Source organism: Candidatus Defluviilinea proxima (assembly GCA_016721115.1).
Lineage (GTDB): Bacteria > Chloroflexota > Anaerolineae > Anaerolineales > Villigracilaceae > Defluviilinea > Defluviilinea proxima.
On the sequence record JADKIW010000001.1, the window covers coordinates 308,186 to 365,856 of the forward strand.

Here is a 57,671-nt window from a genome sequence, read left to right on the forward strand (position 1 = left end):
AACATCAACGCTACCATCGCCGAACGTGCCGTGCAGACAGCCATCCGCCGAGTGAGTAGTGCCATCTCTGCCGCACAGAGTGCAGTCAAACAACGAGAAGCGAAACAAGCATTTGCATCTGAAGTGGATAAACAAGCGTATTTCGAAAGTTCGCTGAAACTGGCACAGTCCATTCAAGAGGATGCGCCCGAGCGTGTGACTGTTGTGGAAGGTTTGACAGAAGATGAAGTTGATTACGACCCACGATCAAACTCATCTGCGGGACAGTTGATCACATGGGTATTCATTCCATTGTTCGGCATCTCAGCTTTGTTCGCCTACGAACGCCAGCAAGGGACATTACGTCGTCTGCTCACCACCCCATCCCGCAAAGCGACATTCCTACTCGGCACGATCTCTGGTCAAGTTGTGATGGCGTTGATACAAATGTTGTTATTGGTTGGGTTTGGAATCCTTGTGATGAAACTCAATTGGGGACGTGAACCATTGGCATTGTTCGTTCTGTTGCTTTGTTCGGCACTTGCCGCCGCCGCATTCGGCACAACGATGGGAACTTTCATCAAAACGGAAGGTCAAGCCAGTGGATTAAGTGTCATGTTCGGCATGGTCTTCGCCATGATGGGCGGATGCTGGTATCCGCTGGAGTTGTTCCCGCCTGCAGTACAAAACGCTGTGAAGATACTTCCCACCACCTGGGCAATGCAAGGCATGCTGGATTTGGGTCTACGCGGTGGAGGGTTGATAGATATCCTGCCTGAAGCTGGAGTCCTGCTTGGGTTTGCAGTGATATTCTTCAGTGTAGGAGTGATGAGATTTAGGTTCGAGTGAGGAAAAAGTTATTCAGACGGTAGCAGGCTTAACGTAGTAATGAAGCGCAGAGTCCCGCATCAAAGCGGGACTCTGTTGTTAATCCACAGCAGGTAGACTTTGTCTTTGAACCGTCTTTGTAGAAAATATCCAAAAGACGAATGCAGTCACAATAAACAAACCAGTGATGGCGATTCGTACCATCAACGGTGAAAACGAATCTATCAGCCAATATTCCTGCGAGTCAGCGATGTAGTTGACAACCCCATGAAAAAGGATGGCGATCAACACGCTGCCCTGACTCCAGTGATGGAGTTTGGTCATGATGTAAGCGATGGCGACCGTGCCGAATGGATAGAGAATGATCGACAGGGTAATAGGAATATCACCACGCCACTCAGGAAAAAGAAAAACAGGAAGATGCCAGAATGCCCACACCAAACCAAGGATGAAGCTGCTGTGAAAATCCCCGTAACGTTCTAGCAGGCGAGGCAACATAAATCCACGCCAACCTAGTTCTTCGCCGAGAGGTCCGATACCAAAAACAACCGATGCGATGACCGAGTTAATTGGTACAGCAACAACCAATGTCAGGAACACAAGCAAAGTTTCGTTTTCAGATGCTGAAATACCAAGCACTTGATAGCCAATAAAAAAGACCAATGGAAATATGAAAAAGGTTGCGAGATAAACCAGCAAGGAAACGCGCCACTGGAATAAACGCTTGATTAATGATTGAACACTAGTCCAACCTTCGAGGACTGTGATCACAATAATGGCGGCAATGCTGGGACCATAGGAAGCAACATTAAGAAGCAGAAGATATCGTCCCGTGAAATGATAGCTGCCCTGCATGGCAATCAATTCGGGAAGCTGTATCAGCCACGATATGGAATAGGCAAGGATGACATACGACCAGATTGGATGAGATTTGATCAAGGTTTTCATTTGGCATATCCTTTCTGAATATTTTCAGGCGCATAAAGCCAAGCCTCAGATTGGATCTGAAGTTTGTCGAGGCAAACCAAGTTTTAGGTTACAAAGAGAATTGTCTTATGGTGAAACTTCCGCAAACGGATTGTTTGCGGAAGTTTCGAGTTAACTGACCAACATTGCTTTTGCCATCCGTCCATGCAATTGACCGATGCCGCGCACAAGATGCATGAAGGATGTCCACAATATCAAGCCGCCAAACGAGAACAGAACCAGTACCCAATAAGGCAGGAAGATGTGTTGATCGTTCCATTGCACCACAGGGGTGTTCCAGAACAATTGAATGAACGGCAATGCAATGAACGTCAGCGAGAAGGAAAGCACTGTCACCAACACCACAAAGTAGATGATCCCCAACACAAACTGAATAACCATATACAAGATCATCAGCCAGGTCGCCTTGTCTGTAACAAGCGCCTTCAATCGGTCAAGCCATTTCATATTCTGATGCGAGAACAACGGTCGGCGCGGCATGCGAATGCCCAACAGCGCTTCCACCAAACGTCCTTCCAACAGCGCCAGTCCACGCACGGAGAGCAGGAACAACAATGCAATTGGGAAACCAAAGATAAAGATCAAAAACGAAACAGACACTGAAACGCCCGTCACTGCCCAGGTGAAATAAATGATGCCCGTCACAAAAGCGATCAACATATAAAGCAATGCTCCCCATGCGCGGGCATCTGTGTACACGCCGAAGAAACGAGCAAGAATGGATTGACTCTTGATGCTGTTACTCGCAATAACAGGATGCGTGAGACGCTCCGCTGCCTTGTAGGCGGATGCCGTTTCATCAGGCGAGCCATATTGTTCGATGACTTGACCCAACGCCTCTTCTTCAGACGTTTCAGGCTGGTCCTGTTTCAATGTAGCGAGTGCCACCCTGAGATGTTCCTCTGCATCGGCAAGTGCATCCTGCACAGTTGCGGCATCGCTATCTTTGAGCTCAGCTTTTAATTGATCGAGATACTCTTCAATGGATTTGATCATCTTCATGCTCCTTTGATCGCCTTGTCGACGAACGACTTCATTTGTTTCCACACACCCTGCCAAACGACAAGGGTCTCTTTACCTTCAGCCGTGATCTCGTAATATCTTCTCGGCGGACCTGAAACGGAAGGCTCCACTTTGCTTTCGAGCAGTCCACTGCTCTCCAACTGACGAAGAACAGGATACAACGCTCCCTGCTTCATGAACGCTGTTTCACCACTGTAATCGTCCAGCAGCTTGGCGATCTGATAGCCATACATGGGCTCCTTGCTATTATCCAACACGCTAAGCATCACAAGGGATGCGATCCCTGCGTTCAACTCTTTTTGAAATTTCTTTGTGAGAGTAGGCGAGTCAACCATGGCGCTCCTTTCAGTAGAATGGATTTGTTAGTATTATTGACTTAATAATAGTACTTATTTGACAATATGTCAAGGATATTAATAGAAAAACCCCTCCGCTTTGGGAGGGGTCTTGTAAGCTTATAAGAATTTACGGAATGGGCCGTAGCGCAGGTTGTGGTTTCTCACGCGAGGTGGAGAAGAAACCGTTCGGGAGTTGGATCGGTGTGAAGGGTCCCCCATTTTGGATATCAGCAAATGGAATATAGTACAACGTTATATCGCTACGGTCGAACCGTTGATACGCAAACATGATATAAGTTCCATCCGGGCTCCAACGTGGGTCACGATAGCAACATCCGCCATTGATCGGGTTTATTTTTTGGACTTCGCGGGTTTCGCTATTGTATAAGTATAGATTTCCAAACCCATCATTGCGGATGGCATCATTCAACAAGAATAGACTTTTTCCATTCCAATCGAAGCTTCCAATATGTCCGGTGCTGTCATTTTCAAAATCAATGCGTCCGCCAGGGATGGTATCCACGCGGCCAAGCTCCACATTGTCACAGTTTGCGATATCAGCATTCAGGAGGAATATCTGATCTGAATTCACCATACGGGTTTCAATAACGTGTGCCGCAAGACGGGTCTCGTCCTTTGACCAGAGCGCTTCACGGAATGGAACCTGATTGTAGAAACAATTTTCCTTTTTGTCTACAAGTTCAAAACGGGATTTGATGCTTCTTAAGACATCCACATCAAACGGGAAAATATTCAATGTACGCTGGACACTGATCGCAACAAGTTTTCCATCGGGCGAGACACTAAACCCCTCAAGCAATTCAGATTTAGTATCAAAACATGAGAGTTGCTGGGTCTGTTTGGTGGCTGCATCTACAAGGTATGCGCAGTTACGGGATATGTACACAAGTCTGTTACCGGGAATCCATTGTAAGTTGGATTTCGGAGAATTTTCTGAACGGATCTGAACAACCCCAGTACCATCTATATTCATAAGATAGATATCATTCCCAGAGACCAAGGCAACTTGGTCCGCACCACCAGGGACAGTAAAGGTTGGGGTTGGTTGGACGGTGACTGGAGCTTCCGGTGTTAGAGCAATAGTCGGTGAGACAGCAGTAAAGGTCTCAGTGGGAGAAATGATTGTCGAAGGTGAAGACAGATCGATGGTCGGGGTGGATGCGACGGAAAGGAATGGGATGTTGCTTCCATTTGTAAACATCCAGAAGAAACCAACCAGAGCTACAACACTTAGGGTTATCCAAAATAAACTTGTACGAATGGCCGCCCAATTGCCATATCGATCGAAGAACGTGGATGGGTGTTGTTCACCAAAAGCTACCTTCTTCAACGCACGAGAGAGATGCAGGATCGAAACATAACGGTCGCGTTTGTTTTCAGCAAGACAGATCTTAATGATCTCGTCCATTTCGGGTGGCAGTTCAGGGGCCTCGCTCAAAATGTCAGGGGTGGGTTGACTGAGTTTCTTACCAGTCAACATCTGGTAAAGAACAACCCCCAAGCTGTATACATCGCTTCGATTATCCACATCTTCCCGGTTTGCCTGTTCCGGGCTCATGTAACCAGGTGTGCCAACCTCGCCTTCCACCATGGAGGCATCATCAGATATAGCGGGTTGAGCTACACCGAAATCAGAGATATAGGGATGGTTTTCGCCGTCGAAAAGGATATTATCCGGTTTGACATCGCGATGGATGATGTTCTTTTCATGGGCATACGCAAGGGCAGAAGCAATACGATCAACGATATTGGCGGCTTCGGCAAGGGGAAGCTTTCCATTATTAGCGACGGCTTGCGTAAGTGACCCTCCTGCCATATACCGCATGACAAAATACGGCTGGCCGTTATGTTCCCCCACATCATACACGGGCACTATGGCTGCATGCTCCAGAGATGCGATCATTTTAAGTTCCCGCCTGAAGTGCGCTTTGATGCTCAAGTCAAGTGTTGCATTACCAGTCGGCTCGAACGCAAAAATCTTCACAACCACATCGCGGTTGGCCTGGGTATCAAACGCCCGATACACAACAGTCGTTTTACTGCGTCCAATCTCTTCTTTGAGTTGATATCTGCCTATGGTTTCCGTTGACATCTGTTCAAGTATAACGCAACAAAAGCTCTACACGCAAAGTAATTTGCTCTGACAAATACCCTTTAATCCTATCGACTAAACAAAAAGCCCCGCTTCAAAACGGGACTTTTGCCTGATTCTGTTTCAATTTGCTTATTACTTATCCTGTATCTCAGCCGCCCTAAGCGTATTCGCCATGAGCATTGCAATTGTCATGGGCCCCACCCCGCCAGGGACAGGCGTAATGAACCCGGCAACTTCCTTGGCTTCACTGAAGCACACATCGCCCACCAACCGTTGACCACTCTTCTTGGTTGCATCAGGTACGGCATTGATACCAACATCAATGATCGCCGCGCCAGGCTTGATCCAATCGCCGCGCACCATTTCAGTTTTACCGATAGCCGCTATCAAAATATCGGCCTGACGCACAACACTGGGCAAATCCTTTGTGCGAGAGTGGCAAACCGTCACAGTTGCATTCTTTCCGATCAACAATAATGCGGCAGGCATACCCACAATATTCGAGCGGCCCAACACCACAGCATTCGCACCTTCGATCTTCACGCCCGTTTTTTCAAGTAAATAGATACAGCCGTAGGGTGTACAAGGCACAAAGAGTGGCTCACGGCCTTTCTGCGCTAGGCGACCAATATTAAGCGGCGAGAAACCATCTACATCTTTTTCGATATTGATAAGAGACAGCACACGTTCTTCGTTAATATGGGATGGCATGGGTAATTGAACAAGGATACCGCTGACTTTGGGGTCGGCATTCAAACCCTTTACCAGCGTTTCAACTTGTTCCTGCGTTGCATCGGCTGGAAGGTGTTCGCTGATCGAACCCATTCCTAATTCCTGGCAGGCTTTCCCCTTGGAAGCCACATATGATGCCGAATCTGGGCGATCTCCAACAAGAACAGTGGCCAAGGTCGGTTTTTGTTTACCCGCTGCAACACGTTTCGCCACATTCACAGCAACTTCATCCCGTACCTGTTGAGCTATTAATTTTCCATCAATGAGTTGAGCAGTCATGAACACTCCTTTTCAAGATAATTTTATTTTACAACTCCGCCTATCCCCCACAAAGTGACACTTATCCCATCTTCGTAATTACGCCCTTCATCCTGTCGCCATCTACCTCTTCCAACAACACGTGATCGATCTCATTCCAACGCGGCGAGGGCGCAAAGGCGTTGACACGCAGATAATTCTCGGTCAGGCCTTCCATCTTCCAACCCCACTCACCCATCTCAGAAGTGGCTTCCCACAATACGGACGTTTTCTTTCCAATAAATTTTTCGCGATAGGATTTGGCCGATTCTTCCAGCAGATCCGTCAGGATATGATTCCGCTTCTTTCTTAACTCGGGCCTGACCTGCCCCTTCATCCTTGCCGCCCCGGTACCGGGTCTTGCTGAATACGTGAAAACATGACCACCTGCAAAATTGATCTCACGCACGAAATCAAGGGTCTCTGCGAATTCTTCTTCCGTTTCGCCGGGGAAGCCGGCAATGATATCGGTTGTGATGGCAACATCGGGCACCACGTCACGCGCGGCAGAGACCAACTCACGGAACGACTCTGGTGTGGTCTTACGGAGCATCCGCTTGAGGGTGGATGAGGCTCCAGATTGTAGAGGCAGATGAAGGTGAGGCATGAGGCGTTTATTCGTCCAGAGGGAGAAAAAGTCTGGAGATAAGTCCCAAGGTTCGAGGGAGGAAAGTCTGAGGCGTGGAGTGTCCGTTTCCCGAAGAATTGCTTTGATTAGGTCTGTGATGTGTGAACCGAAACCTGCCTTGAGCGAAGTCGAAAGGTCATAACCCCATGAGCCGAGGTGGACGCCGGTGAGGACAATCTCTTTCGTGCCACCATCCAGCGCGGACTGAATATCGAGAATCACATCGGCAAGCGGACGGCTTCGCCCCTCACCACGTGCGACGGTCGTGATGCAGAACGTGCACTGATTGTCGCAGCCATCCTGCACTTTGATGAAGGCACGCGTGCGACGATGCAATCCCGGCAAAGGTTGACGGGAGATGGGTTCAACATCAAAAGATTCTTGCGGGAGATTTAATACATCGAGCACAAGTTGATCTTTGCGGTCATTCGCAATGATGCGAGACACGTTTGGTAGTTCAAGAGCTTTTTGCGGTTGGAGGGTCGTCCAGCAACCTGTTGCAATAATTTCATCCACACCTGCCCGCGATATCTGGCGAATCTTACTGCGCGAAACGGATGCGGCATCGTTCGTCACAGCACAGGTGTTGACCACTGCCATGTCTGCCGAATCAGCAGACGCGACGATCTCATGTCCCGCGGCACGGAATTGTCGTGCCATGGTTTCGATCTCGCTTTGGTTGAGTCTGCATCCGATGGTATCGAGGTAAATCTTCATAACAATAATTTATGCACGTAGGGGCGGAGCAATGCTCCGCCCCTACAGAACGATTTCCAATTCAACTTCATCCCGCAAAGGGATAGCATCAAACTTCCTGTTCAGGTTCCACTTCTTGTTGAGGCCGCCAGACGCGTGTGGCCCGGTCCGTGAACATGACGCCGTTCAAATGGTCAATTTCATGTTGGAAGATACGCGCCAGCCAACCTTTCGCTTTGACCCTCATCGGCTTGCCGTGACGGTTCATCCCTTTGACCAGCACTTCCGCATGGCGTTCCACCTCGCCCACTAAACCGGGGATCGAGAGACAGCCCTCCGCACCCATCAAAGTCTCTTCGGAGGCTTTGACGATCTCAGGATTGACCATGGCCCAAACTTTCTTGGGTGCTTCCTCGTTCTCGTCGTTTTCTTCATCTTCTTCATGCTCATAATATTCAACAACGATAATACGTTCAGAGAGCCCGATCTGCGGAGCGGCGAGACCGACACCCGGTGCTTCACGCATGGTTTCCACCATGTCATCAAGCAGGGTGATAAGGTCTTTATCAAATTTTGTCACAGCATGCGCTTTGCGGCGCAATACCGGGTCGGGGAGAGTCACAATAGTACGGAGGGTCATTCTGTCAATTACCTTTCATCTGTTATTGATAAGAATGGGAATGACGGGTTTACCCGCCTCCCTTTTTGAATTTTCTTTCTTCTTCCTTGAACTGTTCTGCAGACTGGTGGTAAAAGGCCAGCCATTCCGCCATGCGGTCTCGGTCACCAGCGATCTTGGCTTCATTCTGTTTTGCCTGGCGCGCCATACGGCGGCGATCAATATCGGATTGAACAGTGGCCGGGTCCATGACATCTTCAAAGGCCATTTTCGTACCGCCGACTGTGATGTGCACGGTTCCAAAATTAAAGATATTGCCTAAAAGGCCCGTGCGCTCATAATTGGTCCCCATGATGTTCTCCAACTGGGCGGCGTTGCGCGTTTCTGCACCAAATGGCTGACGATCAATATCAATGATCTGCTCATTCGTCACTTCGAATTTATCATTGCTCCAGTCTATCACTTTATAAACGAACCAACCCGCCATCGGGAAAAAGGCTATAAAAAAGATCGTCGCCCATGTATCGGGGTTGAACCCGTTTTGGAAATCGATCAACGCGGCATTCGGGTCGAACATCAATTGAAACAAACGGATCACAAACATCAACAGTAATCCAATCGAACTAAAAAGCGAAATCCATGCATCCAGGACCAATACAATCCAATGCTTGTGATAGATCACATTCTCGCCACTTTCATAGCGAAGCTTGAGCGTGTTTGTGCCTAAAAACTTCAAAATCGCCTGCCACCCTGCACTCATTTTGGGAGGCGGCGTAGTCTTTTGAGCAACAGGCGCTGGCTCACCAAATCCACGCCCTGCGTTTTGCAGAGGCAGGCCAAGTCGCTTGCGGACAGCATTCTTCAACGCTTCCTTCTCCACGCCCACCGCATGTTCCTTCGTACGATTCCAATACTCCTCGATCATGCGCTTGGCTTGTTCAGGATGCGTCACATGATTAAATGGAATCTTTCCCACGAACGTACGGATGATGACATTCCCATAATCCAACATGCGCCCCAACTGGTCTGTCTCTATACCCACAGAAAGGATCGTGCCGATGGGTGTTTCTTGACGGCTATCGTAAATACCTACGACTTTTTCAAGCCACACCACGCGTTGGTTAGTCACAATGTAATAATCGTTACCCCAATCCACCACCGTCCAAATGATCCATAGGATGGCAGCGACTAAAGACAAAATACTTGCAAGCAAAACAATGACGATCGGTGTAATGGTTAGCCAGGCAGAGAATAAGCCTATTGGCACAGCCAATACCAAAACAGGCGCCACCAATTTCTGATACAACACGATCTTATGTTTACGTGCCAGAAAATAGATCACCTCATCAGGCCTCAACCACTTGAAGCGCAAGGAGCGTGCTAATTTACGGCTTCGGATCGCCACATCCATGTTCAAGCGTAATTGGGCAGAATGCTTGAACATCTCTTCGAAGTCAGCACGATTCAATACAAGCAGAGTTGTATCACTGGTCGCCGTCACTGTACCAGAACGTTTTCTTCTCGCGATCAAACCCATCTCACCAAAATAATCGTTCTTCACCAGAACCGCGAGCAGGTTTTCTTTCCCTTCCTGTTTACGGACGATCCGTACGCTCCCCCGATAGATCATATAAAAATTTTCAGATTTGCTCTCCTGCTCGAATACCACGCCGCCATTATCAATGGATAATTCTTCCAAATTCTCAGCAATGGCTTCATAGTCATCATCTTCCAAGCCATAAAAGAGATGGAGCTTCTTCAGGAAAGCGATTCGAGCGGAAATATCAATCACGGTTTGATTCTATCAAATTTCACGGATGATTGCGCACCCATAAGCAGGAGTTTCTGTCAGCGTGGGTAAATGCCCATTGACGAGCGACCCAACCGCCTCGTCCAGAAAGAAGTGGGTCGGTGTCCTTTGGCGAAACGTAACATCATCTATCGCGCCCTGATAGCGCAGGATGCCGTCCCGGTCCACGACAAATACGTGTGGAGTTGTAACAGCTTCATAAAGGTCTGCGATCAAGTGCTCCGCGTCTATCAGGACTTTCGGTATGCTTCGGTTTCGAGCGGCCTCTTCCAATCTTTGAGCGGATTCGTTCTGGTTCGAGGCGATGAGAAGCAAAGCCACATCCCCACCCCATTTCTTGAGCAACTCCGCCAGCAAACCATCGGCCCGCTCCGAATGCGGACACTCACACGACCAAAAATTGACAACGACGATCCTGCCGCGGTAATCGCTTAGTTTGTGGAGCGTGCCTTGCAGATCAGGCAATTCGAAATCGGGCGCGGGTTGGTTGACTTGCATATTTCACATTATAAGACCTGATAGGTTTTAAAAACCTGTCAGGTCTATTGACATGTTACAATCCGCCGCATGAAAAAATGGCAATTCTGGCTCGGGGTGCTGATCAGCATCCTTTTTATATGGCTGTCGTTACGCGGCCTGAAACTTAGCGAATTTTGGGGCGCGGTCAAACAGGCAAATTATCTGTGGCTGATCCCCGGTATCGCTGTATATTTTGTCGGCGTTTGGGTGCGGGCATGGAGATGGCACTACCTGCTGGGCCCCATCAAAAAGATTCCCACCAAGACCATGTTCCCCATCACAACCATTGGCTACATGGGTAACAACATTTACCCCGCCCGTGCCGGGGAAGTGTTGCGAGCGGTCATTCTCAAACGAAAAGAAGGCGTCTCAGTATCTGCCTCGCTGGCGACCATCATCGTGGAACGCATTTTTGATGGCGTGGTGATGTTGGCCTTTATCTTTGTGAATCTCTCAGAGTTGACAAAACTCACGGGCGCATCTGGTTTCGTAGGCAATATTCAACAAGTGGCTATTATCGGCACGGGAGTTTTCCTCGGCGCGCTCGCTGTGTTCCTTTTGGCGGCTATGTTTCCACAAGTCACAGCAAAGGTGGGATTGTGGTTCGTCGAGCGGCTGTTACCCAAAAGACTTCACGAAAAAGTGATCGGGCTGATGAGCAAGTTTCTCGATGGGTTGGCATCGCTCCGTTCACCATTCAATGTGCTGATGGTCTTCTTCACCTCGGTCATCATCTGGCTATTGGAAACTGGCAAATACTGGTTCGTGATGCATGCTTTCGATTTCAGCGTTTCATTCTTTGCGCTGATGTTGATGAACGGCATTGTCAATCTGGCAACGACGATCCCCTCCGCGCCCGGGTATATCGGTACCTTCGATGCGCCCGGCATTGCCGTGCTCACCGCCTATGGTGTGGAACACTCCATCGCGGCTGGATACACGCTCGTGCTTCACGTGGCGTTGTGGGTTCCGATCACAGCTTTGGGCGCGTATTATCTTGCGCGTGAAGGCATCAAGTGGAATGATTCGCTACGGGCTGAAACAGAAGAGATTGAATCGTAATACAGCGGCAGAGACGTGGAAGTATTCCGCGTCTCTGATGCTCTGTAGCTGGTGTTTGGCTTTCTAACAAGCCATATCGTGTAACAAACAAGCTCAGAATGGGGGATTAAAGGAATAGGTTTCTCATTTCCTCTCGGTTATACTTGCACAGACAGAATAGCCTAAGTGCATTCGTTCCATGAGGAGACCGAAATGACGCAACCCGGGAATCTTCAACATAAGAAAATGAGAGTGCTCATCGCCGATGACATTCAGGAAACGCGCCGAAACACCCGCCTGATGTTGGCCGCCATAGATGACGTGGAGGTCGTTGCCATTGCTTCGAACGGGGTACAGGCTTTGCAACTGGCGAAGGAACATTGCCCCGATATTGTCTTCCTCGATATCAACATGCCGGAAATGGATGGCCTGACCGCCTACAAGGAAATCCAAAAGATATTACCTGGCACCGGGTGTGTCATCATCTCGGCCGAAAAAGATACAAGCACATTACGCATGGCCATGTCAATGGGCGTGCAAGAATACCTCATCAAGCCGTTCACGGTGGAGGAGCTTGAAGAGGCAGTGGCAAGAGTGCACCAGAAGGTGGAACAAACCCGCAAAAAACTTGCAGAAGATACGCAACTCCGCAAGCAACGTGAGGCCTACCTCCTACAACTGGCAACAGAATACGCCAAGTCGCACCGCTCAGACGACAAGGCCATTCAAGTGTTCGAACATCTCGTTGAAAACCCGCAATGTGAAATGCGTTGGATCCAAAACCTGGCAATGATCTACATCATCCGCCAAAAATGGGACAGGCTCAAGGTCCTTGCGGAAAAAGCCGAAAAACGAAACAAATAAAACTTTATCTGTCATTGCGAGAAGCCCGAAGGGCGACGAAGCAATCCCGCAAGGGGATAGTATCTCCTAACGAGTCGGGGATTGCTTCGTTGCAAAGAACGCTCCTCGCAATGACGGAGACGGAGAATTTATGAGAATTGCAATCATCGGTGCGGGGTATGCAGGCATGTCTGCCGCATATGATCTAAAAAAAGCTGGACATGACATTGTCATTTACGAATCGGCTGAGTATGTAGGTGGGTTGGCTTCTGGATTCAAAGAACCGCACTGGGATTGGTCCGTAGAGAAGTTTTATCACCACTGGTTCCAATCCGATGCTTCGATGATGGGCATCATCAACGATCTGGGGTTGATGGACAAAGTGATTTTTCCACGTCCGCTCACGGTGATGTTGTATAAAGACAAATTTTATCCCTTCGACTCGATCATCAACGCGCTTCTCTTTCCTGGACTTGGATTTGGTCTCAACAAAATACGCTTTGGCTTTGTCGGACTCTTTCTTCGCCTCACAAACAACTGGAAAGCTCTCGAGAAAACCACTACCGATGCATGGATGATGAAGTGGGCGGGCAAACAAGTCTACGAACAGATGTGGAAACCGATGCTGGTGGGTAAGTTCGGTCCGTTCTATCAAGATGTAAACATGGCGTGGATGTGGGCACGCATGCACGCACGGACGTCACGCCTTGGCACATTCGAAGGCGGCTTTCAAAAGTTCGCTGATCTCTTCGCAGAGAAACTCCGCGAGATGGGTGTGGAGATTCGGCTCGGGGCGAATGTCAAGTTCATTAAACGGAATCAGGATAAAGGTCTCATGATCGACGCGGGCGGCAAGGTCGAGTCGTTCGATCAGGTGCTGGTCACCACGTCCCCGAATCTGATGGCAAAGTTATGTCTTGATCTGCCCGAAGAATATTTAAAGGGACTGCTCGAGTTGAAGTCGATGGGCGCAGTGGTGATGGTGGTTTCGCTCAAGCATCAACTTTCGAAGGATGGCTATTACTGGTTCAACCTGCCGAAGGAAGCGGGCTTCCCGATGTTGGCGTTGGTGGAGCACACGAATTTTGTTTCGAAAGATCATTTCGGCGGCGACCATATTGTGTATGCAGGCGATTATCTGGAATTAGGTCACGAGTATTTTTCGATGAGCGATGATGAGCTACTGGATCGTTTCATCGTCGCATTCGAGAAGATCAACCCCGAGTTCTCACGTGACTGGATCAAAAAGGTTTGGGTCACGAAGACAAATTATGCACAACCCGTGCCATTGGTGAATCACTCAAAGAATATACCCGCGATACAAACACCGATTGAAGGATTATATTTCGCTTCGATGAGTCAAGTCTACCCATGGGATCGTGGTACGAACTTCGCTGTGGAGATCGGACGTCGCGCGGCGAGGATGATGTTAGGGAAGTGAAACAGTAATCAATAAATAGTGAGTAGAAAGAGAACTGCCCTCTCCATTTTGGAAAGGGCAGTTTGTTTTACAAGAGTTTGCCGCAGAGTCTCAGTGGTAAAAAATTCTTAAGCGTTATCCAACAAGCTTTGCAACCAACTTGATCTCCGGCACAGCCGCCAGCGCCTTCGAGACTGGGCAACCTGCCTTCGCGGCCTCAGCGTGGGTTTGCAAATCGGCATCGGTCAGGCCGGGGACTTCCACTTCGGAGTTCAGTTCGATCAATGAGATCGTGGGGCCATCGGTGAGATGGACGACGGCAGTAGTAGAGATACGCGTGGGGGTGAATCCAGCCTTGGTGAGCAGGGCCGAGAGGAACATGGAATAACACCCGGCATGCGCCGCACCGATCAATTCTTCGGGGTTTGTGCCGGGTCCCGTATCAAAGCGTGATGCCCAAGTATACGGACCATCGTACGCGCCGCTTCCTACTTTCATTGTACCGGCGCCTTCTTTCAAGGTGCCCTTCCATTCCGCAGATGATGTTCTAACAGACATAGTTTTCTCGCTTTCTCGAATAATTTGATTTATGAGCGTTCTTGTCCATTTTACACTGAAATGAGGCGGATGAAACGCTACAGTATAATGACGCGATGGAAAAACTCAACGAACACTTTATAAAACCCCGTTACGACGAGGGCGGCTTTGCGGGAATCCCAAATCGCGTTATCAACGCATTCCAATCAGAAAAGTATGATGCCGTGGTTTTATTCTTGATCGATGGTTTCGGTTGGCGCTTCTACGAACGCTTTCAAGATTCACCGTTCATCCAACGCATCGCCAAACGCGGAGAGATCAAGAAGATCACATCGCAATTCCCATCCACAACCGCCGCACACCTGACGACAATTCACACGGGGTTGCCTGTCGGTCAGAGCGGCGTGTATGAGTGGCTTTACTATGAACCGCATTTGGATAAAGTCATTGCGCCGTTATTGTTTTCGCATGCAGGCACAAAGATGCGCGACACGCTCAAACGCACGAAAGTTGATCCGTCGCTTTTGTACCCGCAGGGAATTTTCTATCCCAGGCTCAGGCAAATGGGCGTCACACCGTATGTATTCGGGAGTCGCGAATACACACCATCCATCTATTCCAGTGCGGTGATGGATGGCGCCGAACTGCGTGGCTTCAAAACGCTTTCCGAATCGTTCATCAACTTGAGCGAACTGCTCGAAAAACAGACCAATCCCATTTTTGTTCATTTGTACTTCGATAAGATCGACGCTGTCTGCCATGAATACGGTCCCACCTCCCCACAAGCCGAAGCAGAGATGGAAACATTTCTGCTGCTGATGGAAAATTATTTTGAACGGATCTTTACCGGCAAAAAGCGCGTCCTATTCCTGATGACTGCGGATCATGGCATGTCCGAGGTTGATCCACAAACAACGACTTATCTCAACACCCACGCCGATTTTAAAGGCATCGAGAACTTCATCAAGACGAACCGTAAAGGGAAGTTGATCGTACCAGCCGGGTCCTCACGCGATATGTTCCTGTATATCAAAGATGATATGCTCGACGATGCCCAGTCGTTTTTGAAAAGGCGGCTCGAAGGCAGAGCAGACGTCGTTAAGACCGATGCGTTGATTGCGGACGGGTATTTCGGCCCGGAGATTTCGTCCCGTTTTCGCGAGCGCGTCGGGAATCTCGTTGTGTTGTCCTATTGGAATGAAACCGTGTGGTGGTACGAAAAAGACAGATTCGAAATGAAGTTCTACGGTCATCACGGCGGGTTGACCCCGCAAGAAATGGAAACGATCCTCTATTCTTATGAGGTGTGACCCATGAGATGCCATTAATGTAATGATGGTATAAATGGCCCGCCCATTCCATTTGTAAGGCAGAATAAGCCATGAAAAATAAAAAAGTTCAATATATTGGGTTGATCATCCTCGCCCTTCTCGTTGTAGCCGCAGGTATTTATTACAGCATTCAAAGGTCACAACGGTTGGCGAGTCTTCCCAATTTTGTTTACATCCTGACGGATGATCTGGATTTCCCGTTGATGCCATACATGCCGAACACGAACAAGCTGATCGGCGAACAGGGAGCCACATTCACAAATTACTATGTGACATCTTCAGCATGTTGTCCATCGCGGGCTTCGATGATACGAGGGCAATATCCGCACAATACGGATATTCTGGAGAACTCTCCGGGCTTCGAGCAGTTCTACCGCAACGGAGAGGACGATGATACGCTCGCATTGTGGTTAGATAAGGTGGGGTATAAAAACTCGTTCATTGGGAAGTATCTCAATCTCTATCCTGCCGGGGTCAAACGTTCTTACATCACGCCTGGCTGGAGCGATTGGCATGTTTATCTCTATAACATCACGCCCGATATTTATTTTGCTTATACGTTGAACGAGAATGGCAAGCTGGTAAGGTATCACAAAAAGGACGAGGACTACAGCACCGATGTGTTCAGGGATCGAGCGCTCGAATTTCTGGAAAAGAACGCCAAAAGCCGTACTCCCTTCTTCTTGTATATTTCAACCTCTGCCCCACATGGTCCCAGCACGGCGGCTCCACGCCATGACAATCTCTTCCAGGATCTGAAATATCCTCAAGGCCCCTCATTTCACGAAGAGGATGTCTCAGATAAACCGCAGATCGTCCAAAAACTGGGAAAGACCGGCGGAACGTTCGATACAGAAGATGCCAATTCTCTCTTTCGACAACGCGTGCGGTCTGTGCAAGCAGTCGACGAAATGGTCGCGGCTGTTGTACAGCAACTTGAAGCCAGCGGTCAACTCGATAACACCTACATTATCTTCACGTCGGATAATGGCTTCCGCATGGGAGAACACAATCTGCCATCTGGGAAAATGCTGGGGTATGAGGAAGATATCCATGTCCCATTTTTGATCCGTGGCCCGGGCATCCCACCGAATTCAACGGTCACTCCCATGATCGCAAACATAGATATTGCACCAACCTTTGCCGAATTGGCTGGAGCAAAAGCTCCTGAGTTTGTAGACGGTCGGTCTTTTGTCCGCTTTTTGGATGGCACACAGAACGACACCACAGATTGGCGAAAAGCCTTTGCCATCGAAACAGGCTATCTCGATAAAACTTCGAACGTCATTTCCTATCGAGGCGTAAGGACTGAAACATTTAAGTACATTGAATATGAGAATGACGAGCTGGAATTCTACGATCTGAAAAACGACCCGTATGAGCTCAACAACCTTGCATCCAGCCTCGGCCCAAAGACTCTGGGAATCTTGCATTCATGGCTTGGAGAGTTAACAACCTGCAAGGCTGATACTTGTAGGCAAATAGAAAATTCGGTACCGGATATCAATATCAAAGAGTAAAGATCAATGTTCAAATTAAAACGCCGGAGGAATATTCCGGCGTTTTAATTCACAGGTTGACACAACGAATCATAAGGATTTTGTGCATGAATAATAAAACAAGAAAATGGATCAATCTACTAACAGTGGTGATACTCACCTTATCAACGGCGGCATCCTGCGCAACTCTTGAAAAGATCGGCATCATCAAACCTAAACCCAATATTATTTTCATACTCACAGACGATCGAGACATGGCTCTGATGCCTTATATGGAGAACACGAACAAGCTGATCGCAGAACAAGGCGCTACGTTCACGAATTATTTTGTAACATCATCCTCGTGTTGCCCGTCACGCGCATCCACCCTCCGCGGCCAATACCCACACAACACTAATATTCTCGAAAATTCTCCGGGGTTCGTTAACTTCCATAGCAACGGCAGGGAAGATGAAACGATCGCGACCTGGTTGAATAAAGCCGGGTACGAAACGTCACTGATTGGGAAATACCTGAATGGGTACCCGGTCTCTGTACCTAAGAAATATATACCGCCCGGCTGGACCGACTGGCACGCCTTCATCAATCATACAGAGGACCTAGAGGATGGCTGGTACTACTACAACTATACGTTGAGCGAGAACGGTCAGCTAAATTACTACGGATACTCGCCCGAAGAATACAGTACAGATGTGCTGGGACAAAAGGCTCTGGACTTCATAGATCAAAGCATTGAGAAGAAATCCCCATTCTTTATTTATCTCGCTGGAATGGCGCCTCATGGACCCAGTACACCTGCTCCCCGTTACGAAGGAACTTTGCCCAATCAGGAATATCCTCAGAAACCTTCCTTTCAAGAAGCTGATACAAGCGATAAGCCGTCCATTGTCTATTCACTTGAAGCGCCCGGTGATGAGTATGACATATATGATGCCAATGGTCAGTTCCAAAACCGAGCAGAGACCATGCTGGCTGTGGATGAAATGGTTGTCAAGCTTGTTCAATTACTAGAACAAAAAGGACAATTGGATAACACGTATATCATCTTCACCTCAGATAACGGCTTCCATATGGGAGAGCACGGTCTTTCTGCAGGAAAGATGCTTGCGTACGAGGAAGATATCCGTGTCCCATTTTTGATCCGTGGACCAGGTATTCAGCCCGGCACAACTGTTACTCAAATGGTCGCAAATATAGATGTTGCCCCTTCATTAGCAGACATGGCCAACGCTAAAGCTCCTGATTTTGTGGATGGCAGATCCTTCCTGCCTTTACTCAACCCAGAGACAAACCAATCCATGGAGTGGCGAAAAAATCTACTGATCGAAACAGGTTATCTTAAACGAAAATCGAAAGTCATTGCTTACCGAGGGATCAGAAACGAAAACTTCATATATCTTGAATATGAAAACGGAGAGCTCGAATATTACGATCTGATCAAGGATCCCTACGAACTTGATAATATCGCCAGTAAACTGGATGCTTCAACACTTTCCAGTTTGCATTCATGGCTTGAACAATTGAAACAATGCGAAGCAGAAAATTGCCGACAACTCGAATCATCTCAGTTGAAAAATTTCAAATAAAAAATAAAACACCCGTGAGGGTGTTTTATTTTTCATTCAACCAGTTTTTTGCCTTATCAATGTCTGTAAAATGACGAAGGGTATAACCGCGATTGATAAAAACCGTCTCCATAAATTTTGTATCCTTGGTCAGCTCTATAAAAACCATAGCTGTTCGAAATTTGCGAGTGACGCCTAATTTTTCATTGATAGATGGGCGTTCGTAAAAGTCAGACATACTGAATAAAAAAGTTGTATCTCGGTGGTCAACCAAATGACGAAAACATTGATACGCAACAGCGGCATCCGCGACCGCCTTGACCATGGCATTCGCGGAGACAACGTCCATCTGTCCCTTCGACTTTACGAATAGGATGTTTTCATCTGTAACATAGTCAATCGTCCACTCGAACATATGCTTCATATACCATTAAGGAGAAAATTTATCCACTTCAATTTTGCAAGTGGAAAGGCTACTAAGTTGGGCATACAGTTCCATGTAATAAAATGTAACATAATTTCGAAAATTACCCGTCAATCGCTTTGTGAAGAAAACATGTTGGAGTACAATACTTCCACTTAATCCACCTACCGCAGAACGGTAGGTACCTCAAACCCAAGGAGATTTCCCCATGTATCACACCCTTATTATTGTAGGCAACGTAGGCAAAGACCCTGAAATGCGTTATACCCCCTCCGGGCAGGCTGTCACTTCCTTTTCAGTTGCCACCAATCGCCAATACACCACCGGCAATGGCGAACAGGTCAAGGAAACTGTATGGTTTCGCGTGACCACATGGGGCAAACAAGCAGAGGTCTGCAACCAATATGTCAAGAAAGGTATGAAAGTTCTCGTAGAAGGGCGCCTCACTCCCGATAAAACCACAGGCGGCCCTCGCGTGTGGACAAAACAGGATGGTTCCGCCGGTGCATCCTTTGAAGTAAACGCATCCACCGTCCGCTTCTTATCCTCCCGCGGCGAAGGCGGCGGAGATGGCCCCATGCAAGGCGGATTTGAAGGTGCCGAAATCCCGCCTGAGGATGATATCCCATTCTAAAGATTGCTCTTGTGACAGGTCTAATGAAATGGGTATTCCTATTTGATTAGACCTGTTTTTATGTCAAGGAAAAGATTGAAGCCATGACAACCCCTACTCCCCAACAACCGCCTCAGACTCCGGGCCCCAAGCTGGAGTTTTCAGAAGGCCTAAAGCCACTGTATACCAATCTGGCGCGAATTTCGCACTCTCCCGCGGATATCGTCATAGATTTTGCACAGATGTTACCAGGTGAGACCAGTGCAACTGTGGAAGCGCGCATCCTGATGTCACCGCTTAGTGCCAAGCTACTTTTGCGCGCACTTCAAGAAAATATCGGCCGTTACGAGGCTGCCTTTGGAGAGATCAAGATACCTATCGCAAATTCACTTGCCGATAATCTTTTTAAAGGACTTCATCCGCCCGAACCGCCGAAAGAATAAATCCATATTTATAATGAAAGTTGAAGGTCACCATGCATAAGCTCGAAAAGATCGCAGAACAAATCAGACAAAACTTTGAAGTACGCACAGCCGTACGGGATGAGGCGTTGAAGCAGGCACGTCAACTTACAAGAGCCTGCTCCCTCGCAATCCGTGCCGTACATCGGAATGACTTCGATGTCATGGAAAACAACCTTGCGGAGGCACGTACACTGGCAGACAAGCTACGCAATGACCTTAAAACTCATCCTGACATGTATTATGCAGGCTACTCACAGGATTCTCTCAAGGAATTCGTCGAAGCGAACGTGACCTGTGCCCTGATCCAAAATCAGGCACTTCACACACCCGAAGATCTAGGAGTCGAGTACGCCACTTACCTCAACGGTCTTTCGGAAGTGGTTGGGGAATTACGCCGTCGCATACTGGATATCCTCCGCTCAGGATACTCACAAGAGGCGGAACGTCTCCTCAATCACATGGATGATATCTATTCAGTGCTCGTGACAATGGATTACCCGGATGCGATCACCAATGGATTACGAAGACAAACTGACCTCGTGCGCGGTCTCATTGAGAAAACACGCGGCGATGTGACTTTCAGCCTGCGCGGCGAAGATTTGACTCAAGCCATCAGCCGCTTGAGCAAGCAATTGGACAGCGGTAAGACCGATATTGAGAAAAGAAGCGGGGTTCCCATCCACTCGAGCGACGAAGAATAGCATATGGCACGAGGCGGTCACAAATTTCCGCTTGTGGTTTACCAGCACTTGCTCAGCCGCTGGTGGTTTCCCATGATCGTGATCGGGCTTGTAATGTTTGGCCTCGCCTACGCGGAGTACATCGATCCGATCTATAGGTTCATTCCCTGGCGATGGCAGGTGTTCACAGGGGTGGGTGTGCTGGCGATACTGGTTGGAATCTTCTTTTTGATCATCAGGCAGATCGCGTATATACAGGCATTTCCAGGATATGTAAAACTTGTCACGCCTTTTATGCGATTGAACATTTCCTATAAACGAATACACAAGACCACCGTGTCGGAGATGCGACTGCTCTTTCCGCCCAAAGGAATGTCTGGTTGGATGAAGGATATCTTCGAGCCCTTGGCCAGCCAGACCGCTATTGTGATCGAGTTAAAGAATTATCCGGTCTCTCCAGTTCTTTTACGAATGTTTCTCTCAAAGTTTTTCTTCAAGGATAAAACGCCTCATTTCGTGATCCTCGTAAAAGACTGGATGCGGTTGAGCTCTGAAATAGAAAGTTTTCGCTCCGGGGATGACCCCAACCAAAAACCTGCCCGTAAACGCACAGGCGATTCCATCCTTTCAAAATTGCCGAAGAAATGAATGTCTATTTTGCATGTTCGATCACATGCGGGCGGGAATTTGAGCCTGTGTATCAGGCCATTGTGCAGGCGTTGGTAGAAAAAGGCCACGAGGTGCCGACTGCTCATTTGGCTGAATCAGGCGTCACTGCGATAGAGGCGGTGATTGATCCAAATGAGGTGTATTCGCGTGATGTAACGTGGATTCGTGCATGCGATGTTTTGATCGCTGAGGTCAGCGTGCCATCACACGGAGTGGGATATGAGATCGGCTTTGCATTAGGAATCGGGAAACCTGTTCTGGCAATATCACAGAAGGGGCGCAAGGTTTCGAAGATGATCTTGGGGAACCCTGACCCAAAATTGACGGTAAAAACTTACGAAACTTCAGCAGAGGCCGTTCAGGTTATGGAGGCTTTTCTCTTACAAAGCAGGTGAAGTAGGTTGTTGTTGTCCAAATCCCCTTTCTCCACATTTTGAATAATGTCTAATGTCACCGGTTATCCGTTACTTTTTACGATAGCGGATTAACCGCCTGTGGGATATTATGGGCGTGGAGACAACTCAAAGAAGACACCTCCAAATGCTCCTCATTGTCTCCTCCTTTGGCGAAAGCCGCCGTTGAGTACTTACTTGACGGCGGCATTGCTTTAATTTCAGTTTGATTGTGTTCGGGGGATTATTTTTTAGCGGCAACTGGCGGCTGGCTGTTGACAGGCAGAACAATGAAAAAGGAACTCCCCTGCCCTACATTGGATTCAACCCAAATACGGCCTTGATGAGCATCCACAATGCTCTTAACGATAGCCAAGCCAAGACCTGAACCTTGTTGCTTATCCATGTTCTGGCCTCGATAGAATTTATCGAAAATATGAGCCTGATCCTGAACGGGGATGCCGGGGCCATTATCCGCTACTCGTAAGATGACCTGATCGCCCTCAGCATGGATGGAAACATCTACTTCGCCATCATCGTTCGAATACTTGATGGCATTCCCCACAACGTTGTCAAACACTTGGCGCAAGCGCACAGGGTTGGCTCGGATCGCAGGCAGGGACGGGCTAATATCCGTCTGTACTTTGATATGTTTCGACTTGATCTGTCCTTGCAACATGTCCAACGTGTAGCGCAGAAGCAGGTCTGGTTGTACCAATTCACGGCGGGTATCAAGCCCGGCTTCGATACTTCCAATATCCAACAAGTCGTTCATCAGGGTAGTGATATGTTGAACACTTTCGCGGATGCGACTCAGAAACTCCTGTTGGTTATCGTTCAAGGAGCCTGCACGTGATATCAATTCAGTGTAGCCAATGACCGAGGTAAGAGGCGAACGCAGATCATGTGAAACCGTATGGACAACATCGTTACGAACACGGTCCACTTCCTTCAAGTAGGTAACATCTTGCATTGTGATCGCGAACCCAATCTCAGGGATGACGGTGTATTGGGCACTCCCTACTCGGCCATCAGGGAAGCTGATCTCGTGGTGATGAAGCGGATCACTGTTTCCATTTGTGATCAGGGCTTGTAGGTCAGGGTGTTCAACTACGTTCAGGACCGGCAACCCGATACAGGATTTTTCGTCCAAGCCAAATGCGCGGCACATGGCAGGGTTCACCAGGATGACGAGATTGTCCTCATCGAGGATCATGACACTATCGTGGATGCTATTGAACACCGATTCAAGACGCGCACGTTCTGCTTCAGACATCTTGGCACGCTTCTTAAGCGATGAGGTTGTCCGTTTTACTTCACGGCGGAGCCAGTCCCCCACACGATATGCATGTTTCAATACCCCTTCCACAGTTCCGACGATATCATCGGTCTTGAGAGGAGGGGTCAGGTATCCTGTTACGCCCAACTTGAATATCTTCTTAACAAGTTCGGGCTTTGCTTTTTCAGTGTAAATCAAAAATGGGAGAGTTGGGAAACGTTCAAGCAGTTCCTCAACAATATCCAAGCCTTCATGCCCATCGAACTTTTCTCCGAGCAACAGAAGAGCTGGAGATGTTTCCTGCAACAGGTTGCTTAACATCTTGGTGTCACTGGCGATCGCAGTGTCATAATTGACGGCGTGCAAGGCACGGTCCATCAATTTCAAAATATGGGGTTCGTCCAACGCCAGCAGGATGAGATCTCGTTTAGGCATGGTTATTTATGAATTTTACTTCGTTTTTAGTTTGATGGATACGGACGAGGAATGGTGGTTTCAGAAATGCGCGATAACCTTTGCAACGCCGCACGAACTGTTTGTAACGCTTCCTTTTGGTCCTTGGTCAGCGACCCGGGCATCTCCGTCAGCAACAACTCCACTGGCTGGATCGCCGCACGCAATTCATCGGTCACCGAACTGCGTATATTTTCCAGAACAGCAGTCTGTCGCTTTTGAACTTCTTTTGCTGCCTGTGCCGATTCGTTGACAGCCTGGAACAATCTGGCATTCACAAGCGAGATCGAGGCATAGTCAGCAACTGCTTCGAGCAATGTTTGCTCCGTCTTTGTGAAAGCACGCGCCTCTTTGCGGACGACCACCAGCATACCGATCACTTCCAAATGGACCTTGATCGGCACCGCACAAACAGACTTGCCCAGATTCGCGATTCTGAATTTGAGAAGCGGATCGCCATCCATGGCGAGCGTCTCACCAGATAATGCCACAAGAGCGGTGACTCCATCGTCCAATTGCGAATTCATTTTCGCGGCCCATGTATCGGGCAAACCACGCTGAGCCGAAAGAAGAAGCGCCTTGCTTTCTCGATCACGCACAAGAAGCCATGTTGTGTTGGCATTCGTAACTTCCATTGCGCCGTCCACGATCTTCTGGAACAGAATGCGTTGGTCAGTGATCGAGATGACAGCCTTCCCTAATGAGATGATCGCAGTCAATTCACGCAGTTTTCGTTGCAATTCCTGATTCATCTCAGTCACCTGCAGATCAAGCCGCTGATTCTCACGCTCGTTCCGCACACGGGCAAGCACACGGTCTACTGCAGATAACACCTCGGCATCACGCGCAGGCCACAGAATATAATCGGCCGCGCCAAGCCGAAAAGCTTGAATAATATCGTGTTCCTGTCCTTTATTGGCGATCACCATCAAAGGTGTATCCACACCCTTTGAGACAAGAGCGACCAACAAATCTTTTGTGCTCAGGCCAGGAAGATTCAGATTGGCGATAATCAGATCCGGGGGATTTTGAAGCGACTTTTTAATAGCAGAGGATGAATCAGAAACTACATCCACCTGATAGCCAACAGACTTAAGGGTCTGCCTGGCAATTAAATCACTGATCTTGGGGTCGCTCTCAACAAGTAGGATTCGGTCCCCGGCCATATATCTCTCTCAATCTAAGTTTTATGTGTGGCATTATTGTAACACCCTTGTTTTCCCATTGAAAACAAAAGTCATTGCAGGAGACTATCAAAGCGAAATTTCTAACTTAAAGCTGGGACGTGATTGACCTGTGAGAATACCGCGATGATTCTGGATGGACTTCACGGGTCCAAACCGACCGAGGGTCTGCTCCTGTTTCGAGGAAAGGGCACCCAGCTGACGGAGAATCTCAAGCGTTACCGCCGGGCGTACGCGATTGCTCGATTCAAGCTCCATATTCATATGAGCCGCATCACCATCTGAAACTTTAAACGCGATCCCTACACCGGGCACATCTTTCCCCAACACGCCGGGCATGAGACCTATGATCTGATATCCTTCAGCTCCACGTTTGCAAACGATCCTCCCCTCCCCTGCTCGCATCAACTGCTCATCGAACTCGCCATACCCGCTCACCATTTCAGGATAAGTTGACATGGCCAAAGCGATCTTACGGCAGGCAGTGGCACGCGCATCGGATAACGCGTGCGGATCACAAAACCGTGCCATCCCGAGCGCGGCATTATACAAAGGGACTGCAAAATTGGGGGCCGAACAACCGTCAGTGCCAAGAACAACTTCCTCGGACGGAAGCAGGCACATCTCAGCGAAAGAGGCGATGATGTCTTGTTGAACCGGGTGGTCGATGTCGAGATAAGTCTCGAGCGGAAGTCCGCGCATTTTGGCATGTGCCAACATGGCCGTATGTTTGCCGGAACAATTATTTTGATTCGGCGTAGGCAATCCATGACTCGATATCAAGGATTTGAATGCACTCACGTCATCAGGCATATGGGCCCCACAAAGCAAATGGCTTTCTTCGATACCGATCTTCTTCTGCATCGACGTTACGGTTTGCACATGCAGATCGCTCCCATTGTGAGAAGCACACGAGATCGAGACCTCAGATTGTGTAAGGCCGAAATGTTCTGCGCCACCGCGTTCAATGAAAGGCAATGCTTGAAATGGCTTGGCGCTGGAGCGCAAAAAGGCGACCGTTTGCGGGTCGCCATATGATGCGATCAATTTTCCATTGGCGTCAACAACTGCAATGGAACCATAGTGAACTGATTCAACCAGTTCACCACGGGTTGTTTCAAAAAGAGGCAGGGAAATGTTATTCATCCACTATAGTACGAGAGGAGGCAAGATAATGTCTGGCGTAATAGTTGCGCAGGCCGAAACGCAGACGTTGGGAATACTGTCTTTGTTTTGCGGCGGGGGCTTTGAAATCTTTCAAGATCGAATCGGCAAGTTTATCGGTGACGTTTGCAACAGTAGAGCGTTTTGCGCCAAGTTTTTCGATCTTGGTGTGAATGGATTTAAGTATGGTCTCTTGCGCACGAATGGCCTGCGGAGCAACAACTCCACCACGACCACTAATGACGGTATAACCTTTGAAGTCTCCGCCTTGCAGATGTTCAAGTGCTTCCAGCCAGGCAGGGAGATCAGCATGAGCGAGGAAAGGAGGTTGTCCTTTTAAAACCGCATCGCCAACAAAGACTACCTTTTCTTCCGGCAGGATAACCCAGATAGCTCCCTCGGTTGGACCGGGGCGACTTTCGAGAATGACCGGCATATCGCTCCAATGTAGGGACAGTTGACTCACAAAAGAAATTTCAGGCGGCGCCCAACGCACACTACCGAGGCCGGGGATGGCCTCCCAATTTGCACCGGTTTCATCGCCTTGTGCTTTGAATGTGTTCGGACGGTTCTGAAAGGCACGCGCAGTTTTTTCATGTGCAATGACCGTGCAATCCATCGCGCGGACACCCAGTGTGCGATCAGGATGTGAATCGAGGTTGATAAGCACACGTTCATGTCCATTGCCCATTCCCATCAGGGAGGCACGCCATGAGCGGCCGTCTTCCGGGGCGGGCGGCGCATCGATCTGAATTAACCCACGAGATTGGACGATCACGCCCAACGTCACGCCGGGGAAGCGTTCTTCGATATACACATTCTTTGCAATTGCATCCATTTACTGAAGTCTCCTTAAGATGACAGGCTTTTTCAACCTGTTCGCGCATTGTTTATAGTCACCCATCCGGGCCGGGGAAATCTTTATGACGAAAGATGACGATCTTTTTTCAAAGATGCACCACCGTAATATTTAACCTTCTTCTTTGCCAGTTGCCAGTTGCTCTTTCGTTGCGATTGGGAAAGTGAAATGGAACGTGGAACCCTTCCCCATTTCGCTTTCGACCCAGATCTTGCCTCCGTGTCCTTGCACGGCGAGGCGGCAAAACGCAAGACCAATTCCCAAACCACCGGCTTTACCTTTTCCACGCAGGCGTGTGAACTTATCGAAGATATGTTCCTGTTCAGAGGCTGGAATACCGGAGCCATGATCTCTGATCCAGAAATGCACCCAGCCATCTTCAGCCTGTGCACCAAGTGCGATCGTCCCATCGTTCGGTGAGAACTTGATCGAGTTTTCCACGAGGTTGATCAACACACGTCGCGCCATATCTTCATCCACCCAGATCAGGGGCAATTCATTTGGCAGTTCATCTGCGAGGGTTTGCCTGCGTCCACGTGCGGCGGGGGCAACATCTTCAAGAGCATGGCGGGCAAGCGGAAGGGCATCCACTGCCGATTGATCGGCAACAGGCTGACCCGATTCGAGTCGGCTTACATCAAGCAGAGAACTGACAAGGCGTTGGATACGGTCGGTTGAGTTCTCAGCAATCTTGAGGATGGAAAGAACCGTCGAGCGTTCTTCTTCAGGGACCATATCTGCGATCACATCCAGACTGGAAACAATGTTCGCGAGCGGTGAGCGCAAGTCATGATAGATCATTGAGGTCAGGTCTTCGCGCAGACTATCAAGTTCCTTGCGTTCAGTAATATCGCGAAGTATCCATTGGATCGAATCAGTAGAGTCAAACTCCACACGATGTGCATGTACATCCACCGGGATATGCGCTTCATCCTTTTTATGCAGTGACGATTCATACGAACACATCTGGTCGCCCTGCAAAAACTCAAACTCCATGCCGGTCTTACTCCAATTCACCTCATGCAGTTGGTCAATGCCTAGTTCCTGAATTTCATCATGGGAATAGCCGCTCAACACACATGCCTGATTATTGGCCTCGATAATGTGCCCTTCCCAATCCGTGATCACAATCGGATCAATACTTTCCTCGAACAGATCGCGATAACGTTTATGTGCGGCCTGCAAGCGTTCAAACAATTGTGCATTTTGGATGGTCGTCCCAGCCAAACCACCAATACCGGTCATCACCAGCAAGGCATCTGGGTCAAACGAGCGTGCTACGGGGTTAATCGCTTCGAGCAAGCCCATGACTCGTCCCTGCGATTGGATCGGAGCCACCAACAAGCCTCGCATCTCGACGCCCCCGGGCCTGTCTGCCATACTAAAATTCTTTTCTTTGTGGACATCGGGTATCACAATCCCGCGCCCCTCACGCGTGACCGTACCCGTAATCCCTTTGCCCAACTCAAGTTTGGCGTTGACAATGTTCCCGGCGTTGTGCCCGGCTGCCGCACGGAAGACGATATGATCGCCCTCGATCATGCCCAGTGCAACTGTCTCCACTTGCAAGGCCTGCATGGTTTGAATGAGCACACGTTGATACACATCATCCATGCGGAGGGATGCGTTCATGGCGGCCGCCCCTTCGGCCAGTGCCGTCATCACACGCGCCTGACGTTGACTCTCGGTATATAACCGTGCATTCAACACGGCAATACCTGCCTGATCGGCGATAGCCTGCATCAAGTCAAGTTGTTCGGTTGAAAAAGCGTTGACCTTTGTATGTACAAGCGTCAGAACGCCCACCAATTTTTCACGCGCTAGCAACGGAACACAGATCGCGGACTTCGCACCGGAACGATCTGTATCATCCGGGCGGACCAACCAGCGTTCATCCTTGGTCGTATCTGGGACATAAGCGCCTTTATGATTCTGTATTACCCACCCTGCAAGGCCACGTTCCATGGTCTCGCGCATTTGCTGAGTAGTATGCTCATGAAGTTGCGAGCCGTATACAATTGTTGCATCAATGGCTTTACCTGCATCGTCCAACACCACAATACTGCATCGTTCACCGCCCACATTCTGAAGCGCTCCATATAATACGCGTTGAAGCACCGTCCGCAGGTCAAGCGCGGTAGCCAGCTCCCGGCTGACATCATAAAGGAGTTCAAGTACTGCTCTGGTTCGGTCGGAATCTTGAGGAAGTGTCATAATTTCATTACAATATTCAAAGTATAGCACAACCCTCCCCCATCATAGTCAGGGTAAAATGGGGGAATGACACTTGATATTTCCCGTGTAAAGGCCCTATGCTTTGACGTAGACGGCACGCTAAGCGACACCGACGATCTATACGCTCACAAGTTTGAGCCTTTCTTCCCCAAGTTCCTCTTCCAAGACCCCAAACGGACTGCCCGGCGCTTTGTAATGTGGGTGGAAGCGCCCGGCAACGCCCTACTCGGCCTGACCGACACGATCGGTCTAGATGATGAGATCGTGGCCTTCATAGACTGGTTATCCCGTCGTCAAAAGAAGTCATCCAAGACATTCTGGCTCATCCCCGGTGTAGACGAGATGCTGAAACAACTCAAGGGACATTATCCGATGGCCGTTGTCAGCGCGCGCGACGAAAAAGGGACAATGCGCTTCCTCGAGCAATTTAACCTTGTGCAGTATTTCGATGCAGTCATTACCGGTCAATCTGCGGAACATACGAAGCCCTACCCGGATCCAATTCTGCTCGCGGCACAAAAGATGAACGTCAAGCCTGAAGAGGCTCTGATGATCGGTGACACCACAGTGGATATCCGTGCGGGCAAATCTGCGGGGGCACAGACAGTGGGAGTGTTATGCGGTTTCGGGGAAGAGCCGGAGCTGATAAAAAAAGGGGCAGATATGATCTTAAAGAGCACACCAGAATTAGCGAACTTGTTGTTAAATAAAAAGTGACAGTTATCTTTTAGACAACTGTCACTTCGCTACACCCAGCGAGAACACAACTTGTGACCGTGGGTGTGATACCTATTTTCCTCCCGCATAATCATCGTAGAATAAATCACGGTTACGATCTTGGGCAATTGCTTCAAGCTTCTTTCGGTAAAGAGCAATGGAGTGATCGCCAACCAAAGGACCAAACCAACGAAACATCGTCACGAAAAAGAAGAAGATCCTCTGTAAGATGGGGACGCCTCGGCGAATATCCCCCATGCCTGGTTCAAGAAAACGCACGTCGCCAACATGGATATATCCCATTGCGAGTAAAGGGATCACAGTGACGATATCTGTCGTATTTATCACGCGATAAATAGTGGATTTGAAATCGCGGTCAAATTGATTATTTCCCACGCGTGGACTGCCAAAGGTATAACATGCCGCGATCTGGTCACGTATTTTTCGATGACGCTCGAGGTATTGTGTGGCAACCGTAGCTAATGCCGCACCAAGAGAATGACCGGTAATATAAAGGGGAATACCATCAAGCTTTTCAACCGCTCTAAGCACTTCCCCTTCTATACTTTTATACGCGCCGACAAAACCTTTATGGACCATGCCTTCGATCATGGATATTTTGCCAGCCTTTGCATCGGTCAAAATATCGATCCTTTTCGAGACCTCAGTACCGCGAAAGGCAAGCACAGCATACTCACCATTCGAAACCAGGATGGCTTGAGTATCGGTATCCTTGTTATTGAATTCATTGAGCAAGTCAAAACCGCCACCCTTTAGCTTTTGCACGAACAATTCCCTTGTCTTGCCGCCATCGTCGAAATGCTCATACACCAACTGCGCCATGGATGCCATTACCCAGGCGGTACGATCGGAGTATGCGGCACGCTTGACAGCGGTCTCAAGCAAAGGTCCGTTTGACGCAAAGAATTTCCTTGCACGAGCAAGTTCCTCTGGGCTGATGGAATTCGCTTCTTTATCTGCCATGTTCATGCTGTTTGTTTTCTCTTCCATGGTTGCTCCTCTCTGTGGCTGATATTTACTATACAGAAAATCAAGGACAAAGTCAATTCACACTTTTGGGTATAACCGAATCGCCACGACCTCATTCCAAATGAGCACTGCCAACATGAAGACATAAAATGCCGCGCCTTTGATCCAGAAAGCGGGAAAGGCAAGCGCAGCAGTGACCCATGTATAAACCGATAGAGTTTTCCAATGTTCTTCTTTGCGAAAGGCAAAACCGAGCAGGATCATGGCGGGCATGAGTGTAAGGCCTAACAACACAAAGGATAGGTCATGTAGCCGTCCATGCCAGGTGGCGGGCGTGGAGCGGATTGTGGGATCAGTGGTGAATGCCAACCCTGCGAGGGCAAGGCCTGAGAGGGATAAGATAACAGTGGAGATCAAGGTCAATTGCGTTCGAGGCAGGCTGAGGTTAAGCCCTGAGGCGAAGATCGTCATCATGAATCCGCTAAGGAGGAAAGTCGCGGTCATGATCCATCCGTTAGCGCCGAGGGCGAGTCCGCTGGGCCAATCAAAGGTAGGCGCGTGAATGGGATGCCATCCTAATGACAAAAGAAAATCGTATTTGAGGATGGTGAGGGCCGTGACGATGAATCCAAAAAGGACCGGGCCAACCATCCCGGCGCGTGCGGCGAGTTTAATCATCTGGAAAGGAAGAGAAAGATCAGACCCAACAACCCCGGCAAGGCTTGCATGTATAAAATGGAACGCTTCGCTGTGATGCCGCCATAGATACCTGCAACAAGAACACAGATGAGGAAGAATGCTTTGACGGCGAAGTTGTCAATGACGAGCCCCCAAATGAGACCAGCCGCGAGAAAGCCGTTATACAACCCTTGATTAGCCGCCAGCGACGCGGAGGCTTTGGAATATTCGGGCGTCATCTTGAAGGTCTTGCGGCCAACGGGATGATCCCACAGGAACATTTCGAGAACGAGAAAGCCAAGATGTAATAACGCAACGATACCAGTAAGAACGTTCGCAATGAATGCCATTTTTACTCCTTATGCTTTAGGGACAATGCGTGGTGCAACAAACCATAACAATAAAAGGATGATGCCACCTGCCATAAATGGGACAGGCGCGCCAAACCATTGGAACAAGAAACCATAGAACAAGGGCGCAACAGCATTTGCCGCGCTATACATGGAAGCAGAGATGCCCAACATGCCACCCACTTCATTCTTGTCGGAAGCTTTTGTAATGAGACTATTCACAGCAGGGTGCAACACACCGCCGCCTAATGCCGCAGGGAAACTGGCGATCACCAACCAGATGATGCCGAACCATCCGCGCGCAGCTTGACTCGGCAAGTGGATGTTGATGCTCTGGATCGAGACACGTATCGCACCTTCGCCCGCGAGTCCTTCAAGGACTTTGGCTTGGTCATACCAAGGGACCGGGATCGCTGGCGTGAGAGCGGTTCCGATCAGACCGATGGCGAGCATCGACATACCAAAGATGACCAGCCAACGGTCGCCTTTTTGTTTCGACCACCTCCCCACAAGCCCACCTTGCACCACAATGATGAAAAGACCGGCAAGGACAAATAGACCGGCCGTATCACGCGCGTCCATACCGAGGCGGGTGAGCGTGAACAGCGAAAAGAGTTGTTCGTATCCGCCAAAGGCGATCTGGTAGAAGAACATTAAGATCAACAAAAAGCCAACGACCGGACGTCCAAGCGCCTCACGCATGGCACTGAACGAGAACTTTTTGCGAACCGCTGAAGCGGAGTCTGCAGTCCATGTTTCTTTGAACCAGAACGATGTGAGAAAAATGGAAACGAGAGAGAAGAAAGCGGCAGTGAAGGCAACAGCCTGATAGTTTTGTCCTGTTGCGAGCAGGACGATAAAGGCGATGATGGGGCCAAAGACAAAGCCAGCCCCGAACGCCGCGCCAATGAGACCGAGTCCCTGTGTGCGCGTCTTTTCAGTTGTGCTATCGGCGATGGCGGCTTGTGCAGTAGAGATGTTCGCACCGGAGAGACCATCGATGATGCGGGATATGAAGAGTATCGTCAGCGTATTGGCAAAGCCCAGCAGGATGAACCCGGCAAACGTGCCGATCTGGCTGATGACGAGGACCGGTTTACGCCCGAAGCGATCTGATAGACGCCCTAATATCGGGGCACCGAGGAATTGCATCATCGGATATGTGGCTTGCAGAATACCGATGACAAGAGGCGTGGCGCTAAAACGTGCCGCATACAACGGCAATAAGGGAATGATGACCGAAAGCCCAAGCAAATCAACAAACACAATGACAATGATGGGCAGGATGCGTTTGAAATCGAGTTTTTCGGAAGGTTGTTCGGGAGTGGTCCTGCTGAGATCGTTGCTCATAAGATGGGTTAGCGACTCCAACCACCAGGCAAACGAGAAACGCCAGCGAATACGAGAACCAGAGCAAGAAAAATGGAAAAGAATGCAACACGAAATTTATCCTCTGATTTCTTCATGATCGAAGGCAAATGACCAGCGACTGCCGCAAGCAACATCGTGACCATGTGCTCGATACGGAACATCGGAAATCCCACACCGCCAGCCAACCCATTCCAAAGCAAAAAGATCAATCCCAAAGTGACCTGTAGATCCATCAGGCCGCTGAAACCTGCTGAAAGCCCGCGATCCATTTTTGTAAATTCACTCTTGCGCGCCATGCCGATCAAAAACTTGACCAATGCAACCAGCCCAACCAGCACGATCAACCATCGAACAATGGAATGTAACATCAATACAAAGCCCATACATATCTCCTATAGATGAATTGATACTCAATGGTAGCATAATCTCATGTAAAATCAAATGGCATGTCATAAAGGAGAACCCATGCCTTACGAAATGATCCTCGCCGAAACACGCGGACGCGTCGGTCTCATCACACTCAATCGTCCGCAGGCATTGAACGCCCTCAACAACCAACTCATGCGCGAACTCATGGATGCGCTCGATGTATTCGACAAAAATGATTCCATCGGCGCGATGGTCATCACAGGGAATGAAAAAGCCTTCGCCGCAGGTGCAGATATCAAAGAGATGGCCGATAAATCCGCTTTGGAGATGACGCAGTCCGATCACATCGCGGTCTTTGGTCGAATCCGTACGATACAGAAACCGGTCATCGCGGCCGTATCAGGCTGGGCGTTAGGGGGCGGATGTGAGGTCGCTTTGTCGTGCGATATGATCGTCGCGTCAGAGTCTGCCAAGTTTGGTCAGCCTGAGATCAACATCGGCGTCATCCCCGGCGCAGGCGGCACACAACGTCTCACGCGCGCGGTGGGCAAAGCCCTCGCAATGGAAGTCATCCTCAATGACCGCAAGCTCACAGCGCAGGAAGCTCTTCAATATGGACTCGTGAATCGTGTCGCCCCAGTGAGCGACTACTTGAACGAGGCGCTTAAACTTGCGGACGAGATCGCCTCACGCGCCCCGGAAGCTGTCCGCGCCGCGAAGAAGATGATCAACGCCTCATTCGAATCCTCACTCACAAACGGACTTGCCGAAGAGAAGCAAGTGTTCTACAACCTGTTCAGCACTGAAGATCAAAAGGAAGGCATGAAAGCCTTCGTGGAAAAACGCAAACCTGAATGGAAAGGGAAATAATGCCGGGTTTCGCCGAACTGAAACGCGCGTTTGACGAATTGGGGTTGGAAGGGAAGCCGGTCATCGCGCATGCATCTCTCAAAAAATTCGGAAACAACATCCAGGGCGGACCCAAAACCGTCATACAGGCATTGCTCGCCTCCTCGAGCGGTGTCATCATGCCCACGTTCACCTACAAAACAATGATCACGCCAGAAGTGGGACCGCCTAACAACGGCATCACCTATGGGAGCGGCAGAAACGAAAACAAAATGGCTGAACCCTTCAACCATGCCATGCCGCCCGATAAAATGATGGGCTTGTTGCCGTTGGCTTTGATCCGTGAAAGGAGCGCCATGCGAACGTCGCATCCGATCCTTTCCTTCGGCGGCGTACAAGCCGATGACATTTTGTCTTCGCAAACCTTGTTCGACCCGTTGGCTCCCATCAAAGCACTGACGGAAAAAGACGGGCAAGTCGTCCTCATCAACGTGGACCATTCTGTAAACACCAGCATTCACTACGCAGAAAAACTCGCTGGGCGCAGACAATTCGTCCGCTGGGCGCTGACGCCCGGACGCATCGTCGAATGCCCGGGCTTTCCCGGTGACTCATCAGGCTTCAACGCTATCGAAGAACACATCCAAGCCGACGTTATCCGCGTGGATATGGAAGGCGGCGCGTTCGTTCAGTCCATCTCGTTGAAGAGACTGATCGATGTGACTGTGGAGTTGCTAAAAAAGAGTCCGCTGGCATTGCTCTGCCAACGGACGGATTGTGAACGATGTAATGCGGTGAGGAATATGTAGAGCGGCAGAATTCCGCTTTTATCCGCTACACGCCTTATTGGGTGCCAACTATTGATAACTAAACCTGTCTTAACCTGATCTTACCTACACTAACCAAGAAATTAAATTCGCCCTGGAATTTGACAAAGCTTAATCCGGTCGGTGTTGTGAGACATAGATATACCAACAAATCCCGTACTTATCTACAATATCAGCAGAACATGGGCTCCACGGAAGCGAACCTAATTCTCTCAGAATGTGCCCACCCTCGATCAGGGTTTGATAAGCATGTTTGAGTTCATCATCGTTATCAAGATTTAGGCCATAGCTCATGGTGGGTTGCTTCGACGTTAACATAGATCGAACAATTTCTTCTTCATTGTTCTCGCTAACGGCAAAGATCGTTTCTTCTCCTTTGAGGAGTTCCGCGTGGAGGAATGAACCATCGCTATTTTTTGCGTTGTATCCCAATGTCATTCCGAAGGCTTCGCTGTAGAATTCTACTGCTTCAACACTGTTCTTAACATACAAAGTTGCACCCAAATTCATTTTGTTGTCCTTACAAGCTAGATATGGTTTTATTGATCAATAAGCGCCCAACGGCTTGCGTATGCGGAGCGTGGCGCTGGGACAGGCGTGGACTCTGCCTAGGAGCAGAAAAAACTCGAAGCCACGCATCGCGAAATGCTCGAAAATACCGAGCCGTTGCACGCTTTGTTGGGCGGTGGTTAAGTGGATTTTACTCTTGTGGGCAAAGAGGCATTTCCGCCCATTCCGAAGATCTTTTTGTAAGATACCATTCATGTTCATCCAAATGATAGACATGGTACGACTGCAACCACACTTCTGGCAGGTTCATTTCTTGAATATAAAATTCTGCTATTTTGGGTGAGCATTTCATATAAGTATAGCCGCCATATTCCCGTGGATATAATACTGCGGCAAGTTTAAAACAAGTTTTTATGGTGGAGTTATCAATATATAGGGGAACTAATTCTGATAAATTCTCAGGAAAATTATTCTTGTCATTGTAGTAATTACTTATCGCAACCGCAATGGCGTTTCCAGTTTCTTCGTGTAAGATTTCGCACTTGTTTATTAAGACGTTTGAACTTTTGATTCCAAAAACGCTTGAAATTAAAGCGAAAACGCAACTAATAATGTAAAAGACCATAACGCTTCGTCTATGATGCCAACTGCGGACAATATACACAGTTGCGATAATTCCAGCAATGATTGATCCCATCATTGTTGAAGCGCTTATCATAAATCTTACAAATCCGCTGGGTTCATAAACTATAACAATAGAGAAAACTGCTGTGAATATGATTGCCATTCCAAAAGGAATAAAAACCCAAAGAAGAGGTGCTTTATTATTTTTAACGGATATGGTGATTAGCAAAACACCTGCTACTGAAAAAGCACATGGGCAGAAAAAAAATAATATGAGTGGGCTTAATCGCTCTAATTCATTCATGAAATATATACTCTTACAGCTAGCCACCCAACAGTTTGCGTTACCCGCGTGTGGGCGGGATGAGAGAACGCCACTTTGCTGGAAACAACTCCAAGTCACGCAAACCGCCTGAAAACGCGGCGACTCCACCCGTCGGGTGCGCGCTGTGTTAGGCGGTGCATTTAATCAATTACTTTTCCTGTTCGCAGATTAAATTGCTTTTGAATAGCTATGATGATCCTGTCTTCATTTGGGTCATCCATATAATCACACAAATCAATGGCTTGTCTTAATGTTAATCCCTCCGGTATCGCAATGTAACCAAACCGCTCTTCACGTCTAATAATTCCCTTTTCCACTTCTGATAAGTCAAGATATTGGATTTTATAAGAACTATCGTCCCCCCAAATGCAGCCAGCAATAAAACCAAAAGGATAATATAAGAGTGGGGAGATTGGCGTTGCTCGAGAATATTCACCTTCCGATGGTAATAGATCATCCTCACTTGGTTCGTTTAGCCTCTGCCGCGTAATATGTTTGGCGCCATCTTGACTTGTCCATTCAAACTCTTGTTCGATATAAGATGGTACATAATAATCAACTGGGCAAAAACCCCATGAACTTGGTTCTTCTCCACCGATATCTTTTCCTGAAGGAAGTTCCATAACTCTAGTGGCGGTGTAATGTGGCGAATAGAGCGCAAGGTCCTTATTTGCTTTCTTGCAATGGTAAAAGGTATTGAATAGAGTTGAATAATTCCTAATATATTCACAAACCTGCTCCTCCCGCTCTCCTTCAACTCTGAAAACACCTACTTTGATGCTGTTCATTACGCCAGGACCGTTATCAATTTTTTCAATTACTTTCGCTTTGTACTTGGACATAGAGCCTCTTTTGTTTTGCTCTTGCACCGCCTAACTATGATTTAAGCAAAATGATTCCTTAATGAATTCCCCTGAGGGATGTTATACAGACTGAGTCTGTATAACACCTTACTGAAACGTGATCTCTTCCACTTTCCAGCTCTCCTCGCCGATCACCTTCTTCAGGCGTGTGAGCAGTTCGGGGCAGATGCGCGTTGTATCGTTGGGGAAATCGATCAAGTGCCTGCCGCCATTTTCGAAAATCTGAAAGCTGAATCGGTCGCGCCCGTGGAACGAGATGAGCGTACCGAAGATGGTCTTGATGCGGCGGCGGTCCTCGTCCTTGTTGCCTGAGGATCGCAAATTGACCGTGATCTGCTTCGGCGGATGGTCTTTGTCCTCTTCCTTCGCCAGCGGAACATAAATGGATTTGATGGATGTAACCACCGCTTCATGCGTAGCTTCATCCTGTTCCATGTCAACATCGGGAGTCACCACTGGAGCCGTTGCCAACTGAACGCGCGGCGGAGTGATGGGTTCCGTTTTCTTGAATTTCGGTTCCGGCTTCGATGCCACCACAGCATCCTCAAATGATGGTTGCCATTGTGTGTCCCAGTCATCGGGGAAGTTATCCGGCGGAGGCGGCATGCCATCTACATCTAAATCAGCCACATAGGTTTCCACAGGCTTTTCAGCGATCTGACGAACGGGCGGCGGGACGCTCGGCTTGGTAGGAATATTCTTCGTCAACGGTCCATTTTGCTTGGGCTGTTGTTGAATGATCTGCTTGACCGGGTCCGCTTTGGGTTGAGGCTGAGCAGAACTCGATTTCGGTTGCGTCGATTGGATCTTGATGTCTTTGACGTGGCTATCAGGCTTGGGCTGAGATAAGGCTTCCAACGCTGAATCAGATATCGGCTTGGATTGAGGCGCAACTTCCACAAGAGGTTCGAGGATCTTGATCTCGGTCCGCACGGTGTCCACCAAAATTTTTGGCGGTGTGCTGTTCGCATCCACTTTGCCTTCAACGATCACGATCTGGCCAACCGTAAGCAGTTCACGAGTCTTCTCCCACGTGCGCGGGAAGAGGACGAGATCGAAGTTGCCTTGAATATCTTCAAGCGTGACAAAGCCCATCGCTTTATTGGTTTTGGTCGTATACGGGCGGACGCTGGTGACGAGACCCGCAACACGCACCTTTTCTTCGTGCGAGGCTTCGTTGAGCTGGCCCGAGAAATAACTGACGATCTGCCTGAATGTTTCTTGATACGGCGTGAGCGGATGATCGGAGATGTACAGGCCGATGAGTTCGCGCTCCCAACCGAGCATCTCGCGCTTATCCACATTGTTGACTTCAGGAAGGATGATCTCTTCGGTCACGCCAGTGGATTCGCCAAAGAGGGACATCTGCCCCGCCTCGGCGGCGCGGAAATGATTGTTGCTGATGGAGACAATGCGATCCAACGAGGCAAGCAGTGCGGCGCGATTGCCAAAGTTATCCATCGCACCGACTTTGATGATGCACTCGAGTGCACGCTTCCCCACAGCGCGCAGGTCCACACGGCGGGCAAAGTCGTTCAGGTCTTTGAACTTGCCATTGGCATTGCGTTCGTCCGTGATGAGTTCCAACGCGGCCTTACCGACATTCTTCACCGCACCAAAACCAAAACGAATGTTGGGCTTGCCATCGATATCTTCGATCTCAAAATCCCAACTCGAAGTGTTGATCTCCGGTTGAAGAACGGGAATGCCCATACTGCGCGTATCAGCAACGTAGAGAGCAACCTTCTCGGTAGCACCTGCAGAAGCCGTAAGAGTAGCCGCCATAAATTCAGCAGGATAATGTGCCTTGAGGAATGCAGTTTCCACCGCGATGACGCCATAATCTGCGGCATGGGACTTGTTGAAACCGTAACGCGCGAACTCTTCCCAGTCCGTATAAATGGCCTCGGCGGTTTCTTTTTCGATGCCCTGCTTGACCGCACCGTTTACAAATTTATTGCGATGCTTTTCAATGTCTTCTTTTTTCTTTTTCGAGATCGCCTTACGCAATTCATCTGATTCAGATGGCGTGTACCCTGCCAATTCAACAGCCGCACGCATGAGTTGTTCCTGATAGACAGGAATACCGTACGTGTCGCTAAAGATCGGCTCCATTTTGGGGTGGCGATACTCTACTTCCGCTTCGCCTTTCATGCGGGCGATGTAATCAGGGATGAACGCCATCGGGCCCGGACGATATAACGCCACCATGGCGATGATGTTATCGAGAGTCTTCGGCTTCATCTGCACAAGCCAGCGCGTCATGCCCCCACCTTCAACCTGGAATACGCCAGCGGTTTGTCCGGTACCCATCAACTCGAACGCCTTCGGGTCATCGAGCGGGATATTATTCAAATCATATTTGACGCCATGCCGCTTCTCGATCAGGTCACAGGCTTTGGCCATCACCGATAACGTGATGAGCCCGAGGAAGTCCACTTTCAACATACCGAGCGAATCGAGAATACCCATTTCGAACTGCGTCACCGTTTTGATGGGTGTCTCTTCCGAGTTCGAGGTCGGGCGATGCAATGGCAGATATTCAACAATCGCTTTATCAGAGATCACCACGCCTGCGGCATGCGTCCCTGCATTGCGAACCGTCCCCTCCATTTTGGCGGCGGTGTCGATCAATTCGCGCAAATGCGGTTGGCTATCATAGATCTCTTTGAATTCGGGAATCGCGAGCGCATCTTCCATCGTGCTGTTACGTCCCGAAACGAACGGCACCAACTTCGCAACGCGGTCCACTTCGGGCAACGGGATGTCCATCACGCGTGCCACATCACGCAACGCGGCTTTCGTTCCCATTGTGCCAAAGGTGATGATCTGCGCGACCTTGTCACTTCCGTATTTACGCACGCAATACTCAAGCATTTCACTGCGGCGATCATCGCGGAAGTCAAGGTCAATATCGGGCATCGAGACACGGCCCGGGTTCAAGAAGCGTTCGAACAACAGGTTGTGATGCAACGGGTCAACCAATGCGATCTCAAGGACATACGCCACAATGGAGCCCGCCGCCGAACCGCGTGCGTTATACCAAATGCCATTTTCCAACGCATATCGACACAAGTCCCACACGATCAGGAAGTAGGCATCGAATCCCATTTTGTGGATGACGCTCAACTCATAATCGAGTCTTTCTTGTACCTGTTGGCTGGTGGCGCGGTCCCCGTACCTTTTCCCCGCCCCTACATTACACAAGTGACGTAAATACGTCTCAGCCGTGTATCCTTCAGGGACAGAGAAATCGGGCAAGTGATAGCCCTTGAAGCTCAAGTCCACGTTACAACGCTCGGCGATGAGAAGCGTGTTGCTCAACGCTTCGGGCACTTCGGCGAACAAGGCGCTCATCTCCTGCGGTGTGCGGAGATAGTACGAGTCGTCCGTCATGCGCATACGGTCTTTGTCACTCAACAACGAGTTGGTTTGAACCGCAAGTAAAATGTCCTGCAAACGTGCGTCAGTCTGGTTGATGTAGTGAACGTCATTCGTCGCGATGTAATTCGCCGCGTAACGAGCGCCCATCTCAAGCAGTTTTTTATTTAGGTCGGTGATCTCTTTGATATTGTGCTGTTGAAGTTCAACGAAGAAACGGTCCTTGCCAAAGACATCGTAATACCAGTTCATGCGTCGGACGGCTTCTTCCGGGTTGTCATTCAACAGCGCCCGCGGAATTTCAGCGGACATACATCCAGAGGTGCAGATGATTCCTTCGGAGTGAGCCGCTAAAAAGTCCCGGTCGATGCGTGGATAGTAGTAAAAGCCATCCAGTTGCGCGGCGGAAGAAATCTTGAGCAGGTTCTTGTATCCCGTCTCGTTTTCGGCGAGCAGGAGAAGATGGAAAGAGGAACGATCCAGTTTGGAATCGCGGTCGGCCATACCGCGTGCCGCCATGTAAGCTTCCACACCAATGATCGGCTTGATCCCCTCGCTCGTCGCCGCTTTGTAAAAATCCATGACCCCGAACATTGTGCCATGATCCGTGATCGCCACGGCGGGCATCTCCAATTCCTTTACGCGTTTGACCAGCTTCTTGATATTCGAGAAGCCATCAAGCATGGAATATTCGGTGTGAACGTGGAGGTGGGCAAAGGACATATTGGTTTATGAGTTGGGTGGTTTGGGTAGTTAGATAATTAGACTATGCGACCATCAAACTACATTACTATCAAACTAAAAATCATTATAGCACGCATGTTCGAGAGCGAAAGTAACGATATGCTTAAAATATTTTGACTTAAACAAAAAATCCCCTGTGAAGAGGATTTGTGTGAGCGCGGAGGGGATCGAATATCATCCCCCTGCGGGGCCGTCAATAAAAAAGACTCTCGTTTGTGAGAGTCTTCCTGTGAGCGCGGAGGGGATCGAATATCATCCCCCTGTGGGGCCATCAATAAAAAAGACTCTCGTAAGTGAGAGTCTTCTGTGAGCGCGGAGGGGATCGAATATCATCCCCCTGCGGGGCCGTCAATAAAAAAGACTCTCGTTTGTGAGAGTCTTCCTGTGAGCGCGGAGGGGATCGAACCCTCAACAAACGGCTTAAAAGGCCGCTGCTCTGCCATTGAGCTACGCGCCCATCGTTATGGGTAAAGCGGACTGCATTCTATCATGGTAAATATTCATCGTCAACGTAAGACACCCGCGGTACAATGCGTCCATCACGCTGGAGGCTAACATGGCAGATATGCTTAAAGTAGATGAAGGAACATTTCAAAACGAAGTGTTGGACGCCAACGAACCCGTGCTTGTAGATTTTAGTGCGGTCTGGTGCCAGCCCTGCAAAATGCTCGACCCCGTCGTCAAACAACTGGCTGGCGAATGGGATGGCAAGGTCAAGGTTGTAAAGATCGATGCCGATGAAAACCCCAACCTCGTCATGCAATATGGCGTAATGGGTATCCCCACCCTGTTGTTCATAAAGGGCGGCGAGGTCAAGGAACGCGTCACTGGCTTTATGCCCCGGGAAAAACTGATCGCAAAGTTCAGTCCCCACTTCAATTAGAAATCACTTCAAAACCAAAAGGACACGGAGTTTAAACCCGTGTCCTTTTGGTTTAACTGTTTCGCATTAACCTATCCAACTCTTTGAAGTCCACGCGAGATGTCATATCCAGACTCAAAGGTGTAACAGACACCCAACGCTTCTTCCGCAGAACATACACATCCGTATCTTCAGGCTCATCTGTCAACCTGCCAGCTTCGCGATATCCGATCGCCGCAGGCTCAGCCCACGATGTTCGATTGGGAGCGGTCGGCTCGTAGTAACGTTGATGAGAAATGCGAGTCAACTGCCAGGGTGTTTCGACCGTGGCATCCCAGGGAACATCCACCTTCAACAGATTCACGTCTTCAGGAAACTTCTTCTCTAGTAAAAGACGTCCAATTTGAACAGCAAATTTTGCCGCAACTGAAAAATTCACATCATTAGAATAGGAAAGGTGATACTTCGAATCAGTCTCTAACGATACTGCCAAAGCAGGGATTCCCAGTGACGCCGCTTCCATCGCCGCCCCCACCGTCCCTGAGATGGTGATCCCTGAAGCAACATTCTCGCCATAATTAATTCCCGAAACAACCAGATCTGGCTTGAACTTCAGGACTTCCAACACCCCATACAGGACTGATTGTGCTGGACTTCCTCCGACTCCATACACGCTCCATTCCTGACCATTGACCTGCATCTGTTCCAAGTGAATGATCCCATCTGACGTATTCGGCAAGCTACGTCCCATACCCGAGGATTGTTCGCGAGGCGCAGTGACAGTCACATACCCAAGTTCTGAAAGAGAAGCAGCGGCGGCCCATAAACCGGGAGAACGAATCCCATCATCATTTGTCAAAAGAATTTGTGGTTTTTTCATAATGTCCCAATCATAATATCGGAATGTGCAAGATACTTTATTTGGTATGAAATTCAAACAAAAAACCGCCTTTGAAAGACGGTTTCACTTGGCGTTCTCGGCGTAACTTGAATACCATCCCTCGATGGGGCACGGCAACCTAAAACAAAAAACCGCCTTCAAAAGACGGTTTCACTTGGCGCCCTCGGCGCGACTTGAATATCATCCCTCGATGGAGCACAGCAACCTAAAACAAAAAACCGCCTTGAAAGACGGTTTCACTTGGCGCCCTCGGCGCGACTCGAACACGCGACCTATTGCTCCGCAAGCAAGCGCTCTAATCCACTGAGCTACGAGGGCAGGCAGGGCAGTATTCTATCGCAGTTGGATATGACGGTCAAGTGCCTGCACGTCAAATGCCATTTGCACGGATCATATTCAAAAATTCTGGTACAAGGCGAGGATCAAGAGAGTTTACCAGACTGACCTTCAATATATTGAAGCGTGTCCTTTTTAGACCAGGCACTGCGATATGGTCGATCTGATGTCAGAGCATCATAGACATCCACTAGTGAAAACAATCTTGCGTTAAAAGGAATATCTTCTCCCCTAAGTTGATCTGGATAACCTGCCCCGTCCCAGCGCTCATGATGCCAATGAGGAATATCCATGGCAGGCTCAAGATATTTGATCGGCGAGAGCAAGTCAACAGCGTATTTGGGGTGTTGGCGCATGATAGCCCATTCATCCTGATTCAGCGGCCCAGGCTTGAACAAAATACGATCAGGGATGGCAACCTTGCCAATATCATGAAGGGTTGCGCCGTGCCGAACGTGAATCAAGTCCGCGTGACGGACACCGACAACTGTTGCGAACTTGATCGTGATATCCGTTACTCGCCGGGTATGACCTTCTGTATCGCTGTCACGCAGGTCCAGTGTGCGGGACCACGCATCGATCGTGGCATTATAGGCCAGACTCAATTCAAAGTTCGAGCGTTGTAAATCCCTGAACATCAAGGTGCTGTCTATTGCAATGGCGGCCTGCTCTGCAATGATGTTCAGAAAATCAAGCCAATCTTCATCGGGATTAAGATAAGAACGGTGGAATACTTCCAGAACCCCAAGTACCCGTCCCTTTGCCACAAGAGGCACGCCATAGTAAACAATAAATTGTTCGCTGGAAAACAATGGGGCTTGTTCGAATTCTGTCTTGGTCACGGCAAGGTCTGAAATACCGATCATTTTGCGATCCAACGCCACATGACCTGCACATCCCTGGCCCAATTTTAGGCGAGTATATTGTAAAACATTGGTAGTAAAGCCTTTGCCTGCCGCGAACGTCAATTCATTTAGCTTTGAGTCAAGCAGTAGAATGTCAGACGCATCCACATGTAAGGTCTCAGTGATGCGATCAAGCAAAATGGACAGAAGCAGGTTCAAATCCAGACCAGAGGCGATGGCAAAGTCAATGGAACGGAGCGCGGAGATGCGTTGGAGTTGTCGCTCCATCCTGATCTCGGTTTGCTTATATTTTGTAATATCACGAGCAGACATGACAAATCTTGACGCAGATATCTCTGCTACGCGTGTATCGAACCAGTATTCACGCCCATTGATCGTTAGTGCAAGTTCAAAAGAGGCGGGGTTTGTTTTTTGGTGTAGTTGAGAAACGAATTGGGTCAGTTTTTCATTCACAGACGGAGATAGAATATCTTGCAACGTTCTATTTTTGATCTGTTCGGAAAAATCAAAATAGGCAGACGAGTCACTGAACTGACAATCAAGTATCAATCCATATCCGTCTGTTATAAGAAGCAAGTCAGCAAAAGTTGGAATGGGTTCTCCAATCTTTTGCCTCATTTCCATAAGTACGTCCAATAGTTCTTTTCTCCATTTTAGTTATTAAAGGGACGCGGGGCACAGTGATTCCCTTGTCACTGTGTCCCCAATTCCGCCGCGTCGCTCAGCCATCATCAGCCAGCGGATCTTAACTGATGAATCATTCGATGTTAGATTGTTTTGAGGGCCTGATTCACCTTTTGGGCAAAATCGGTCAAATCCTTGGCACGTACATTGCTAATGACAGCCTTTTCCTGATCGGTAAGCGAGAAAGTCTGGCCTAAATATCCACCTTTCAAAGCGGTTTCAGGCTCACTTAACAGTGTTTCACGAAACTGGCTATTGACGATCGCCGCGGCAAGCAGGCGGTGCAAGCCAGATTGTTCATTGGGGGATTTATGAAAGCTATAAGGTGATGTCGGGGAGGCACTCAAGGTAAGCATCGTCATTTTTCTCTCCATTTTGGCTGCACTTTTATAAGGGACCAGTGCCACCATCAGAGGGCCTTTGCATAACAACGCTAATGACAAACACAAGAGCAAAGTACGCTACCTGGAAATTGCGACGATCAATCCTGTTTATGGAGGAAACAAATTGAGCTAGTTTTGTTTTCATGGGACACCTCTTTCTTATTTATCGTTTATCCGATGTCCCTGATAGTACTCACCCCCAGGATGCAAAGTAGGCTGCAAAATCCGCCCTTTGATAATGCCAATACGACTTACCCGGTCAATTCTCGGTACAGTTGGTCGGTCTCTCCGGAAGAGGGGATACCCAAATCGTGCATCGCGTCTTTATATGCCTTATAACATCGCGCGATTGCCGGCCGATCTCCCCGTACGGCATACACACGCATTTCGATCTGGTAGATCATTTCGTGATAGCGATTCTGGTTAATGGCAGTCTGGCACAAAGCTAAACACCGATCCAATTGGTTGGTGTTCAGGCAGAGAGATGCAAGCTCCTCAAGAGCCGATGAATATGCCTGTTTCAATCTCTCTCGCTCATGGATAGGCCAGTCAGAAGCCACATCGGCCAGATAAGGGCCATGGACCAGATCCACAGCTTTCTGGAGGTGTTCGATCCGTGCTTTCACATCAGATGATTTACGCGAACGTTGAATATGAGAATCGAATCCTTCCACATCGTACTCGTAATCCATTTGATAGTTAAAGCGATAATACTCATCATCAAAGACGATCACATCACGCCCAGCAGCACGCCGCAAACGATAGATCTCGTTCTTGAAGCGTGCCTTTAATGATTGGGTATCGCGTGTTTCGGGCCAAAGAGTAGCCCCAACCTGTTCCTTGGTAACCGCATCCTGTCTGTAAAGAAAATAGAGGAATAAATCCCGCACCGATTGAGTGCGCCAATCGGACATTTGAAGCACCGTACCATTGACACTTATTTCTGGGTTTCCAAAGGCACGTACAACCAGACCCGCAGACTGTACTTGGACAAAACTGGCATTACGACGTAACATCCTTCGAATAGCTGGTAGTTTTGTATTCAACCGCTGGGATTTTTCCAGCCAACCACCCAATTGACGGCCAACTACAGTATCGCTCTGTAAATCTTTCAGCCAACTTACAGTCTGACAAAGCATCACGAGCAATGCATGGTCGGGCATTGAATTTATAGAAAGAAGCTCCTGAAATAGTGCGCGGGCACGGGCACGGTCTCCGGCTTGTTCATACGCAACAGTGAGCCAAAGCATACTTAATTGCAATTCCAGATCTCTTCCATCGCGCGCAAAGGACTCTCTACATTCCTTTAACAGGACAATCGCTTTGCGAGGCTCATCTTTCAACAGATAATACCTGCCTTCAAACAATTCCCATAAACCACGTTCATATGATGATTGGTTAACCTTCATCTTCTTTCGAAATGCTTTTAATATCTGAGCGGCGCCATCGATATTTCCCTGCGCCAGGGCCAGATTCCCTTTCGCGACTACAAGATAATTTGTAATAAAGAGACCGGGGAGGTTTTCGATCGCTAATTCAGCCTGAGTGTAAGCCTGCAATGCTGCATCGAACTCTCCAACCTCACCATATAAATCCCCCAATCCGGCCAAGATCAAGGATTCAGCACGATGATTGCGGCTTTTCCGTGCATTCACCAACCCGGCCTCAAATGTTTCAGAAGCAAGTTCATATTCACCGATCTGGTGATATAACACTGCCAAATTATTTAAAATTTCAGCCTGAGTGTAAAAATCATTCTCTGCTTGTTTTAGTTTGAGGGCCCTTTGATAAGAATTTCGAGCAGACTCAGTATCCCCCACTGCACCATGAACCATACCGGTTTCCATCAACAAGATAGATATTCTGCCTGGTTCATTCATGGCAGAAAACAGCGAAAGGGAATGCTCCAGCGATTCAACTGCCTGTCTTGATTCGCCCAAACGATACAAGTCCAAACCTTTGATACGGAGTGCCTCGGCATAATAGAGCTGCAATGAGATATCAGAGACGGTCAGACTTAGGGCTTCTTGAACATCAGTCAATGAAGCCGTATAGTCTCCAAAGAAACGTAGTGTGTTCGCACGACGGACCAAAGCCAGTATTAACCCAGTCATATTCTTTTGTTTGCGATATATATATACGGCCTTATCGAGCAACTCTTTCGATTCTGACAAGTTTCCCTTGACCGCCATGATCGGGCCGCGCAATGAGATTAAGCCAGGGCGGGTTTGGAGCATGGCGGGAGGCAAACTATTGAGCCAACCTTCCAATGTAACGAATGCTCTAAGAAGCATTGGCGTGCCAGCCCGTTCCACAACATCTGCAAGGGCTTCCACATCGTTCAATTGTTTGCAGGTAAAGTAGGCCTTTTCCCATTCGCCTGCTTTTTCATAAGCAGTGACCATGCGCTCGAGAATAGGGCGCACTTCGTGAGGGCGCTCTTCTTTCAATCGGGTTTGGAGAAACTCACGAAGAAGTGGATGATACCGAAGCCAACGCCCATCCTGATCGAGAGGAAGGACGAATAGATTTTTTTCAAGGATAAAGCCCATGAGGTCGTACCAGCTTGGACGGTCGGAGTGAAGCGGGCCGAGGACGATTTCACAAAACTCAGCGTTGAATTCCTCCGGCAGAGATGTCCGCATAAGAAACTCGCGGATATGCTGAGGTTGTTGAGCTAGCACCTGTTGACCAAGATAAGCGAAGGTATCAACGCCCGAAATGCGAGGTAGGTCCGGTAAATTGGAAAGGACCATACCGGTGATCCATCCACCTGTTTGCGTGACGAACTCTTGAGCGGCTTCATCGGAAAGGTGCTGATGGAAATTCTGCGCGTACAATGCCTGCACTTCACGCGGCAGAAATTCAAGCTCAGCATGGCTAAGCCCGGCGACTTGCTCACGTGCGACCATAATGGTCACATTCGCAAGCGACGGCAGAGTGCGCGAAGAAAGAATAATGTGACAGTTCTCCATGACCAGTTCAAGGAACCGGTTGACCAATGCAGAGATGACCGGCACATCATCCAACAAATGATAATCGTCAATGATCAGAAGGAAATCTTCTTCGACATGGTCATAAATCTCGTTCGTAAGCGTGACGAGAAGCGCCTCCGCGTCTTTTTCTATGGATTTGAGCTGATTCAACTGGACGCGAGATGTTCCCCCGACATTGGGGAACCGTTCGGCCAGCGATGCAATTAAGTAGGCAATAAATCTTTGGGGGTCACGGTCGAGCAGGTCAAGCGAAAGCCAACAGACCGGCATTTTCACATGATGTGCCAGATCGATCATCAGCGATGTCTTACCATACCCCGCTGGCGCTGAGATCAGTATCAATTTATTATCAAGCAGGGACGTAAGACTTTCCAACAGTCGCGAACGGGAGAGCAATTCAGGACGACGGTTAGGGATAACGATCTTGGTCTTGCTGATGGGAATAGGTTGCGGCATAACTCAGATGAACCTTCTCTTATTTTAATGATTTATGAGAATTTTTCATCTACCTTTTATCACAAATGGATAACAAACTTACCCATGTATAGTATGGGATAAACCCCTTATGAAACCCATCCAGCCACAGAGACATCCCCATGTGACTGGATGTAGCATTCATATGCAAAAGGTTGTATGAACTCTAGTGCAACTCGCTAAGTATTTGTCCGTGAATGGCAGGGGCGGCGGCAATGATCGACTGCGGATGTGAAATGTAATCAGCGTTTCCCTTCACGTTGGTCACACGAGCACCAGCTTCTTCAGCGATCAAACCACCAGCGGCTACATCCCACGGTTTGAGGGAGAGTTCCCAAAAACCATCAAAGCGACCAGCCGCCACATAACTCAGATCGAGGGCCGCGGAGCCAAGTCTGCGCACACCCTGCGACAATTTTGCAAATTTCGTGAAATTGGCGAAATTGTCCTGCTCGGTATTCCACGCATCATACGGGAACCCAGTCACAAGCAGGCTTTTTTGCAATTCAGTTGTGTTCGAGGCCTTGATCGGTTCCCCATTGAGCGTAGCACCTTTGCCGCGCTCGGCAAGGAACATCTCATCACGCATTGGGTCGTACACTGCGCCAAAGGTTAAGACACCTTTCGAAGCATAGCCAATCGAGACAGAGAAAAAGGGAATGTGATGCGCATAATTCACCGTCCCATCCAGCGGATCAATGTACCAAATGTGTTCATCGTCACCTTGAATGACACCGCTTTCCTCTGAAAAAATGTGGTGCTCGGGAAAGTCCCTTTGTACTTCGCCCAGTAGAAACGCTTCAGACTGATGGTCCACCTCTGTCACAAGGTCGATCACGCCTTTATATGCTACCGTGTGTTCTTTGCTATAACCGTCACGAAGAATCGCGCCTGCTTTGCGAGCAAGCGTTTCGACATAAGATAATGTGAGTTGCATGGCTTTATTCCTAACTTATGGAGTATCGCATCAGCGATAAAAAATTACTCGGCGATGAGACTTTGTCCACCGCCGAGCGAAATAAACAAACTAGTTTTTGAGTTCTTCGATGGTTTTATAAATATCCAACAACTCGGCCTGTATCTCATCACGGTCACGCATGGACTGTTGAAGCAGGGCTTCGAAGGCAGGCTTCTGATCGGGCGGCAGTGTGGGAAGCAAACGTTCGGCGCGCGCGATCTGCGAGTTCTTGTGGCGCAGTTTTTCCTCAAGCCTCATGCGATACCCGAGATAGAACTTTTCCATATCCAGTGGTTGCGGTTGTGTGAAAGGTTGTTGTGTAACGATCTCTGCCACCGTCAGCAAAAAGTCTTCGGTATCGATCGGCTTTTCCATAAAACGAGCCGCACCCAAGCTCAACGCAAAATCCTTATCTTCCGGCGTCACATACGTGGCAGAGAGAAACACCACAGGGATGCCGCGTGTAGCAGGATTGATCCGTAATTTCTGAATGAACGCATACCCATCCATCTTGGGCATCAAGATGTCAGTGATGATCAACACCGGGCGCGTCTTCTCGATCACTTCCAACGCTTCCTCACCGTTATGAGCTGTGATCACCGAGTATCCCTTGAATCGCAGGGTCACTTCCAACAATTCAAGAACATTCGGGACATCTTCCACGATCAATATGGGACCATAAACAGTATTCGTCATATTTCACCATTGTAGCCGGGTTAAGGATGAAGAACAAGAGCGCGTCATCCTTAAGGGCAAATTGTTCACTCTTAACTCACTTTATCCACGCTGAAACTTTTCTCTTACTCATTCCAAATACGCGAGCCCAATGCAGAACAAATAAAATCTACAGCCAGAATGGCTGTTGCATTTTGCACATCAATGATGGGATTCACTTCCACCATGTCCATACCGAGCAACTTACCGGTCTCTGCCACGATCTCACAAGCCAGATGCGCCTCACGTGACGTCAACCCGCCAGGGACAGGTGTCCCCACGCCCGGCGCATGACGCGGATCCAATGCATCCATGTCAAACGAAAGATAGATACCATCCACGTCTTTACTGACGCGTTCGATGGCTTGTTCCATCACGGTGACCATGCCCATGCGGTCAATTTGTTCCATGCTTTGTACCAGGACGCCGGCATTTCGCAGGTTTTGTTTTTCGCCCGGGTCGAGGTCACGCGCTCCGATAATAGCGACCCGGCCCGGGTCAATGACCGGAGGCGTTTCATCCCAAAGAGTAACAAGACGCGGGTCGCCCAAGCCACATAACGCCGCAAGAGGCATCCCGTGAATATTTCCAGAAGGGGTTGTTGCGGGCGTGTTGAAATCGGCATGGGCATCCACCCAGATCACGCCCAGCTTCTTATGTTTAGCCGCACCACGGATCGAACCCACGGAGAGACTGTGGTCGCCACCCAACACCAAGGGGAAACGGCCGCCCTGTACAGTGGTTGCCACGGCACCTGCCACACGCCTCCCCATCGGGATGATGCAATCTATGTATTTGAGTTTGGGATCGGTAATACTGCACGTTTCTTGAATCGGGACTTCGATGTTGCCTTTGTCATCCAACACATATCCCATTGCTTCTAATTTATGATGAAGGTCTGCATACCGTATCGCGCTAGGACCCATATCCACACCACGACGACCAGCTCCCAAATCAACGGGCACACCAATAATATCAATTTGCATTAAGTTCCTCAGGAATTTACTACGGCTACAGCCATGGTCACACGGTTGCGTCCGTTATTTTTCGAACGGTACAAAGCCCGGTCGGCCGCTTGTAAAAGCGCATCACCACTCAAACCATGTTCGGGGAAGCATGCGACGCCAGCGGAGAATGTAGTAAAAAATCTCATATCTTCATACCGAATCACAGACTCTGAAAAACCTTGTCTCCATTCGTCTGCTCTTTCGTAGGCGACATCAAGCACAGCATTGGGCATGATGATAACAAACTCCTCGCCTCCATAACGGCAAAGCACATCGCCCCGCCGTGTACGGTCAACAAGGAACTTGGAAAATGCCTGCAAGACTATATCTCCGCACTTGTGACCATAGGCATCATTGAATTGCCTGAAGTTATCCATATCAATGATCACAATCGATATGGGAGATTGTTCTCGTTCGGCGCGAGCAATTTCATTATCCAGGAACTCAGCCATAAAACGACGGTTATAGACATTCGTCAATGGGTCGCGAATAGCTTGCTCTTGCAACAAAGCGCGAAGTTTCTCGTTTTCATTGAGTTGGTCGGTGAGGGATTGATTGGTGTCCTTGAGCGCCTGTTCGAGTTGTTTATGCTCAGTGATATCGTGCGCCACGATCACACGTCCCTGCACATTGTTGAAACGATCATATAAAGATGAAATGACAAGGTCCACAGTGCGAGACGGGTCGCCAGGAATGACAATCTCTTCTCGAACATCCCCTGTCAGGTTATGTTGTTTTACGATCTCCGGCCAATCACGGAATATATGATCTGGATGTTGTCCGATAATCTCATCGGGCGATTTTTTTAGTATGTTTTGGGCAACAATATTCGCATCCAGGATATGATTATAAGAATCGACAACGAACACCATCTCAGGGATATGTTCCATCACGGTATAACGCGCAATGGGAATTAGGTCAAAGATGCGCAGGCCAAATACGCCGACAGCCACCAACGCAGCCGAAACAGTAAAGGAAATAGGCGTAAGGTCCACGCGGAATGTGAAGGCAGGGATCACTCGTGGCGCCAGTTGATAGAACACGTTGACCAAAATGGGAATGAAAGCGGCGGCCACCAAAACAAACATCTGTCTGCGATAGATATTACGGTACTGGATCGCACGCCAAACTAATAATCCGATTGCAACCAGATTTAAAGAATACGATTGCGCCAATGCCACAAAATATAATTGCGTGCCCTTAACCACCAACGGGCCACCCCGCGCGGAAAACGGCTGAATGGATGAATAATAATGTCCAAACCATGCTGTGGAAAATATGCAGATCAATGAGACCAGTGGAATAATAAAGAACAGCGCACCTGTGTATCTATTTAACCATTTATCCAGGCGTGTATATTGGATCGTAAAAAAGAACCACAGGGCTGGCACAGTTAAGATACCGATGTTTTCAATCCGCAGCCAAAATCGTTTGACCTCCAACGCTGGCGAGAGCGTGATCATCGCGTAACTGAAACTCCAAAGCGCCAACAGGTATAACATCAATACAAGGGGCATCAACCCTGGCGCTTTATGCCTGCGCACCAATAGGGTAGCAATGACCAAAGCCATAGCCGTATTTAAAAACAATACCGAGGCAAAAACGATCCACTGCGTTTCCACTGTGACCACCTATTCACCAAAACTGACGGGACAATTCCCGCCGCTTGAATTTTACTATGCTGGCGGGAAATATTCCACACAAATTCAACATACTTAGCGAATAAAGATTTACCAAATGCTCGTTTTCGGCCTCTATAGTATTGCCAATATGTCATCTCAATCCATCTCTACAGAGCCGTAAGCAATGCCCACCAGTGCATCATCTACTTTCCTCCTTGCTCAAGCGAACGAGCGTGGAAGAGAAACGAATAAATTAAACCCGTAGGGGCGAAGCAGTGCTACATTTTATATTTATGCCGTGCGGTAATATCCCACATCCACCGAATAGACCTGTCCCCGCTTGATGATCTGTTTCACCAGGTTTGTCCCGTAGCGATACCCAATGTGACGATAATCGGGCACGGAGAGGATCAACATGTCCGCTTGTTTGCCGACTTCGATAGAACCAACTGTATCGGCACGGCGAATGGCATGTGCAGAATTAATGGTGGCTGCGGCGATGGCTTGAGCAGGTGTGATGCGCATGGCACGACAGGCAAGCGCGATCACAAATTGCATGGACTCATTCCATGTAGTGCCGGGATTACAGTCGGTGGCGAGGGCGAAGATGCCATCAGCTTCGATGATCTTTTTGGCGGGGGTGTAATCACATTCGGCGAGCCCAAATGGAGTGCAGGGAAGTGACACGGCAACCGTATCCGATTTCCCCAACGCGGCGATGTCAGCATCAGATGTCTTCACCAAATGATCTGCAGACACGGCTCCCAACTCTACCGCGAGCGATACACCGCCAAGATTGTCGAATTCGTCAGCGTGGATCTTGAGCGGGAATTTCAGCGACCCAGCTTTGGTCAAGATCTGACGCGATTGCTCAAGCGTGAACGCGCCCGTTTCACAGAATACATCCACAAAGGGTAGTGGACGTCGTGGAGCATGAGTCTCCCACCATTCTTTGAGCATGGGTAACATCGTCTCGCTTACAAGGTCGGTATACCCTTGCGAGTTTTCTTTATATTCGGGGGGAATGGCGTGCGCACCGAGGAAGGTGGGGACAATTTCAATCGGAGTTTCATCATCAACAGTGAGCAGGGCTTTGAGCAGACGAAGCTCGGTGGCGGTTTGCAGGCCGTATCCCGTTTTGGCTTCGACGGTAGTAGTGCCGTTTCTGAACATACGCAACAAACGCGGACGTGCCTGCGCAACAAGCGATTCGATGGAAGCAGTACGCGTCGCACGGACCGTGGAGAGGATGCCGCCACCTTCAGCCAGAATCTCAAGATAAGGCTTACCTGCCATCTTCATCTCGAACTCGTTCGCACGGTCACCGCCCCAAATGACGTGTGAATGCGGGTCCACAAACCCCGGCATGACCACACAGCGATTCGCGTCGAGAGTCGGTTCATTGGGATAAGAGGCGCGGAGTTCAGCCGTTGTGCCAACCGCGACAATTTTTTCATCGCGCACGACGACCGCACCATCTTCGATGATGCCAAGTGTTCCGAGGGCGTGACCGCGTTGCGGTCCGCCTGCGAGGGTGAGGAGTTGGGAGGAAGAGTGGATGAGCATGGGAGGCTCCAGTTGTTATTGAGAAGTAGACAACAATGTTATTTAACCACAGATAAACACGAATGAACACTGTGTAATAATGTAATTCAACTTGCGGTTATACTCACCTATATCCATCCTCCTTCCATCTCCATAGGAGACTTTACAATGAAAATTGAATTTGTAGCGAGCGATCAATTATCAGAAACGCAAAAGGAGGGTCTTAAACGGTTGAGAAACACCATATATCCAGACGCAATGCTGACAACAACGATCAACAAGCAGTTTGTTCGTGCGTCACCGCAGTGGTCGGTTTTGGTGTGGGATGAAGATGAATTGGTCTCACGAGTGGGACTGCTTAAGCGTGAGATCATGAGCAACGGCGAGATAAAAATAATTGGTGGAATCGGGGGCATGTTGGCAAACCTTGAAAGCCAGAACAAAGGTCATACGAGCGAAGCGATGCGGGAAGCCGCGAGAGTCTTGAATGAAGAATTGAAGGTTTCGTTCGCGCTTTTATTTTGTCCATCACGGTCGGTTGAGTTTTATAAACGTATGAACTGGAAATCTTTTCAGGGAAGCATATTGGTTGACCAAAGGAAGGGAAAGGTCGAATTCACAGGTAATCATCCCATGGTTTTGGATGTGAGAGAAACCGCTCCAATAGAGGGATCATTGGACCTCAACGGTTATCCGTGGTGATTTGATCGAGAGATCAATGGCAAGCACTGTTCACTTACGAGACGCTTGGATCTTATTTCGTATTCTTCAATAGATACGTTGTGAGACTTCCCTCTTTGGGCGGCATTTCATAACTAAAGATCAGATTCTCCTCATCAAACGCAGACGGTTCCCACGCAGGGAAATCTGCAGAGATCGAAACAAGCCTTGATCCACGCTTCATCATTTTCTCCAAATACGAAGCGAGCTTGGCCACTTCCTTTGACGTGGCATACACATACACCACATCCGCTTTGCTCAGATCTGATTTAAAAAAGTCCCCCCACTGAATCTGTACCTTGTTAGCTAGTCCACTTGCGGTGACCCGTAACCAGATCAACGCGCATTGGACCGGTCCAATTTCAATACCGATCGCTTTCGCCCCGAATTCCTTCGCCGCAATGAAAAGGACACGTCCATCACCTGCACCAAGATCATAAAGAAGTTCATCCTGCTTCAAGTTCACCATCTGCAATGCTTTGCGGATGCGATCTGGTTTTGTCGGCTTGGAGGGAAGCCCATAAAACGCAGGGACAAGAATCCACAGCAGGGCCAAAACGAAGAGCAGTAGATTCAAACCAAGCAGGCTAAGGACAAGCATGGAAGTTTATTCCGGGGATTTCAGTTTCAAGAACGTACGTGTCATAAAATACGCCGCCAGCAGCGACAGCAGGATCATCGCAACGAAGAAGCCAATGATGGCGTAGTTCCCAGAATTGAAGATCGGCGATGGAGGCGGGTGCATCACATTATCGGCTGTGGCAAAGACCACGCGCAGGACAATAATATAGATGATGTTCGCCAGTGATGTGACCCAATCTACGCTGATGAGCCAGAGGCCGACTTGCAACAACACACCCGTCACTGCAAAGATCAACGCGAGGCGAAAGCGCGGCTCAACGAGGAAGAGTCCGTTCCAGTTGGCCTGCATCGCCCACAGTGACAGCGGAAGATACGTCACCCAAAAGACAATGCCTGTACGCCCAAGCGCGGCAGACCAGTTGTGGAACACATCCTTTTTGGAGATCAGCGCGAGCAAACCCGCGAGCCCCGCAACAAGAAAAGCCAACTCCGCCGCCAACACCCATGCGCCATGCAGATACACGATCCGCACATTGGAGCCAAGCGACTGTTCTTCCGGTCCGAATAAGGCCAGAAGAGCTATTAAAACAACCGCGATGAAAAACAAAGCGATGGGTGATTTGAGTTTCGACATAGCCCGATTTTACTCTATGAGAATGGCAACATAGATAAGAAGAGCCAGTCAATGTTGACTGGCTCTAATCTTTTCCTGAAAATTATTCCGTCACTGTGATAAGAGGCGGAGAAACATTAACCGTATCTTTTTCTTTCGGCAAATACAAAGCTACAGCCAGTCCCAGCCCTGCGGCGACAAGCACCTGATTCCAGACAGCTAACACAAAATCCAACCAATTCATTTGATAGGCATATAGGCGTGTTACCAACACACTGACAGCAATATTAAGCGCCATGTGGAAAAAGATCGCCACAGCCACAGGGATGGATGCCGCACGTTGCCGCCCGCGGGTGGACGCTTCACGTACCAGCCAAACAGGCGCAACCAACGCCACCGTAAAACGGTATATCAACGCCACCAGAGCCACTACATAGAACGGAATGTAATCCGTCCATTCGCCGCCATAGCGCCCAAAGACAACAGTGGGAAGTAGATATCCCAACAGCAACAGGAAACTTAGTCCGCCATGTTTACGGGCAAACAGTTTTCCAATGAAAACCAACAACAGAAATGGAAGTGAACT

General features: G+C 48.9%; 54 protein-coding genes and 2 tRNA genes (2 of these 56 running past the window's edge). 17 read left to right on the forward strand and 39 right to left on the reverse strand.

Going from position 1 to position 57,671, the window contains the following annotated elements; translation table 11 throughout:
* Positions 1-828, forward strand: the 3' portion of a protein-coding gene (locus tag IPP66_01470; GenBank protein MBK9923937.1) for an ABC transporter permease. 369 nt of this gene lie to the left of the window's left edge; only the last 828 of its 1,197 coding nucleotides appear in the window; the start codon falls outside the window, past its left edge; its stop codon occupies positions 826-828.
* A gap of 78 nt (positions 829-906) precedes the next feature.
* On the opposite strand, the gene IPP66_01475 is transcribed toward IPP66_01470, so the two are convergent.
* The 9 genes from IPP66_01475 to IPP66_01515 all read right to left on the reverse strand — a co-directional run bounded on the left by IPP66_01475 (position 907) and on the right by IPP66_01515 (position 10,551).
* Positions 907-1,755 carry a CPBP family intramembrane metalloprotease gene (locus tag IPP66_01475; GenBank protein MBK9923938.1) on the reverse strand — a complete coding sequence of 283 codons (849 nt, stop codon included), beginning with the start codon at positions 1,753-1,755 and terminating at the stop codon, positions 907-909.
* A gap of 150 nt (positions 1,756-1,905) precedes the next feature.
* A complete protein-coding gene (locus IPP66_01480) occupies positions 1,906-2,790 on the reverse strand; it encodes a sensor domain-containing protein (GenBank protein ID MBK9923939.1) in 885 nt (294 codons plus the stop codon).
* Between the two features lie 2 nt (positions 2,791-2,792).
* Complete coding sequence (locus IPP66_01485) at positions 2,793-3,152, reverse strand: PadR family transcriptional regulator (protein ID MBK9923940.1); 360 nt, start codon at positions 3,150-3,152, stop codon at positions 2,793-2,795.
* 130 nt (positions 3,153-3,282) lie between these two features.
* Positions 3,283-5,268, reverse strand: a complete 1,986-nt coding sequence (locus IPP66_01490) for a serine/threonine-protein kinase (GenBank protein MBK9923941.1) — start codon at positions 5,266-5,268, stop codon at positions 3,283-3,285.
* A 135-nt stretch (positions 5,269-5,403) separates the two neighbouring features.
* Positions 5,404-6,282, reverse strand: a complete 879-nt coding sequence (gene folD / locus IPP66_01495; protein MBK9923942.1) for a bifunctional methylenetetrahydrofolate dehydrogenase/methenyltetrahydrofolate cyclohydrolase FolD — start codon at positions 6,280-6,282, stop codon at positions 5,404-5,406.
* Between the two features lie 61 nt (positions 6,283-6,343).
* Positions 6,344-7,645, reverse strand: coding sequence for a tRNA (N(6)-L-threonylcarbamoyladenosine(37)-C(2))-methylthiotransferase MtaB (gene mtaB, locus IPP66_01500; protein MBK9923943.1), 1,302 nt, complete (start codon positions 7,643-7,645; stop codon positions 6,344-6,346).
* A gap of 88 nt (positions 7,646-7,733) precedes the next feature.
* The gene (gene def, locus IPP66_01505; GenBank protein ID MBK9923944.1) at positions 7,734-8,264 is read right to left on the reverse strand and encodes a peptide deformylase; all 531 of its coding nucleotides are present in this window, start codon (positions 8,262-8,264) and stop codon (positions 7,734-7,736) included.
* Between the two features lie 49 nt (positions 8,265-8,313).
* Positions 8,314-10,035: a cyclic nucleotide-binding domain-containing protein gene (locus IPP66_01510; GenBank protein MBK9923945.1), complete on the reverse strand. Its 1,722-nt coding sequence runs from the start codon at positions 10,033-10,035 to the stop codon at positions 8,314-8,316.
* Between the two features lie 12 nt (positions 10,036-10,047).
* Entirely contained in the window at positions 10,048-10,551 is a 504-nt protein-coding gene (locus IPP66_01515; protein ID MBK9923946.1) for a redoxin domain-containing protein, read from the reverse strand.
* A gap of 69 nt (positions 10,552-10,620) precedes the next feature.
* Here IPP66_01515 and IPP66_01520 point away from each other — a divergent pair, with 69 nt between their 5' ends.
* The 3 genes from IPP66_01520 to IPP66_01530 all read left to right on the forward strand — a co-directional run bounded on the left by IPP66_01520 (position 10,621) and on the right by IPP66_01530 (position 13,897).
* Positions 10,621-11,634, forward strand: a complete 1,014-nt coding sequence (locus IPP66_01520) for a flippase-like domain-containing protein (GenBank protein MBK9923947.1) — start codon at positions 10,621-10,623, stop codon at positions 11,632-11,634.
* 192 nt (positions 11,635-11,826) lie between these two features.
* Positions 11,827-12,477 carry a response regulator gene (locus tag IPP66_01525; protein MBK9923948.1) on the forward strand — a complete coding sequence of 217 codons (651 nt, stop codon included), beginning with the start codon at positions 11,827-11,829 and terminating at the stop codon, positions 12,475-12,477.
* 130 nt (positions 12,478-12,607) lie between these two features.
* Positions 12,608-13,897, forward strand: coding sequence for an NAD(P)/FAD-dependent oxidoreductase (locus IPP66_01530; protein ID MBK9923949.1), 1,290 nt, complete (start codon positions 12,608-12,610; stop codon positions 13,895-13,897).
* A 114-nt stretch (positions 13,898-14,011) separates the two neighbouring features.
* Here IPP66_01530 and IPP66_01535 read toward each other — a convergent pair whose 3' ends face one another.
* Positions 14,012-14,434 (reverse strand): OsmC family protein, encoded by a 423-nt coding sequence (locus tag IPP66_01535; protein MBK9923950.1) that lies wholly within the window; start codon positions 14,432-14,434, stop codon positions 14,012-14,014.
* Between the two features lie 95 nt (positions 14,435-14,529).
* On the opposite strand from IPP66_01535, the gene IPP66_01540 reads away from it, so the two are divergent.
* From IPP66_01540 to IPP66_01550, 3 genes are all read left to right on the forward strand, one after another.
* Positions 14,530-15,723, forward strand: coding sequence for an alkaline phosphatase family protein (locus IPP66_01540; protein ID MBK9923951.1), 1,194 nt, complete (start codon positions 14,530-14,532; stop codon positions 15,721-15,723).
* Between the two features lie 71 nt (positions 15,724-15,794).
* Complete coding sequence (locus tag IPP66_01545; protein ID MBK9923952.1) at positions 15,795-17,264, forward strand: sulfatase; 1,470 nt, start codon at positions 15,795-15,797, stop codon at positions 17,262-17,264.
* Positions 17,265-17,350: 86 nt separating this feature from the next.
* Positions 17,351-18,829: a sulfatase gene (locus tag IPP66_01550; protein MBK9923953.1), complete on the forward strand. Its 1,479-nt coding sequence runs from the start codon at positions 17,351-17,353 to the stop codon at positions 18,827-18,829.
* Positions 18,830-18,854: 25 nt separating this feature from the next.
* On the opposite strand, the gene IPP66_01555 is transcribed toward IPP66_01550, so the two are convergent.
* Entirely contained in the window at positions 18,855-19,223 is a 369-nt protein-coding gene (locus tag IPP66_01555; protein MBK9923954.1) for a hypothetical protein, read from the reverse strand.
* 217 nt (positions 19,224-19,440) lie between these two features.
* Here IPP66_01555 and ssb point away from each other — a divergent pair, with 217 nt between their 5' ends.
* The 5 genes from ssb to IPP66_01580 all read left to right on the forward strand — a co-directional run bounded on the left by ssb (position 19,441) and on the right by IPP66_01580 (position 22,053).
* Positions 19,441-19,866 carry a single-stranded DNA-binding protein gene (ssb, locus tag IPP66_01560; GenBank protein MBK9923955.1) on the forward strand — a complete coding sequence of 142 codons (426 nt, stop codon included), beginning with the start codon at positions 19,441-19,443 and terminating at the stop codon, positions 19,864-19,866.
* 83 nt (positions 19,867-19,949) lie between these two features.
* Positions 19,950-20,288, forward strand: a complete 339-nt coding sequence (locus IPP66_01565; GenBank protein ID MBK9923956.1) for a DUF3467 domain-containing protein — start codon at positions 19,950-19,952, stop codon at positions 20,286-20,288.
* Positions 20,289-20,320: 32 nt separating this feature from the next.
* Positions 20,321-21,010 carry a haloacid dehalogenase gene (locus IPP66_01570; GenBank protein MBK9923957.1) on the forward strand — a complete coding sequence of 230 codons (690 nt, stop codon included), beginning with the start codon at positions 20,321-20,323 and terminating at the stop codon, positions 21,008-21,010.
* A 3-nt stretch (positions 21,011-21,013) separates the two neighbouring features.
* Positions 21,014-21,637 carry a hypothetical protein gene (locus tag IPP66_01575; GenBank protein MBK9923958.1) on the forward strand — a complete coding sequence of 208 codons (624 nt, stop codon included), beginning with the start codon at positions 21,014-21,016 and terminating at the stop codon, positions 21,635-21,637.
* Positions 21,634-22,053, forward strand: a complete 420-nt coding sequence (locus tag IPP66_01580) for a nucleoside 2-deoxyribosyltransferase (GenBank protein MBK9923959.1) — start codon at positions 21,634-21,636, stop codon at positions 22,051-22,053. Before IPP66_01575 ends, IPP66_01580 begins: the two co-directional genes overlap by 4 nt.
* A 241-nt stretch (positions 22,054-22,294) precedes the next feature.
* Here IPP66_01580 and IPP66_01585 read toward each other — a convergent pair whose 3' ends face one another.
* The 5 genes from IPP66_01585 to IPP66_01605 form a co-directional block, all read right to left on the reverse strand.
* Positions 22,295-23,764 carry a response regulator gene (locus IPP66_01585; GenBank protein ID MBK9923960.1) on the reverse strand — a complete coding sequence of 490 codons (1,470 nt, stop codon included), beginning with the start codon at positions 23,762-23,764 and terminating at the stop codon, positions 22,295-22,297.
* Between the two features lie 26 nt (positions 23,765-23,790).
* Positions 23,791-24,948 carry a response regulator gene (locus IPP66_01590; GenBank protein ID MBK9923961.1) on the reverse strand — a complete coding sequence of 386 codons (1,158 nt, stop codon included), beginning with the start codon at positions 24,946-24,948 and terminating at the stop codon, positions 23,791-23,793.
* Positions 24,949-25,035: 87 nt separating this feature from the next.
* Positions 25,036-26,112, reverse strand: a complete 1,077-nt coding sequence (locus IPP66_01595; GenBank protein ID MBK9923962.1) for an asparaginase — start codon at positions 26,110-26,112, stop codon at positions 25,036-25,038.
* Positions 26,105-26,968 carry a hypothetical protein gene (locus tag IPP66_01600; protein ID MBK9923963.1) on the reverse strand — a complete coding sequence of 288 codons (864 nt, stop codon included), beginning with the start codon at positions 26,966-26,968 and terminating at the stop codon, positions 26,105-26,107. The genes IPP66_01595 and IPP66_01600 overlap by 8 nt, the downstream gene beginning before the upstream one ends.
* A gap of 132 nt (positions 26,969-27,100) precedes the next feature.
* On the reverse strand, positions 27,101-29,203 hold the full coding sequence (locus IPP66_01605; GenBank protein MBK9923964.1) for a GAF domain-containing protein: 2,103 nt from the start codon (positions 29,201-29,203) through the stop codon (positions 27,101-27,103).
* Between the two features lie 66 nt (positions 29,204-29,269).
* On the opposite strand from IPP66_01605, the gene IPP66_01610 reads away from it, so the two are divergent.
* The gene (locus IPP66_01610) at positions 29,270-29,941 is read left to right on the forward strand and encodes an HAD family hydrolase (GenBank protein MBK9923965.1); all 672 of its coding nucleotides are present in this window, start codon (positions 29,270-29,272) and stop codon (positions 29,939-29,941) included.
* A 72-nt stretch (positions 29,942-30,013) separates the two neighbouring features.
* Here IPP66_01610 and IPP66_01615 read toward each other — a convergent pair whose 3' ends face one another.
* Genes IPP66_01615 through IPP66_01635 form a run of 5 tightly spaced genes read right to left on the reverse strand, consistent with a single transcriptional unit; the run spans position 30,014 to position 33,713 of the window.
* A complete protein-coding gene (locus tag IPP66_01615) occupies positions 30,014-30,952 on the reverse strand; it encodes a lipase family protein (GenBank protein MBK9923966.1) in 939 nt (312 codons plus the stop codon).
* A 57-nt stretch (positions 30,953-31,009) separates the two neighbouring features.
* The gene (locus IPP66_01620; protein MBK9923967.1) at positions 31,010-31,609 is read right to left on the reverse strand and encodes a DUF998 domain-containing protein; all 600 of its coding nucleotides are present in this window, start codon (positions 31,607-31,609) and stop codon (positions 31,010-31,012) included.
* Positions 31,606-31,959, reverse strand: coding sequence for a DUF1304 domain-containing protein (locus tag IPP66_01625; protein MBK9923968.1), 354 nt, complete (start codon positions 31,957-31,959; stop codon positions 31,606-31,608). Before IPP66_01625 ends, IPP66_01620 begins: the two co-directional genes overlap by 4 nt.
* 9 nt (positions 31,960-31,968) lie before the next feature.
* Positions 31,969-33,309, reverse strand: a complete 1,341-nt coding sequence (locus IPP66_01630; protein MBK9923969.1) for an MFS transporter — start codon at positions 33,307-33,309, stop codon at positions 31,969-31,971.
* Between the two features lie 8 nt (positions 33,310-33,317).
* Entirely contained in the window at positions 33,318-33,713 is a 396-nt protein-coding gene (locus IPP66_01635; GenBank protein ID MBK9923970.1) for a hypothetical protein, read from the reverse strand.
* A gap of 82 nt (positions 33,714-33,795) precedes the next feature.
* Here IPP66_01635 and IPP66_01640 point away from each other — a divergent pair, with 82 nt between their 5' ends.
* Together IPP66_01640 and IPP66_01645 are read left to right on the forward strand one after the other, a co-directional pair.
* A complete protein-coding gene (locus IPP66_01640; protein ID MBK9923971.1) occupies positions 33,796-34,569 on the forward strand; it encodes an enoyl-CoA hydratase/isomerase family protein in 774 nt (257 codons plus the stop codon).
* Positions 34,554-35,357, forward strand: a complete 804-nt coding sequence (locus IPP66_01645) for an AAC(3) family N-acetyltransferase (GenBank protein MBK9923972.1) — start codon at positions 34,554-34,556, stop codon at positions 35,355-35,357. Before IPP66_01640 ends, IPP66_01645 begins: the two co-directional genes overlap by 16 nt.
* Positions 35,358-35,486: 129 nt before the next feature.
* On the opposite strand, the gene IPP66_01650 is transcribed toward IPP66_01645, so the two are convergent.
* The 5 genes from IPP66_01650 to IPP66_01670 form a co-directional block, all read right to left on the reverse strand.
* Positions 35,487-35,885, reverse strand: a complete 399-nt coding sequence (locus IPP66_01650; protein MBK9923973.1) for a VOC family protein — start codon at positions 35,883-35,885, stop codon at positions 35,487-35,489.
* A gap of 190 nt (positions 35,886-36,075) precedes the next feature.
* The gene (locus tag IPP66_01655; GenBank protein MBK9923974.1) at positions 36,076-36,813 is read right to left on the reverse strand and encodes a hypothetical protein; all 738 of its coding nucleotides are present in this window, start codon (positions 36,811-36,813) and stop codon (positions 36,076-36,078) included.
* A 161-nt stretch (positions 36,814-36,974) separates the two neighbouring features.
* Entirely contained in the window at positions 36,975-37,676 is a 702-nt protein-coding gene (locus IPP66_01660; GenBank protein ID MBK9923975.1) for a hypothetical protein, read from the reverse strand.
* A 108-nt stretch (positions 37,677-37,784) separates the two neighbouring features.
* Positions 37,785-41,801: a DNA polymerase III subunit alpha gene (locus IPP66_01665; GenBank protein ID MBK9923976.1), complete on the reverse strand. Its 4,017-nt coding sequence runs from the start codon at positions 41,799-41,801 to the stop codon at positions 37,785-37,787.
* Positions 41,802-42,207: 406 nt separating this feature from the next.
* A tRNA-Lys gene (locus IPP66_01670) sits at positions 42,208-42,279 on the reverse strand.
* A gap of 99 nt (positions 42,280-42,378) precedes the next feature.
* Between IPP66_01670 and trxA the strand changes: the two genes are divergently transcribed.
* Complete coding sequence (gene trxA / locus IPP66_01675) at positions 42,379-42,705, forward strand: thioredoxin (protein MBK9923977.1); 327 nt, start codon at positions 42,379-42,381, stop codon at positions 42,703-42,705.
* 52 nt (positions 42,706-42,757) lie between these two features.
* On the opposite strand, the gene surE is transcribed toward trxA, so the two are convergent.
* From surE to IPP66_01725, 10 genes are all read right to left on the reverse strand, one after another.
* On the reverse strand, positions 42,758-43,564 hold the full coding sequence (surE, locus tag IPP66_01680; GenBank protein ID MBK9923978.1) for a 5'/3'-nucleotidase SurE: 807 nt from the start codon (positions 43,562-43,564) through the stop codon (positions 42,758-42,760).
* 262 nt (positions 43,565-43,826) lie between these two features.
* Positions 43,827-43,903, reverse strand: a tRNA-Arg gene (locus IPP66_01685).
* A gap of 104 nt (positions 43,904-44,007) precedes the next feature.
* Positions 44,008-45,411 (reverse strand): HD domain-containing protein, encoded by a 1,404-nt coding sequence (locus IPP66_01690; GenBank protein ID MBK9923979.1) that lies wholly within the window; start codon positions 45,409-45,411, stop codon positions 44,008-44,010.
* Between the two features lie 143 nt (positions 45,412-45,554).
* The gene (locus IPP66_01695; protein MBK9923980.1) at positions 45,555-45,833 is read right to left on the reverse strand and encodes a hypothetical protein; all 279 of its coding nucleotides are present in this window, start codon (positions 45,831-45,833) and stop codon (positions 45,555-45,557) included.
* Between the two features lie 272 nt (positions 45,834-46,105).
* Positions 46,106-49,306 carry a tetratricopeptide repeat protein gene (locus IPP66_01700; protein ID MBK9923981.1) on the reverse strand — a complete coding sequence of 1,067 codons (3,201 nt, stop codon included), beginning with the start codon at positions 49,304-49,306 and terminating at the stop codon, positions 46,106-46,108.
* Between the two features lie 184 nt (positions 49,307-49,490).
* The gene (locus IPP66_01705) at positions 49,491-50,261 is read right to left on the reverse strand and encodes an inositol monophosphatase (GenBank protein MBK9923982.1); all 771 of its coding nucleotides are present in this window, start codon (positions 50,259-50,261) and stop codon (positions 49,491-49,493) included.
* Between the two features lie 90 nt (positions 50,262-50,351).
* Positions 50,352-50,978, reverse strand: a complete 627-nt coding sequence (locus tag IPP66_01710; protein ID MBK9923983.1) for a response regulator — start codon at positions 50,976-50,978, stop codon at positions 50,352-50,354.
* 104 nt (positions 50,979-51,082) lie between these two features.
* A complete protein-coding gene (gene rocF / locus IPP66_01715; protein ID MBK9923984.1) occupies positions 51,083-51,982 on the reverse strand; it encodes an arginase in 900 nt (299 codons plus the stop codon).
* Between the two features lie 8 nt (positions 51,983-51,990).
* Complete coding sequence (locus IPP66_01720; GenBank protein ID MBK9923985.1) at positions 51,991-53,634, reverse strand: diguanylate cyclase; 1,644 nt, start codon at positions 53,632-53,634, stop codon at positions 51,991-51,993.
* Positions 53,635-53,916: 282 nt separating this feature from the next.
* Positions 53,917-55,191 (reverse strand): imidazolonepropionase, encoded by a 1,275-nt coding sequence (locus IPP66_01725; protein MBK9923986.1) that lies wholly within the window; start codon positions 55,189-55,191, stop codon positions 53,917-53,919.
* Positions 55,192-55,338: 147 nt separating this feature from the next.
* Here IPP66_01725 and IPP66_01730 point away from each other — a divergent pair, with 147 nt between their 5' ends.
* Entirely contained in the window at positions 55,339-55,872 is a 534-nt protein-coding gene (locus IPP66_01730; protein ID MBK9923987.1) for a GNAT family N-acetyltransferase, read from the forward strand.
* A gap of 52 nt (positions 55,873-55,924) precedes the next feature.
* On the opposite strand, the gene IPP66_01735 is transcribed toward IPP66_01730, so the two are convergent.
* The 3 genes from IPP66_01735 to IPP66_01745 all read right to left on the reverse strand — a co-directional run.
* Entirely contained in the window at positions 55,925-56,491 is a 567-nt protein-coding gene (locus tag IPP66_01735) for a class I SAM-dependent methyltransferase (protein MBK9923988.1), read from the reverse strand.
* Between the two features lie 6 nt (positions 56,492-56,497).
* Positions 56,498-57,106, reverse strand: coding sequence for a hypothetical protein (locus IPP66_01740; protein MBK9923989.1), 609 nt, complete (start codon positions 57,104-57,106; stop codon positions 56,498-56,500).
* A gap of 82 nt (positions 57,107-57,188) precedes the next feature.
* Positions 57,189-57,671: the 3' end of a hypothetical protein gene (locus IPP66_01745; protein MBK9923990.1), read on the reverse strand. It continues 816 nt past the right edge of the window; only the last 483 of its 1,299 coding nucleotides appear in the window; its start codon lies beyond the right edge, outside the window; its stop codon occupies positions 57,189-57,191.

Bases quoted from the DNA above. Each gene is read 5' to 3' on its own strand.
- IPP66_01490 (MBK9923941.1), bottom strand. From the start codon at position 5,268: ATGTCAACGGAAACCATAGGCAGATATCAACTCAAAGAAGAGATTGGA.
- IPP66_01540 (MBK9923951.1), top strand. From the start codon at position 14,530: ATGGAAAAACTCAACGAACACTTTATAAAACCCCGTTACGACGAGGGC.
- IPP66_01550 (MBK9923953.1), top strand. From the start codon at position 17,351: ATGAATAATAAAACAAGAAAATGGATCAATCTACTAACAGTGGTGATA.
- surE (MBK9923978.1), bottom strand. From the start codon at position 43,564: ATGAAAAAACCACAAATTCTTTTGACAAATGATGATGGGATTCGTTCT.
- IPP66_01705 (MBK9923982.1), bottom strand. From the start codon at position 50,261: ATGCAACTCACATTATCTTATGTCGAAACGCTTGCTCGCAAAGCAGGC.
- IPP66_01700 (MBK9923981.1), bottom strand. From the start codon at position 49,306: ATGCCGCAACCTATTCCCATCAGCAAGACCAAGATCGTTATCCCTAAC.
- IPP66_01580 (MBK9923959.1), top strand. From the start codon at position 21,634: ATGAATGTCTATTTTGCATGTTCGATCACATGCGGGCGGGAATTTGAG.
- IPP66_01575 (MBK9923958.1), top strand. From the start codon at position 21,014: ATGGCACGAGGCGGTCACAAATTTCCGCTTGTGGTTTACCAGCACTTG.
- ssb (MBK9923955.1), top strand. From the start codon at position 19,441: ATGTATCACACCCTTATTATTGTAGGCAACGTAGGCAAAGACCCTGAA.
- IPP66_01555 (MBK9923954.1), bottom strand. From the start codon at position 19,223: ATGTTCGAGTGGACGATTGACTATGTTACAGATGAAAACATCCTATTC.
- IPP66_01535 (MBK9923950.1), bottom strand. From the start codon at position 14,434: ATGTCTGTTAGAACATCATCTGCGGAATGGAAGGGCACCTTGAAAGAA.
- IPP66_01525 (MBK9923948.1), top strand. From the start codon at position 11,827: ATGACGCAACCCGGGAATCTTCAACATAAGAAAATGAGAGTGCTCATC.
- IPP66_01595 (MBK9923962.1), bottom strand. From the start codon at position 26,112: ATGAATAACATTTCCCTGCCTCTTTTTGAAACAACCCGTGGTGAACTG.
- IPP66_01530 (MBK9923949.1), top strand. From the start codon at position 12,608: ATGAGAATTGCAATCATCGGTGCGGGGTATGCAGGCATGTCTGCCGCA.
- IPP66_01515 (MBK9923946.1), bottom strand. From the start codon at position 10,551: ATGCAAGTCAACCAACCCGCGCCCGATTTCGAATTGCCTGATCTGCAA.
- folD (MBK9923942.1), bottom strand. From the start codon at position 6,282: ATGACTGCTCAACTCATTGATGGAAAATTAATAGCTCAACAGGTACGG.
- IPP66_01480 (MBK9923939.1), bottom strand. From the start codon at position 2,790: ATGATCAAATCCATTGAAGAGTATCTCGATCAATTAAAAGCTGAGCTC.
- IPP66_01690 (MBK9923979.1), bottom strand. From the start codon at position 45,411: ATGGAAATGAGGCAAAAGATTGGAGAACCCATTCCAACTTTTGCTGAC.
- IPP66_01630 (MBK9923969.1), bottom strand. From the start codon at position 33,309: ATGAGCAACGATCTCAGCAGGACCACTCCCGAACAACCTTCCGAAAAA.
- IPP66_01625 (MBK9923968.1), bottom strand. From the start codon at position 31,959: ATGGCATTCATTGCGAACGTTCTTACTGGTATCGTTGCGTTATTACAT.
- IPP66_01585 (MBK9923960.1), bottom strand. From the start codon at position 23,764: ATGCCTAAACGAGATCTCATCCTGCTGGCGTTGGACGAACCCCATATT.
- IPP66_01615 (MBK9923966.1), bottom strand. From the start codon at position 30,952: ATGGAAGAGAAAACAAACAGCATGAACATGGCAGATAAAGAAGCGAAT.
- IPP66_01545 (MBK9923952.1), top strand. From the start codon at position 15,795: ATGAAAAATAAAAAAGTTCAATATATTGGGTTGATCATCCTCGCCCTT.
- mtaB (MBK9923943.1), bottom strand. From the start codon at position 7,645: ATGAAGATTTACCTCGATACCATCGGATGCAGACTCAACCAAAGCGAG.
- def (MBK9923944.1), bottom strand. From the start codon at position 8,264: ATGACCCTCCGTACTATTGTGACTCTCCCCGACCCGGTATTGCGCCGC.
- IPP66_01655 (MBK9923974.1), bottom strand. From the start codon at position 36,813: ATGAATGAATTAGAGCGATTAAGCCCACTCATATTATTTTTTTTCTGC.
- IPP66_01640 (MBK9923971.1), top strand. From the start codon at position 33,796: ATGCCTTACGAAATGATCCTCGCCGAAACACGCGGACGCGTCGGTCTC.
- IPP66_01610 (MBK9923965.1), top strand. From the start codon at position 29,270: ATGACACTTGATATTTCCCGTGTAAAGGCCCTATGCTTTGACGTAGAC.
- IPP66_01600 (MBK9923963.1), bottom strand. From the start codon at position 26,968: ATGGATGCAATTGCAAAGAATGTGTATATCGAAGAACGCTTCCCCGGC.
- IPP66_01735 (MBK9923988.1), bottom strand. From the start codon at position 56,491: ATGCTTGTCCTTAGCCTGCTTGGTTTGAATCTACTGCTCTTCGTTTTG.
- IPP66_01725 (MBK9923986.1), bottom strand. From the start codon at position 55,191: ATGCTCATCCACTCTTCCTCCCAACTCCTCACCCTCGCAGGCGGACCG.
- IPP66_01730 (MBK9923987.1), top strand. From the start codon at position 55,339: ATGAAAATTGAATTTGTAGCGAGCGATCAATTATCAGAAACGCAAAAG.
- IPP66_01520 (MBK9923947.1), top strand. From the start codon at position 10,621: ATGAAAAAATGGCAATTCTGGCTCGGGGTGCTGATCAGCATCCTTTTT.
- IPP66_01565 (MBK9923956.1), top strand. From the start codon at position 19,950: ATGACAACCCCTACTCCCCAACAACCGCCTCAGACTCCGGGCCCCAAG.
- IPP66_01620 (MBK9923967.1), bottom strand. From the start codon at position 31,609: ATGATTAAACTCGCCGCACGCGCCGGGATGGTTGGCCCGGTCCTTTTT.
- trxA (MBK9923977.1), top strand. From the start codon at position 42,379: ATGGCAGATATGCTTAAAGTAGATGAAGGAACATTTCAAAACGAAGTG.
- IPP66_01570 (MBK9923957.1), top strand. From the start codon at position 20,321: ATGCATAAGCTCGAAAAGATCGCAGAACAAATCAGACAAAACTTTGAA.
- IPP66_01665 (MBK9923976.1), bottom strand. From the start codon at position 41,801: ATGTCCTTTGCCCACCTCCACGTTCACACCGAATATTCCATGCTTGAT.
- IPP66_01710 (MBK9923983.1), bottom strand. From the start codon at position 50,978: ATGACGAATACTGTTTATGGTCCCATATTGATCGTGGAAGATGTCCCG.
- IPP66_01695 (MBK9923980.1), bottom strand. From the start codon at position 45,833: ATGACGATGCTTACCTTGAGTGCCTCCCCGACATCACCTTATAGCTTT.
- IPP66_01740 (MBK9923989.1), bottom strand. From the start codon at position 57,106: ATGTCGAAACTCAAATCACCCATCGCTTTGTTTTTCATCGCGGTTGTT.
- IPP66_01605 (MBK9923964.1), bottom strand. From the start codon at position 29,203: ATGACACTTCCTCAAGATTCCGACCGAACCAGAGCAGTACTTGAACTC.
- IPP66_01475 (MBK9923938.1), bottom strand. From the start codon at position 1,755: ATGAAAACCTTGATCAAATCTCATCCAATCTGGTCGTATGTCATCCTT.
- IPP66_01645 (MBK9923972.1), top strand. From the start codon at position 34,554: ATGGAAAGGGAAATAATGCCGGGTTTCGCCGAACTGAAACGCGCGTTT.
- IPP66_01590 (MBK9923961.1), bottom strand. From the start codon at position 24,948: ATGGCCGGGGACCGAATCCTACTTGTTGAGAGCGACCCCAAGATCAGT.
- rocF (MBK9923984.1), bottom strand. From the start codon at position 51,982: ATGCAAATTGATATTATTGGTGTGCCCGTTGATTTGGGAGCTGGTCGT.
- IPP66_01650 (MBK9923973.1), bottom strand. From the start codon at position 35,885: ATGAATTTGGGTGCAACTTTGTATGTTAAGAACAGTGTTGAAGCAGTA.
- IPP66_01635 (MBK9923970.1), bottom strand. From the start codon at position 33,713: ATGGGCTTTGTATTGATGTTACATTCCATTGTTCGATGGTTGATCGTG.
- IPP66_01485 (MBK9923940.1), bottom strand. From the start codon at position 3,152: ATGGTTGACTCGCCTACTCTCACAAAGAAATTTCAAAAAGAGTTGAAC.
- IPP66_01660 (MBK9923975.1), bottom strand. From the start codon at position 37,676: ATGTCCAAGTACAAAGCGAAAGTAATTGAAAAAATTGATAACGGTCCT.